The 54,282-nt window shown below is 60.0% G+C and carries 55 protein-coding genes, 3 tRNA genes, 1 other RNA gene, 1 pseudogene and 1 riboswitch (1 of these 61 only partly in view); of the genes and pseudogenes, 30 read left to right on the plus strand and 30 right to left on the minus strand.

The features are described from left to right. The first annotated feature begins 511 nt into the window (after nt 1-511). Nucleotides 512-700, plus strand: coding sequence for a hypothetical protein (locus tag GGQ85_RS14510; RefSeq protein ID WP_309775086.1), 189 nt, complete (start codon nt 512-514; stop codon nt 698-700). 1,015 nt (nt 701-1,715) lie between these two features. Here GGQ85_RS14510 and GGQ85_RS14515 read toward each other — a convergent pair. From GGQ85_RS14515 to GGQ85_RS14525, 3 genes are read right to left on the minus strand one after another with little or no spacing between them, the layout of a single operon-like run. Continuing rightward, complete coding sequence (locus GGQ85_RS14515) at nt 1,716-1,916, minus strand: hypothetical protein (protein ID WP_309775087.1); 201 nt, start codon at nt 1,914-1,916, stop codon at nt 1,716-1,718. Continuing rightward, complete coding sequence (locus GGQ85_RS14520) at nt 1,913-2,350, minus strand: DUF5681 domain-containing protein (protein WP_309775088.1); 438 nt, start codon at nt 2,348-2,350, stop codon at nt 1,913-1,915. Before GGQ85_RS14520 ends, GGQ85_RS14515 begins: the two co-directional genes overlap by 4 nt. Then, nucleotides 2,347-2,886 (minus strand): hypothetical protein, encoded by a 540-nt coding sequence (locus GGQ85_RS14525; protein ID WP_309775090.1) that lies wholly within the window; start codon nt 2,884-2,886, stop codon nt 2,347-2,349. Before GGQ85_RS14525 ends, GGQ85_RS14520 begins: the two co-directional genes overlap by 4 nt. 16 nt (nt 2,887-2,902) lie before the next feature. Here GGQ85_RS14525 and GGQ85_RS14530 point away from each other — a divergent pair, with 16 nt between their 5' ends. Next, the gene (locus GGQ85_RS14530; protein ID WP_309775091.1) at nt 2,903-3,214 is read left to right on the plus strand and encodes a hypothetical protein; all 312 of its coding nucleotides are present in this window, start codon (nt 2,903-2,905) and stop codon (nt 3,212-3,214) included. Here GGQ85_RS14530 and GGQ85_RS14535 read toward each other — a convergent pair. Together GGQ85_RS14535 and GGQ85_RS14540 are read right to left on the minus strand one after the other, a co-directional pair. Next, nucleotides 3,161-4,369: a hypothetical protein gene (locus GGQ85_RS14535; protein WP_309775092.1), complete on the minus strand. Its 1,209-nt coding sequence runs from the start codon at nt 4,367-4,369 to the stop codon at nt 3,161-3,163. The two genes, GGQ85_RS14530 and GGQ85_RS14535, sit on opposite strands and share 54 nt — an antisense overlap. After that, on the minus strand, nt 4,290-5,825 hold the full coding sequence (locus tag GGQ85_RS14540; RefSeq protein WP_309775093.1) for a tyrosine-type recombinase/integrase: 1,536 nt from the start codon (nt 5,823-5,825) through the stop codon (nt 4,290-4,292). Before GGQ85_RS14540 ends, GGQ85_RS14535 begins: the two co-directional genes overlap by 80 nt. Before the next feature lie 122 nt (nt 5,826-5,947). Here GGQ85_RS14540 and GGQ85_RS14545 point away from each other — a divergent pair. The 4 genes and pseudogenes from GGQ85_RS14545 (at nt 5,948) to GGQ85_RS14565 (ending at nt 8,589) form a co-directional block, all read left to right on the plus strand. Next, nucleotides 5,948-6,027: transfer RNA gene (locus GGQ85_RS14545), tRNA-OTHER, on the plus strand. A 33-nt stretch (nt 6,028-6,060) separates the two neighbouring features. Next, a pseudogene (locus tag GGQ85_RS20890) lies at nt 6,061-6,321 on the plus strand (potassium-transporting ATPase subunit KdpA); the annotation flags it as partial. Between the two features lie 521 nt (nt 6,322-6,842). Further along, complete coding sequence (locus GGQ85_RS14560) at nt 6,843-7,241, plus strand: transporter (protein ID WP_309775144.1); 399 nt, start codon at nt 6,843-6,845, stop codon at nt 7,239-7,241. Nucleotides 7,242-7,647: 406 nt separating this feature from the next. Then, a complete protein-coding gene (locus GGQ85_RS14565) occupies nt 7,648-8,589 on the plus strand; it encodes an OmpA family protein (protein WP_309775096.1) in 942 nt (313 codons plus the stop codon). Nucleotides 8,590-8,682: 93 nt separating this feature from the next. Here the strand turns inward: GGQ85_RS14565 and GGQ85_RS14570 are convergent, their stop codons facing one another. The 4 genes from GGQ85_RS14570 to GGQ85_RS14585 all read right to left on the minus strand — a co-directional run bounded on the left by GGQ85_RS14570 (nt 8,683) and on the right by GGQ85_RS14585 (nt 12,672). Continuing rightward, nucleotides 8,683-9,501, minus strand: a complete 819-nt coding sequence (locus tag GGQ85_RS14570) for a lytic murein transglycosylase (RefSeq protein WP_309775097.1) — start codon at nt 9,499-9,501, stop codon at nt 8,683-8,685. A 275-nt stretch (nt 9,502-9,776) separates the two neighbouring features. Further along, nucleotides 9,777-9,998: a hypothetical protein gene (locus GGQ85_RS14575; RefSeq protein ID WP_309775098.1), complete on the minus strand. Its 222-nt coding sequence runs from the start codon at nt 9,996-9,998 to the stop codon at nt 9,777-9,779. A gap of 212 nt (nt 9,999-10,210) precedes the next feature. Beyond that, nucleotides 10,211-11,530: a hypothetical protein gene (locus GGQ85_RS14580; protein WP_309775099.1), complete on the minus strand. Its 1,320-nt coding sequence runs from the start codon at nt 11,528-11,530 to the stop codon at nt 10,211-10,213. Then, nucleotides 11,422-12,672 carry a DUF4238 domain-containing protein gene (locus GGQ85_RS14585; RefSeq protein WP_309775100.1) on the minus strand — a complete coding sequence of 417 codons (1,251 nt, stop codon included), beginning with the start codon at nt 12,670-12,672 and terminating at the stop codon, nt 11,422-11,424. The genes GGQ85_RS14580 and GGQ85_RS14585 overlap by 109 nt, the downstream gene beginning before the upstream one ends. Nucleotides 12,673-12,836: 164 nt before the next feature. On the opposite strand from GGQ85_RS14585, the gene GGQ85_RS14590 reads away from it, so the two are divergent. Together GGQ85_RS14590 and GGQ85_RS14595 are read left to right on the plus strand one after the other, a co-directional pair. After that, entirely contained in the window at nt 12,837-13,460 is a 624-nt protein-coding gene (locus GGQ85_RS14590) for a hypothetical protein (protein WP_309775101.1), read from the plus strand. 188 nt (nt 13,461-13,648) lie between these two features. Continuing rightward, nucleotides 13,649-14,239, plus strand: coding sequence for a hypothetical protein (locus GGQ85_RS14595; protein WP_309775102.1), 591 nt, complete (start codon nt 13,649-13,651; stop codon nt 14,237-14,239). 52 nt (nt 14,240-14,291) lie between these two features. Here the strand turns inward: GGQ85_RS14595 and rpoD are convergent, their stop codons facing one another. After that, on the minus strand, nt 14,292-16,448 hold the full coding sequence (gene rpoD, locus GGQ85_RS14600; RefSeq protein ID WP_309775103.1) for an RNA polymerase sigma factor RpoD: 2,157 nt from the start codon (nt 16,446-16,448) through the stop codon (nt 14,292-14,294). 670 nt (nt 16,449-17,118) lie between these two features. Then, nucleotides 17,119-19,023 (minus strand): DNA primase, encoded by a 1,905-nt coding sequence (gene dnaG / locus GGQ85_RS14605; RefSeq protein WP_309775104.1) that lies wholly within the window; start codon nt 19,021-19,023, stop codon nt 17,119-17,121. A 147-nt stretch (nt 19,024-19,170) separates the two neighbouring features. Here dnaG and GGQ85_RS14610 point away from each other — a divergent pair, with 147 nt between their 5' ends. Continuing rightward, nucleotides 19,171-19,716 carry a chlorite dismutase family protein gene (locus GGQ85_RS14610; RefSeq protein WP_309775146.1) on the plus strand — a complete coding sequence of 182 codons (546 nt, stop codon included), beginning with the start codon at nt 19,171-19,173 and terminating at the stop codon, nt 19,714-19,716. A 220-nt stretch (nt 19,717-19,936) separates the two neighbouring features. Here GGQ85_RS14610 and GGQ85_RS14615 read toward each other — a convergent pair whose 3' ends face one another. Next, the gene (locus GGQ85_RS14615) at nt 19,937-20,101 is read right to left on the minus strand and encodes a DUF3309 family protein (protein WP_009798696.1); all 165 of its coding nucleotides are present in this window, start codon (nt 20,099-20,101) and stop codon (nt 19,937-19,939) included. A 294-nt stretch (nt 20,102-20,395) separates the two neighbouring features. Further along, nucleotides 20,396-20,848, minus strand: coding sequence for a GatB/YqeY domain-containing protein (locus tag GGQ85_RS14620; protein WP_079447491.1), 453 nt, complete (start codon nt 20,846-20,848; stop codon nt 20,396-20,398). Nucleotides 20,849-21,031: 183 nt separating this feature from the next. Between GGQ85_RS14620 and carA the strand changes: the two genes are divergently transcribed. Continuing rightward, nucleotides 21,032-22,222, plus strand: a complete 1,191-nt coding sequence (gene carA / locus GGQ85_RS14625; RefSeq protein WP_309775105.1) for a glutamine-hydrolyzing carbamoyl-phosphate synthase small subunit — start codon at nt 21,032-21,034, stop codon at nt 22,220-22,222. Nucleotides 22,223-22,266: 44 nt separating this feature from the next. Here carA and GGQ85_RS14630 read toward each other — a convergent pair whose 3' ends face one another. Next, complete coding sequence (locus tag GGQ85_RS14630) at nt 22,267-22,803, minus strand: Dps family protein (RefSeq protein WP_309775106.1); 537 nt, start codon at nt 22,801-22,803, stop codon at nt 22,267-22,269. A gap of 224 nt (nt 22,804-23,027) precedes the next feature. Here GGQ85_RS14630 and GGQ85_RS14635 point away from each other — a divergent pair. Further along, nucleotides 23,028-23,102 (plus strand) — tRNA-OTHER (locus GGQ85_RS14635). A 293-nt stretch (nt 23,103-23,395) separates the two neighbouring features. Here the strand turns inward: GGQ85_RS14635 and GGQ85_RS14640 are convergent. Together GGQ85_RS14640 and GGQ85_RS14645 are read right to left on the minus strand one after the other, a co-directional pair. Next, nucleotides 23,396-23,465, minus strand: a tRNA-OTHER gene (locus GGQ85_RS14640). A 153-nt stretch (nt 23,466-23,618) separates the two neighbouring features. Next, complete coding sequence (locus GGQ85_RS14645) at nt 23,619-24,050, minus strand: DUF302 domain-containing protein (protein WP_309775107.1); 432 nt, start codon at nt 24,048-24,050, stop codon at nt 23,619-23,621. 284 nt (nt 24,051-24,334) lie between these two features. Between GGQ85_RS14645 and carB the strand changes: the two genes are divergently transcribed. From carB to GGQ85_RS14660, 3 genes are all read left to right on the plus strand, one after another. Beyond that, on the plus strand, nt 24,335-27,799 hold the full coding sequence (gene carB, locus GGQ85_RS14650) for a carbamoyl-phosphate synthase large subunit (protein WP_079447495.1): 3,465 nt from the start codon (nt 24,335-24,337) through the stop codon (nt 27,797-27,799). Nucleotides 27,800-28,148: 349 nt separating this feature from the next. Then, on the plus strand, nt 28,149-28,625 hold the full coding sequence (gene greA / locus GGQ85_RS14655) for a transcription elongation factor GreA (protein WP_079447496.1): 477 nt from the start codon (nt 28,149-28,151) through the stop codon (nt 28,623-28,625). Between the two features lie 514 nt (nt 28,626-29,139). Continuing rightward, a complete protein-coding gene (locus tag GGQ85_RS14660; RefSeq protein WP_079447497.1) occupies nt 29,140-29,538 on the plus strand; it encodes a DoxX family protein in 399 nt (132 codons plus the stop codon). 31 nt (nt 29,539-29,569) lie between these two features. On the opposite strand, the gene GGQ85_RS14665 is transcribed toward GGQ85_RS14660, so the two are convergent. Beyond that, a complete protein-coding gene (locus tag GGQ85_RS14665; RefSeq protein WP_173816000.1) occupies nt 29,570-30,049 on the minus strand; it encodes an Lrp/AsnC family transcriptional regulator in 480 nt (159 codons plus the stop codon). Nucleotides 30,050-30,313: 264 nt separating this feature from the next. Between GGQ85_RS14665 and trxB the strand changes: the two genes are divergently transcribed. Both trxB and GGQ85_RS14675 read left to right on the plus strand, forming a co-directional pair. Beyond that, nucleotides 30,314-31,279: a thioredoxin-disulfide reductase gene (gene trxB, locus GGQ85_RS14670; RefSeq protein ID WP_309775108.1), complete on the plus strand. Its 966-nt coding sequence runs from the start codon at nt 30,314-30,316 to the stop codon at nt 31,277-31,279. Nucleotides 31,280-31,296: 17 nt separating this feature from the next. Next, nucleotides 31,297-32,190, plus strand: a complete 894-nt coding sequence (locus GGQ85_RS14675; RefSeq protein WP_309775109.1) for a LysR family transcriptional regulator — start codon at nt 31,297-31,299, stop codon at nt 32,188-32,190. A 160-nt stretch (nt 32,191-32,350) separates the two neighbouring features. Here the strand turns inward: GGQ85_RS14675 and GGQ85_RS14680 are convergent, their stop codons facing one another. The 3 genes from GGQ85_RS14680 to GGQ85_RS14690 all read right to left on the minus strand — a co-directional run bounded on the left by GGQ85_RS14680 (nt 32,351) and on the right by GGQ85_RS14690 (nt 33,793). Continuing rightward, entirely contained in the window at nt 32,351-33,031 is a 681-nt protein-coding gene (locus GGQ85_RS14680; RefSeq protein WP_079447676.1) for an AAA family ATPase, read from the minus strand. Nucleotides 33,032-33,221: 190 nt separating this feature from the next. After that, the gene (locus GGQ85_RS14685; RefSeq protein ID WP_309775110.1) at nt 33,222-33,533 is read right to left on the minus strand and encodes a hypothetical protein; all 312 of its coding nucleotides are present in this window, start codon (nt 33,531-33,533) and stop codon (nt 33,222-33,224) included. Nucleotides 33,534-33,640: 107 nt separating this feature from the next. Beyond that, entirely contained in the window at nt 33,641-33,793 is a 153-nt protein-coding gene (locus GGQ85_RS14690; protein ID WP_173816001.1) for a hypothetical protein, read from the minus strand. A gap of 128 nt (nt 33,794-33,921) precedes the next feature. Here GGQ85_RS14690 and rnpB point away from each other — a divergent pair. Further along, an RNA gene (rnpB, locus tag GGQ85_RS14695) (RNase P RNA component class A) lies at nt 33,922-34,373 on the plus strand. Nucleotides 34,374-34,557: 184 nt separating this feature from the next. On the opposite strand, the gene GGQ85_RS14700 is transcribed toward rnpB, so the two are convergent. Together GGQ85_RS14700 and GGQ85_RS14705 are read right to left on the minus strand one after the other, a co-directional pair. Next, on the minus strand, nt 34,558-35,763 hold the full coding sequence (locus tag GGQ85_RS14700) for an extensin-like domain-containing protein (RefSeq protein WP_309775111.1): 1,206 nt from the start codon (nt 35,761-35,763) through the stop codon (nt 34,558-34,560). Between the two features lie 23 nt (nt 35,764-35,786). Then, nucleotides 35,787-36,017, minus strand: coding sequence for a hypothetical protein (locus GGQ85_RS14705; protein WP_309775113.1), 231 nt, complete (start codon nt 36,015-36,017; stop codon nt 35,787-35,789). Between the two features lie 39 nt (nt 36,018-36,056). Between GGQ85_RS14705 and GGQ85_RS14710 the strand changes: the two genes are divergently transcribed. Further along, on the plus strand, nt 36,057-37,613 hold the full coding sequence (locus GGQ85_RS14710) for a DUF4403 family protein (RefSeq protein ID WP_309775114.1): 1,557 nt from the start codon (nt 36,057-36,059) through the stop codon (nt 37,611-37,613). A 128-nt stretch (nt 37,614-37,741) separates the two neighbouring features. Here GGQ85_RS14710 and GGQ85_RS14715 read toward each other — a convergent pair whose 3' ends face one another. Both GGQ85_RS14715 and GGQ85_RS14720 read right to left on the minus strand, forming a co-directional pair. Next, nucleotides 37,742-38,251: a PRC-barrel domain-containing protein gene (locus GGQ85_RS14715; protein ID WP_309775115.1), complete on the minus strand. Its 510-nt coding sequence runs from the start codon at nt 38,249-38,251 to the stop codon at nt 37,742-37,744. A 405-nt stretch (nt 38,252-38,656) separates the two neighbouring features. Then, a complete protein-coding gene (locus GGQ85_RS14720) occupies nt 38,657-38,788 on the minus strand; it encodes a hypothetical protein (RefSeq protein ID WP_309775116.1) in 132 nt (43 codons plus the stop codon). A gap of 260 nt (nt 38,789-39,048) precedes the next feature. Here GGQ85_RS14720 and GGQ85_RS14725 point away from each other — a divergent pair, with 260 nt between their 5' ends. The 8 genes from GGQ85_RS14725 to GGQ85_RS14760 all read left to right on the plus strand — a co-directional run bounded on the left by GGQ85_RS14725 (nt 39,049) and on the right by GGQ85_RS14760 (nt 46,326). Then, complete coding sequence (locus GGQ85_RS14725) at nt 39,049-39,480, plus strand: transglycosylase SLT domain-containing protein (RefSeq protein ID WP_309775147.1); 432 nt, start codon at nt 39,049-39,051, stop codon at nt 39,478-39,480. Between the two features lie 214 nt (nt 39,481-39,694). Then, nucleotides 39,695-39,830, plus strand: a riboswitch (TPP riboswitch). Then, entirely contained in the window at nt 39,819-40,835 is a 1,017-nt protein-coding gene (locus tag GGQ85_RS14730; RefSeq protein WP_309775117.1) for an FAD-dependent oxidoreductase, read from the plus strand. Its footprint overlaps the riboswitch before it by 12 nt. Beyond that, nucleotides 40,826-41,023, plus strand: coding sequence for a sulfur carrier protein ThiS (thiS, locus tag GGQ85_RS14735; protein ID WP_309775118.1), 198 nt, complete (start codon nt 40,826-40,828; stop codon nt 41,021-41,023). Before GGQ85_RS14730 ends, thiS begins: the two co-directional genes overlap by 10 nt. A gap of 160 nt (nt 41,024-41,183) precedes the next feature. Next, nucleotides 41,184-41,972, plus strand: a complete 789-nt coding sequence (locus GGQ85_RS14740; protein WP_309775120.1) for a thiazole synthase — start codon at nt 41,184-41,186, stop codon at nt 41,970-41,972. Next, nucleotides 41,959-42,585, plus strand: coding sequence for a thiamine phosphate synthase (locus GGQ85_RS14745; RefSeq protein ID WP_309775121.1), 627 nt, complete (start codon nt 41,959-41,961; stop codon nt 42,583-42,585). Before GGQ85_RS14740 ends, GGQ85_RS14745 begins: the two co-directional genes overlap by 14 nt. A 70-nt stretch (nt 42,586-42,655) precedes the next feature. Continuing rightward, a complete protein-coding gene (gene thiC, locus GGQ85_RS14750) occupies nt 42,656-44,572 on the plus strand; it encodes a phosphomethylpyrimidine synthase ThiC (protein WP_309775123.1) in 1,917 nt (638 codons plus the stop codon). Between the two features lie 205 nt (nt 44,573-44,777). Further along, a complete protein-coding gene (locus GGQ85_RS14755; RefSeq protein ID WP_309775125.1) occupies nt 44,778-45,311 on the plus strand; it encodes an endonuclease NucS domain-containing protein in 534 nt (177 codons plus the stop codon). A 79-nt stretch (nt 45,312-45,390) separates the two neighbouring features. Next, a complete protein-coding gene (locus tag GGQ85_RS14760; protein ID WP_309775126.1) occupies nt 45,391-46,326 on the plus strand; it encodes a YiiG family protein in 936 nt (311 codons plus the stop codon). 27 nt (nt 46,327-46,353) lie between these two features. On the opposite strand, the gene GGQ85_RS14765 is transcribed toward GGQ85_RS14760, so the two are convergent. Continuing rightward, nucleotides 46,354-46,788 (minus strand): hypothetical protein, encoded by a 435-nt coding sequence (locus GGQ85_RS14765; RefSeq protein ID WP_079447512.1) that lies wholly within the window; start codon nt 46,786-46,788, stop codon nt 46,354-46,356. A 396-nt stretch (nt 46,789-47,184) separates the two neighbouring features. On the opposite strand from GGQ85_RS14765, the gene GGQ85_RS14770 reads away from it, so the two are divergent. Both GGQ85_RS14770 and GGQ85_RS14775 read left to right on the plus strand, forming a co-directional pair. After that, nucleotides 47,185-47,439 (plus strand): helix-turn-helix domain-containing protein, encoded by a 255-nt coding sequence (locus GGQ85_RS14770; RefSeq protein ID WP_309775127.1) that lies wholly within the window; start codon nt 47,185-47,187, stop codon nt 47,437-47,439. A gap of 159 nt (nt 47,440-47,598) precedes the next feature. Then, on the plus strand, nt 47,599-49,692 hold the full coding sequence (locus tag GGQ85_RS14775) for a S9 family peptidase (RefSeq protein WP_309775128.1): 2,094 nt from the start codon (nt 47,599-47,601) through the stop codon (nt 49,690-49,692). 169 nt (nt 49,693-49,861) lie between these two features. Here the strand turns inward: GGQ85_RS14775 and bfr are convergent, their stop codons facing one another. Beyond that, entirely contained in the window at nt 49,862-50,344 is a 483-nt protein-coding gene (gene bfr, locus GGQ85_RS14780) for a bacterioferritin (RefSeq protein ID WP_079447515.1), read from the minus strand. 146 nt (nt 50,345-50,490) lie between these two features. Further along, on the minus strand, nt 50,491-50,748 hold the full coding sequence (locus GGQ85_RS14785; protein WP_079447516.1) for a (2Fe-2S)-binding protein: 258 nt from the start codon (nt 50,746-50,748) through the stop codon (nt 50,491-50,493). Between the two features lie 288 nt (nt 50,749-51,036). Between GGQ85_RS14785 and GGQ85_RS14790 the strand changes: the two genes are divergently transcribed. Both GGQ85_RS14790 and GGQ85_RS14795 read left to right on the plus strand, forming a co-directional pair. Next, nucleotides 51,037-51,351: a hypothetical protein gene (locus tag GGQ85_RS14790; RefSeq protein WP_079447517.1), complete on the plus strand. Its 315-nt coding sequence runs from the start codon at nt 51,037-51,039 to the stop codon at nt 51,349-51,351. A 200-nt stretch (nt 51,352-51,551) separates the two neighbouring features. Further along, nucleotides 51,552-51,854, plus strand: a complete 303-nt coding sequence (locus tag GGQ85_RS14795) for a hypothetical protein (RefSeq protein WP_079447518.1) — start codon at nt 51,552-51,554, stop codon at nt 51,852-51,854. A 72-nt stretch (nt 51,855-51,926) separates the two neighbouring features. Here GGQ85_RS14795 and GGQ85_RS14800 read toward each other — a convergent pair whose 3' ends face one another. The 3 genes from GGQ85_RS14800 to tam form a co-directional block, all read right to left on the minus strand. Further along, the gene (locus GGQ85_RS14800; RefSeq protein WP_309775131.1) at nt 51,927-53,186 is read right to left on the minus strand and encodes a lytic murein transglycosylase; all 1,260 of its coding nucleotides are present in this window, start codon (nt 53,184-53,186) and stop codon (nt 51,927-51,929) included. A 1-nt stretch (nt 53,187) separates the two neighbouring features. Further along, nucleotides 53,188-53,775 carry a TIGR00645 family protein gene (locus GGQ85_RS14805; protein ID WP_079447520.1) on the minus strand — a complete coding sequence of 196 codons (588 nt, stop codon included), beginning with the start codon at nt 53,773-53,775 and terminating at the stop codon, nt 53,188-53,190. 118 nt (nt 53,776-53,893) lie between these two features. Then, a protein-coding gene (tam, locus tag GGQ85_RS14810; protein ID WP_309775132.1) for a trans-aconitate 2-methyltransferase crosses the window boundary here: on the minus strand, nt 53,894-54,282 show its 3' portion. Its footprint extends 382 nt past the window's final position; the window shows 389 of its 771 coding nt (coding positions 383-771); its start codon lies off the right edge, out of view — the gene reads right to left on this strand; it ends in the stop codon at nt 53,894-53,896.

Raw genomic sequence — 54,282 nt, forward strand, 5'->3', positions numbered from 1 at the left:
TCGACCTATTCGTGCGGCCTCCACCGTTACGATGCACGCACTGTGAAATGCTGCTCGCAGGCCGCCTTCAGCAAAATCTGCCAAAGTAGTGCTAGTCCCTTCGTACAATTGCAGGCTCAGTTCCGCCGGCTAATCTGTCGTCATGTTCGTTCACGACAAAGGCACAAACCGAAAGACCATGCTTGTAGGTCTGCTATTCTGTATTGCCTTTGTATTCGTCAGTTTCTTCGCCCGGCCCCACGTCGGGAATGACCACGTGCTCGTCAAGGCTGACCGCCTCACATTGACGGCTGGAAAACCTTTCGCTGCACATTAGCGTCGCTGGAGACCTCGAAGAAGTGGGTCGGGGTACAGGTGCGCAAGTTCCACGCCTACAAATGGCTCGACGCGCGGGATGCCCGCAGAATGCGGCGCAAACACCGCCAAACCGCCCCATAGGCGCCGCGTTTGGAGCGGAACGGGCTCGGATCTCGCTGGTTATCTTCCCGGAGCCAGCGAAAGGAAAATGCAAATGCGCAATGATAGCAGCAGGACGGAGTTTCCCCCGGCGGGAGAGCCGAAGGACGACCCGAAGCAGACCCTCGGAAAGACCATGGAGGAGCTGACCGACGAAGCGGATAAGCACCTTTCCGAGAAGGAAAAGAAGAGCGGCGCGAGCATCAAGCACGCCCCGCCTGGCCGGAGCGATATCGTTCCGTAGTTCATAGTTAAGTGCCAAGGAGGAAGCCGCCGCCCGGAAGGGGCTGGCGGCTTTCGTTCGCGCGTACTAGGGCTGCGCTTGGGTTGCATGAGCAGGCGCGTGCGCGACGGGCCTATGATGCGTCCCCCGCCCGCTGGCAGTAATTAGGACCAGAACCACGATGAGCGCGACCCCAATAACCCAGCTTGTCTCAATGCTGGTCATAGTGCTCGACCTCCTGAGGTATGCAGTCGGGGCATCATGCTGCGCCCTGTCATCAATAGCAACTTGCAAAGCGTCCGCTCACGCGCGCGTATTCGGGGCGGCTGAGGTTCGACACCGCAGGGCTCGCTAACTTTGGGCAGAGGGGTCGCCCCGTGCTCCCTTTATGCTCGTTTCGAACCTTTCGATCATCGCTCTGTAGTCTTCTGCGAGCCTGGCGAATGCCTTGCGCTTGTGCGGGTCGGTGGCGAGCCTGCTAATGAGGGCGCAATCCTCAGCATCGTCTCTCATCTTTTGGAGCCTGTTCAGGATGTCCTTCATGGAGTGGACCTCATATGTGCCTTAGCTGGGGGAACTACCTGCAAGCCATATACCACTCGAGTTTATGGAGGGTGATCTTAGGTCGGCGTACGCTCGTAAGAATTGGGAGCTTATTAAGAAACTATCCGGCCGTGGTTTTGCACGCCTGATTTGTTCTTCAGGAACGTAACGAGTCGAAAGCGGGAACGACTACGCACTTGTCACGATGCGTCAGTATCAGGCGCGCTCAGCGCAAAAAACCCGCCACCAGTCGGCAGCGGGCTTTGTACGCACGAATACTGGCCCTCTCGGGTTGAGTTCAGATTCTCACAGTCGGGTGAATGCAAAGTAAAGGCTGAGCGCTCACCTACCAGCGCGTCGAATGGCGCGGTCGCTAGGACAAGCGTCCTAAGAATTGGGACTTTCCCTCACTTTTGAGGAAAAGTCCGCCGCGCGCGTTCACCGGACCAGGCCGCCTTCTGATAAAGATCTGTATTTTCAGGCAGCCTTCGATTTACTGGTCCACCGTGTTCGGCCGCAAGCTCGTGACCAATATGATGGTGTCATTTCCAGGTAGCGTGGCGCGCAGCTCAGCTACTTTGCGCTCTCCGATAACCGGATCGGCTTCGTAGCTCGCGTGAACCGCGCCTGTCGAAGCGGGCGCCACACGCTGTTCGATCTTCGATATCCGGGCGTCGATGCTCTGCAGGCTCATTGTGTCGTCATCCTTTCCAGTCGCTCAAGACGTTCCGCCAGTTCGGCCGTTTCGAATGCCTTCACATAGGCCTCAACCAACTTTCCGATCTCGCCGGCATCGGCGGGGGTGATCTCACCATTCGCTACCGCCGACAGGACGGCAGAAGTCACGGCCGCAGCGTCGCCGGCGCTATTGATGGAGGGCAGGTCGAACGTCACCGGGCGGTCCTTCCGAGGCGGCAGAATGCGGTCCATGCATAGCCGTAGCGCTGCCATGTCACCACCCAATGCCAACTCCACGGCTTTACTCGTCAACGCCTCGGCCTGACCATCCAGCAGGGCTTCCAAGGCGATAGTAGTCGCATTTCTCGAGCCCTTCGGTCGGCCAGCGGGATTGCCGGATTGCCCGGGCTTGAAGCGCGTCGGGTGTTTTTCGTCGCCGGTCGTGGTCAATTTGCCGCCCCAAGATAAGCCGCACCACAGACCGTCCACAGGAATGGAAGAATACCATCTCCAAGCTCGCGATTGACGGCTGCCCGCATAAACTCATCGATGATGTCCGGGCGTCGGTAGAAGCGGGCAATCTCCATGATCCCCCGTGCTTCGCATTCGTCGGCTCTAAATTCACCCTCGGAGAATCCCAGCTGCCTGACTGCATCTTGGCTCAGTGGATCGGGAGCCCGACTATAAATTGCCTTGCAAGAGAGTGCGTCGATAAAGCCGCTCTCCACGGGCCCGCAACCAACATTGCACATGCAGCCCACAACATTCGCAATGAAGCCCAGTGATCCGTGACTGCGAGCAAAAGCAAGGGCCGACTCGAAATGACAGCGACCCGTCGAATAATCCAGTTCGGGATATCCAGACCGCTCTGGAGCCCAGAAGTTGAATTGTCCCAACGAGTCAGATGGCACGCTCGGGATTGCCCGCACGAATGAAGGCGCGGCCGGTTCTCGATCGATAAACAGTGGCGAAGGGTCACGGATCATCCTAAAATCTCCCGGCATGAAAGCTGACCACAATCCGCTGGCGCCGAAACAGAACGACAAGCTGCCGTTCTGGAAGCAGACAATCACGTTGCCGCTGGTGTTGTGGGTGCTGCTTCACGTCGTGCTGACGGCATGGTTATCCTACCTCTATATCAGCACGGAACTTGAAGAAGGGCAGATCACACCTCGCGATACAGGCGGAGCATGGCTGTTGTTTCTCGTGAGCTTCGCAATCGTTGCCTTCTGCCTCGCAGTCGTCCGCAAACTCGGTGAACTAACGCTCCGACCATTTCGGCGCCGTCAGCAGCGCGTTCGGCGCGAGCGATAGCGGCAACTGGATCGGCCGCGCATTCGCGGCGCGCGTCGTGCCCAGATTACTCAGGATTTCGATCAACCTCTGCATCTCGGGCCCTTTGGTCGTCAGCAGATCGGCAATCCCTTCCCGCGTCCGGCTCATTCCCTGATTGCGAACATAGTTCAGGCCGCCGCGACCCGCCGCGTGAACCAGACCCGTCACCGACGTTTGAAGTGCATTGTCCGCGCTTGGCGTCGCCGTATCCTTGATCAACTCTCCGCGCACCGCCGTGCGAGAGTTGTTGGCGACGTTGGTCTTGATGTTCTGGAAGTGCGTCTCAGCCGCGATCCGCTTCTCGATCTGTGCCAAAGCATCACGCCCGAAGATGGTCGAGATCTTCTGACCGTTCTGCTCGGTATCGAGAAAGCGCCTGGCCGCCGCGCCGTCGTTGCGCGCGGTGTCGATGACGCGCTCGATCTCCCGGCGCATCGCTGCCTTGACCATCGTCTGTTCCGGCAAGCTCATGTCATTGATGCGCGCCACGAACTGTTCCGGCAGCAGGCCGTTCTGGAAAGCCTTGCGGCCAAAATCAGCCGCGTCCCTGACTTCGAACTTGGTGGCGGACAGCTTGCGCGCCAGCGCATACCCGCCGGACGTGACCTCGTCGAGATGCTTCAGCAGCGCGTTCTTGGCGGCAACGAGGCCGCCCATATCCGCGATTTCCTTGCTGTTCAGCTTCTCGATACCGCCCTTGCCTTCAAGGCGCTCGATGCGGGCATCGATCGACTTCTTGACGTAGTCCCAGAACTGAAGGCTTGGTTTGATGTCGTGACCGTCGCGATGAATGGACAGCATCCGCGAGGCGGACTGCGGGGCCTTCTGGAACAGGTTCTTCACCTCCTCGCCGTAGTTCTTGGCGAGCGAGTAGGCATCCAGCATCGCCTGCCGGATCACGGGGCGCTCAGACAGCTTTTGAAGCCCGTCGTCCCAGATCGCGGGATGCTGCGACATGACCCGCTTGTATTGCGGCGAGGCCAGCGTATCCACAACACGCTTGACGCGCGCCGCCGTGTTTCCGCCGAACTGTCCGGTGCGGCCCTCGACCGCATCAAGGACAGCATTCTGCCCGCGACCGGGTTGTGCCGCGATGGCTTCGGCCCGGCCGCCAAGCTGCCGGCCCATGTCCATCAGCATCGCCTCGGGGCCAAGCTGGGAAGCTTTGGCGCGCACAGCAGCGGGCGTCAAAGCATCCTCCGCGATGCTGTCGGCAACACGGCGCACAGCGCCGGCTGGGGCGCGCGGCTGCCCGGTCATGGCCGCGATTTCCTGGCCGGCGGCATTGGTGGCGCCGTAGTTCTTCACGCCCGCCATGGCTTTGCAGGCTGTCCGAAGCTGGGACACGTTGTTCTTCTTCGCCGCTCATCAATGAGTGAATGTGCTGAGCTACCCGCGTGGCGGCAGACACCAGCGCGGAATCGATCTTGTGAATGTAGCCTTCCGTCACGCTGCCGGCCGAATGTCCGAGCAAGGCCTTGATGGTCGGAATCGTGAAACCGAGGTCTTCCGCCGTCGAGCTAAACGAGTGCCTCAAGCCATGAGCGGTGATCCCGGGCACCGCATCGCCTGCAATTTTCTTCACCCACCGCGTCAAGCCCCTATGATGTTTCGAGATGGTCGTAATGGCGGGAAAAACAAACTTCGATTTTGATTTTGCGGAAGCTGACCTGATGACGTCCAGGGCCGCCGCCCCGATCGGGCGAACGCTTTCGCCGGTCTTGCTCGTGCGCAGACGCAACGCCATTGCTGCGGCGTCAACATCCGCCTTTAAAAGTCCTTCAATCTCATCCAGACGGCAGCCGGTAAGGGCTGCCAGCCGAGTAGCCATGACGGGTTGCCAATTGGCTCCCTGCCTATCTGCCTTGCGGAGACATTCGCCGAGCGCTCGATAGCCGTCGTCGTCCAGCCGCCATTTGCGCTTCTTATCCTTGGGCCGGACCACGCCGGTGGCGGGATTGTCGGTGCGATAGCCTGCCTGCACGGCATAGGTCAGGATGCCGCCGAGAAGACCCTTGGTGCGGGATGCCGCGCCGGCCCCGCCACGGGCGATGGCACGGGATCGTTTGGCTGTCTCGATCTCGCCGGCCGTCTTTCCACTCGTCACGTCCTGGATAAACTTGCGAATGTCGGTCGATGTCAGGTCTTTCACTGTGCGCTTGCCGAGAAGCGGAATGATGTGCCGCTCAATACGCCCTCTGTCGGTATAAAGGGTAGAAGCGCGCTTGGTGTCCCCGCGGTGAGTGAGGATCAAACCCCGCTCAGCCTTATCGAGGTACTCCCGGCACAAGGCCTCCATCGTCATTGCGCCGCGCTCCACCTTCCGATTCTCGGCGGGATCAGCACCCTTGAGAACGTCAGCCAGGCTGATCTTGGCCGCCTTGCGGGCTTCCTCCACCGTCAGAACGCCATATCGCCCCACCGTGAGTCGCCGGCTTCGGCCATTGGCGTTGCGATACTGAACGAGGAAGGACTTGGCCCCGCTCTTCTTCACCCGGAGGCCAAACCCAGGCAATTCGTCATCCCAGATAAAGAGGTCCGCCCCTACCGTGTCGGCGGCATCGACAACTCGTTTCGTGATTTTGACCATTTGGCGTCGGGTAAGCAGCGGGTAAGCAGGAGGCGGTAAACATGGGCAATTTTCAGAAATTGTATGAGCCCACGGAAACGCCGATAAACACAGTATTTCCTGCGCGCATCAATCTCAAGTAAAAATGGGTAAGCACGGGAAAAGTGTTTGTTGCGGCCCTCTCAAGGCTGAAACAGGGGTTCAATTCCCCTAGGGAGCGCCAATGAAATCAGTATCTTGATGAAGCTCGGCGAGAATCCTGCCCGGTAGCATCGGCTCGGGACTTGCTACCATGGTCCTCATGGCGTTGCTCGCGTGTTCGTCGCCGGTCTGATGGTTGGCCGCACATCCGAGTATCGCGGCAAGAAGATCGAAGCGCGGGAAGATCAAACTGGCGCTGCTCGCGCTCCTTGTCTTTCCGGCATCGCTGTTTGGCTTCGCGGCTATGGCGGCGGTATTGCCGCCCGCGCTTAAGGGGCTTCTCAACAAGGGGCTGCACGGACTGTCGGATGTCCTCCCTTCTCGTTTACGGCCTCGGCGGCCCCGTCGCGCCGTTCGTCGGCATCAAGCTGATCGACATGGCCATCGACGCCCTCGGTCTTGCCTGAGAGGCAGGTATGCGATGAGCACGCTCGTGCTATCGGCTGCGCTCTTCGCGGCTCCTGCCATGGCACAGGATGTTGTGCCCACCGGGTCCACATCTGATGCACCAATCTGTACGGATCGGCCCACCAAGTCCAACTTCGCCTGCACCGTGCCAAAGGGGATGGTGCAAATCGAGGCTGACACCTTCAACTGGCTGAGAACCACCGCTGCCGGTATTCGCACCGACTAGCTGCTGTTCACCAACCCGACGTTCAAATACGGCCTGTCAGACAGCAGCGACATCCAGCTGAACGGGGTGCCCTTCACCCAAGTGCGGACGCGTGATGCCGGCGGCAATGTCGCCTCCGTCTCGGGTTTGGGCGACATGACCGTTCGCTTCAAGCAGCGCCTGACCCCCCTCGAGAGCGCCTTCCAGCTTGCCAGCTTGCCATCCTGCCGTTCATGAAACTACCCACCGCGCGCACCGGCATCGGCAGCGGCAAGGTCGAAGGCGGTGTTGCCGCCCCGATCAACTACAGCGTGCCGGACGGCTGGACCGTCACGCTAGGTCCGCAGCTCGATGTGCTGGCCGATTTCGACGGCCGAGGCCGGCACCTTGGCGTGACAGGACTGGTGAACATCGCCAAGCAGTTCGGGCAATTCACCCTGTACAATGAGATCTGGACCAACCAGAATTTCGATCCTACCGGCACGGTACGGCAATATAGCTACGATATTGCCCTGGCTTGGCTGCCGCACCCGACGCTGCAGATCGATGTCGGGCTTAACATCGGTCTCAATCGCAACACGCCCGACGTTGTCAGCTACATCGGCATCTCCACCCGCTTCTGAGGAGATTGCCATGCAACCTTGTGGATAACGGGATGACGGCACCTTGGTGACGCGACGACAGACTCATCCGAATCTGCTCGGATCGATGTCCGAGGCTGTTGTGCGGTTGTCCCCTTGAACACGCCTCGAAGTCGCGTTCAACCATTTAACCCTTAGAGGACATTATGGCCAAGAAAGCGAAAAAAGCGGCGAAGAAAACAGCAAAGAAAACCGCAAAGAAAAAGAAGAAGTAGGCTCAGAGGCTCGGGCGGATTTTGCTCGCCCAAGCCTTCGATGACGGCGCATGATCCGCCACGATTGCGGACGAACATTTTTTCTTGAGTTGGAGCAGCGAGTGATCGAAGCGGATCCCTCGCCTTCCATTTCGTATGACGTTTTCATGTGACGCTATCAAAAGGTTTGATTCATGCCGCGCCTGGCTCTCGCTGTTGCCGCTGCCATCGTCATTCACTTGACGCCGAGCCTGACCGCACCGGCCGCGGCTGCGGCGGGCGATGTTGCCAAATCGCACGATTATCCCGGTATCGGCCGCTTCAAAGGCAGCGTCATCACCGGCTATGACGTGAAGGATTTCGACGCCGCAACCCTGCAGGCCGCTCCGTTCAAGGACGGCAAGGCCACCGACCCGCGCAGAGTGGAAGGCCGTATCTCCCGTATCGCTTACCGCACGGGGCCTGGTCCCTCGATTCTTGAAGTATCCCGCAATTTCGAGAGCCAACTGGCAAACGCCGGGTTCGAGACGCTGCTCGCTTGCGATGTCGAGGCCTGCGGTGGAATTCCATTCAACGAGACAATCGGCGCGCTGCCGATACCGCAAATGTGGGTCGACGGCTTCGACTACCGCTACTATGCCGGCAGGAAGGTCGAGAATGGGCGCGAGACCTATGTCAGCGTGCTGGTCAGCAAGAACAACGACGACATCTTCGCGCAGCTCACCGTCGCCGAACGCGACGCGATGCAGAACAAGATGGTCGATGCGGCTGCGATGGCCAAGGGGCTCGGCGAGAGCGGGCACATCGCGCTCTACGGCATTTACTTCGACACCGACAAGGCCACGCTCAAGCCGGAGAGCCGGCCGACCCTCGACCAGATCGCGAAGCTCTTGAACGGCCAGCCGGAGCTTAGCGTCTATATCGTCGGCCATACCGACAGCCAGGGCACACCGGCCCACAACCTCGACCTGTCGCGCCGCCGCGCCGAGGCCGTCGCCGAGGACCTCGTGCGTACTTACAAGATCGCCAAGCCCCGGCTCAACACCGCCGGCGTCGGCTTCCTCGCCCCGGTCGGCTCCAACGGCACCGACAGCGGCCGCGCGCTAAACCGCCGGGTCGAACTGGTGCAGCCGTAGAGCCAGTCCGGCTTTGATGAAATCAAAGCCGGACTTTGTTTAACGCGTTTTCTTGACGCGAACCGGTATCCACTTCGCTCGAAAACGCTGTCCCTACTGCCCGGCCAGCTTGTCGGCGAAAAGGCCGATGGTCTTGCGATAAACCTCGGAGCGATTCCATTCGCGCATCGCCTCGAAATTGGCTGAGCCCTCGTGATAGTCGCCACCGGCCTTCCAGCCGTTGACCCTCAACAGGTTCGCCGTCGAAGCCAGCACGTCCGGCACCGAATGCCGGAGATCGACATGGCCGTTGCCGTCGAAATCGACGCCGTACTTGATATAGGACGAAGGCAGAAACTGGGTCTGCCCGATCTCGCCCGCATAGGCCCCGACCATGTCGCCGAGACGCAGGTCGCCGCGCTGCAAGATCTTGAGCGCCGCCAGCAGCTCGTGCTGAAACAGTTCGGTGCGCCGGCAATCATGCGCCATGGTCGCGAGCACCCGGAACACCGGCAGCTTGCCCATATCGCCACGGCCGAAATCGGTTTCCAGTCCCCAGATCGCGACGACGATCTCCGGCGGCACGCCGAATTGCTTCTCGATCCGCGACAGCAGCGAGCCATTACGCGCCAGCATCGCCTTGCCGCCCTTGATGCGGCCGCCAGTGACGCGGGTCGCGGCATATTGCTCAAAACTCTTGCGGAAGGTGCCACGCTGGCGGCGATCGAAATTCAGGACCGCCTGATCCTGCTGCACGCCGCCAAGCGCCTGCGAGATCACGTTCTGCGAGATGCCATCCGCCGCGGCTTCCCGCGACATCGACGCCACGAACGTATTGAAGTCGCCGCCGCACTGCGCGGCGGAAACGGCGGTCGATGCGAGGGGGGCGGCGAGAAGGGCGGCGGCGAAGGCGATGGCGAAACGGGTTTTCATTGCAATCCCTTTTGCTGAATCGTCGCGCGTTATAGCATGACTATGGCAACGCGATGATTAACGACCGCGCACGCGGCACTTGCGCCGTTCGCGCCAGAAAAATTCGCGCCGGCCTTCGGGCGTGCAAAAATACCCCTATTGTTTAGCGGCGCGGGGACGCCGTCGTCGTGATCCCGTTCTGCGCTCTCGTAAGAGGGCGCGCGGAACGCCGGGTGCTCGATGCACCCATGGCCCCGTGTGCAAAAAATCAAAGCACACGAGTGTCGTCGCCACGGTCACACCGGAATCATCCGGCGTTCCGCGCGCGATGGTGTTAACGGCTTGCTGCGCGAAAACCCCAGACCGCCGGCCCTGAGGTGACGATCACTCCAGGGGTCTTGCACCTCGCCGCCGCTCCGGTTGAGGGAGACGGCCGCAAGGCTGCCCCATGGCGCAAGGCGATGCGCCGGGATATCGCGCGCTTGGCCGTTCGCGCCCGGCATGGTCGTCAGTCTCATCTCACTCGCGAGGTTACCCCCGCGCGATCCGAGACATCGCACGCCGCGCGCGCCCACCGCATCCCGCCCCGCAGACCGTGACGATCGCGAGCCGCCCCTCTCAGTGGGACGGGATGAATGAGAATATAATCCTAGATGCGTATCCAGTCAAGCGAAGAAGGAAATATTCCCTTTTATATTGTCGAACTACATTCGTCATAACAAATGGCGCTTTAGAACTTCCTTGGATTTTTTGCCCCCACCAAAAGTTCATCGGTGGGTTGGATGAAAAACGTCATGGGCACGCTTGATAGATGCCGTTCTGAGTTCGACATCAGAAGCAGCCGGTTGATGGTGTTGTCCTGAATGCCTTCGGGCGGGAAGGCGCACGAGATGCGGCCTTCCTTTATGGGTACGCCTGATTTCTTGAGATTCACCTGAGCTGCCTTGTGCGTCTTGGCGAACCTGCCAATGAGCTGCGCTTCCCTATTGGGCTTCGCTCCACGCTCATCGAGATTCGAGAGATACTTGAAGAGGTCACGCATCAAGTTCAGGGAGCCCGCGCATGTCTTTTTCAGACCGTGGTTGACAACATCCGTCACATTCTGCGGGAACGCGAACTTGGCAGCGCCAATGTCACTTGCGAGCGTGGCAAGTCCGGGCGTTGCCGTCATCACGCGTCGACGGATCGCCCGCTTCACTTCGCTCCAGCGTAACGGGCTGTCCGTGACGATGCAGGAGCCCGTCGCCTGGGCCAAGTACATCGTCATCTCGAAGTTCGGGGCTAGCTTGAACATAGTCACCTGCCCACCCTCTTTTTGCCCCATGAGGGAGCCTTCCTGGAGAACGGCTAGAGGGTCGAGCTCCCTTTTCCGCTCGGCGAAACGCATCGTCGCCTCGACTAGCTCTTCGGTCATATCTGGATTGAGCCTGCGAATTTCCCTACGCATCGCTTCCGGCGAGATCAGCATCAGACTGCGCATATAGTCCTCCTCCATCTGCTTCTTGATGCGTGGCTCCTTGTCTGGATCAAACCGCATGCCGGAGGTCCGCCCCCGCGCCATGCTCATCATCTGCTCCCGCAGATGAATATCGAAATCGCAGGGGTCCGGTATGAGGTTGACCAAGCCGAATTGCACGAGCGGCATTACATTGCTGAAAAACATTATGGTCTTTAAAAATTCCTGCCGGTAGTGCCTTGGGTTCTCGGTCGGACGGTACTGCTTCGCCATCACTCCGGAATGGATGAACGGATGCGCAACGATCAGTTCTCCAAAGTACAGCGGCGCCGCCAAAGCGAAGTCGGTTATCGACGAAGGGTGGATGGACCCGGTGTAGACCGCGCGGGCGACGCCGTCCGGCTTCGGCAACAGCGCAAGCAAATCCGTCTCCAGCGGCCAAAGGGCCTCGTACAGGAAATAGATTTCCTTGATCTGATCATCCGTTAGTTCGCGGCGGATTTGAATCCAATCCTTCGTCCCGTCGAGCTTAAGAACCTTCTCGATGCGTTTTGTAGCATGAGGTTGCGTTCGCGGATGCTTGGCTCGCTCCACAAGGGACGCAGCGCTTCGGGCTTCGATTGGCAGCACGCCTTGAACGAATTCCCCGACCCGCACCCGCACACGTCGCCGGGTCGCACTGGCTTCTCTGGTGGCTTCTTGATCAAGAATTCGCGCGGCTTCTCAGTCCTTCCGAACTCGTCCTGATAGTGTACGTCACCGCTCTCGTACTTCACGAACATCTCGCCGCCGAAGTGGAACAGCTCATCCCTCGGAGGCAGGAACGTTTTCTGTAGGTCGCCCCATTCCTGCGAGACTATCTTTTCCGGATACAGCCACTCCTTGCGGCCAGCGCCGATGAAGCGCTTCGCGCGGGACTTGAGGACGAAATTGACCTGCGCAACTTCCTGCGCAGTCAGCTTTCTAGTGCGAATGAAGGCGTCAATCCGGGTCATGGACCGCCGATAGTTTCGCGCGAAGGTCCTCTTTTCGAGCGGGCTAGTGTTCGGATCCTGCGCGTATTCCAGGTTCGAGAGGATCAGGCATTGATCGCGATTGAACGGGAAGATCGTCTGAGACGCCCTTAGCGCGATGCCGGGGTCGAACGGATACGCGCTCAGCTTGTCCTTCGGAGAAACGGCATGATTGTAAATCGTGATGGGGTGGTCGCTGATGATGAACTTCACGTCAGAACTTTCAGCAGAGACAATCTCGCGCACCCCTCCGACCCAGATCGTGCAGTGCATCATGCGAATACCCTGCATCTCGTACATCAGTTCGTTCTGCGATAGTTTGGGATACTGAGACTTCAGCCAGTCCAGCCCCTTCGGGGTACGGATTTTTTGGATATCAAGATACTCGAAAAGGGTTTGGAAGTGCTTGTGCCATTCGCGCACGTCGGTGCCAGAAAATGCGCGCACAGCCTTCGAGCCCCTGCCGTCGATATCACCGAACAGCTGTCGCTCGATCTCGTCGTTGACCGACGTTCCGAAGAAAGTCGAATATAAATCCTTATGAAAGAACGCTTTCGAGGTCGGCGTATCGTTCCATGCGCCGTTCTGAGTTATCACTCGCCCGTCCGGAAGTACCTGACGTTCCGGCGTCATGTCTACATAGGCAAGCGACGAGCGGCCAGGTTCGAAGAACCCTTCTTGGTACCATTGCGGTACGTAATGATTATGTCTCGTGACCGACATCCCCACGATTCGCTCGAGATTGCGACGCTCAACGCAGTAACATTTGTTCCGCAACAAGTCCTACTTGAAATCCTCAGACCGAGAAGCGGCAAGAGGTGTGCGCCGCACTCTGCAAACTGCTCGTGTGTCTCGAACGTCTCCCACGAATCCGCTAATCTCCCCGCATGACCACGCTCGAACTCTCCCCCGCCTCTGCCTCGACCGCCTACGACCTCTACTACCTGCAGAACGGCAAGCACTTCTTCTGGCGCAATCCGAACCACGGCGTGACGCTGATCGACGATCGGCGCGACTCCGCTATTCTTTGGCAGCCCGAAAAGGGAGAGGCTGGTCGGCAGCTCTGGACCGACATCGTCTCGGTGAACATGACGTCCATGACTAGCGGCAAGGATATCGTCAACAATTGCCGCATCAATTTCCGCGATGGCCGCTTTCTCGTCGTCACCGACGGCGGCCCCTCCGGCGAGGTCGATCACGACCGCACGCCGGTCTATCGCGACTTCGTGCGGGCCATGCATCTTCGGCTGGCGCAGGCGCCTGCGGGCACCATCGCCTTCAATGCCGGCGCATCCGCAGGACGCCACCGGCTCATGATGGCAACGGGCATCATCGCCGCGCTGTTCTTCGTCGGCACGCCACTGGTGCTGGTGTTCATCGTGCGCGATTGGCGCGTGCTGCTCACGCTCGCAGCCGGCGCGGCCTTCATCTGGCCGTTCTGGAAGGTGATCGAGGCCAATCGGCCGCGCAGCTACGACCCGCGCCAGCCGCCGGGCGAATTGATGGACTAATAGCGTTTTCGAGCGACGTGGAATCCTGTTCGCTCGAAAACGCTATTGAAGCAGGCCCTGGGTTTCGATTCAGGAACCCGACGCCGCTGCGCTCGCGCCCGCCACGCGTTGCGCCGCAGCGTGAAAACCAGCCTCGACGTCGCGCGAGAATCCGCTATGCTCCGCACATGATCGAGCCTGCACCCGTCATGGCCTCGATGGCCTATGACCTATATTACCTGGTGAACGGCGAACGCTTGTTCTGGCGCAGCGCGGGCCATGGCGTGTCGCTGATCGACGCGGGGTACGACTCCGCCATCGCTTGGCGCAATCAGACCGGCGAGGCAGGCCGTCAGCTCTGGACCAACATCGTCTCCGTCAATATGCCAGACACCGACAGCAAGGATGCCGTCGACAAATGCCGCATCGATTTTCGCGGCGGCCGGTTTCTCGTCGTCACCGACGCGGGCATTAACGGCAAGGCTGACCGCGTCCGCGCGCCGGTCTATCGCGATTTCATCCGCGCGCTGCACGAGCGCCTTGCAGACGCGCCGGAAGGCGACATCCGCTTCACCGTCGGCGTCTCGCAGACGTATCGCAACGCGATGCTGGCGCTCGGCGTCATCGCGCTGCTGCTGTTCGTGGTGACGCCCGCGGTGCTGGTGGTGGACTTTCACGAATGGCGCGCGATCGGCCCGCTGACTGCCGGCGCCACGTTCATCTGGCCGTTCTGGAAGAAGATCGGCACCAACCGGCCGCATGCCTACGACCCGCATCATCCACCGGGCGAGCCGGACTAAGGCGTCGGGCGAGCGCAACACTTCGTGTTGCACGCGGCCCGACAAGCGAAAGCTAGTTGTCGAGGAAGCTCCGCAGCTTGCGCGAGCGCGACGGGTGCTTGAGTTTGCGCAGCGCCTTCGCCTCGATCTGGCGGATGCGTTCGCGCGTCACCGAGAACTGCTGGCCGACTTCTTCCAGCGTGTGGTCGGTGTTCATGCCGATGCCGAAGCGCATGCGCAGCACGCGTTCTTCACGCGGGGTCAACGACGCCAGAACGCGCGTCGTCGTTTCGCGAAGATTGCTCTGGATCGCAGCATCAATGGGAAGCACCGCGTTCTTGTCCTCGATGAAATCGCCGAGGTGTGAGTCTTCTTCATCACCGACCGGTGTTTCCAGTGACAGCGGCTCTTTCGCGATCTTGAGAACTTTCCGCACTTTCTCCAGCGGCATGCCGAGCTTTTCGGCGAGCTCCTCCGGTGTCGGCTCGCGGCCGATCTCGTTCAGCATCTGGCGCGAGGTCCGCACGATCTTGTTGATGGTCTCGATCATGTGAACGGGAATGCGGATGGTGCGGGCCTGGTCTGCGATCGAGCGCGTGATCGCCTGCCGAATCCACCAGGTCGCATAGGTCGAGAATTTATAACCGCGGCGATACTCGAACTTGTCCACCGCCTTCATCAGGCCGATATTGCCTTCCTGAATGAGGTCAAGGAACTGCAGGCCGCGGTTGGTGTATTTCTTGGCGATGGAGATGACGAGGCGCAGGTTTGCCTCCACCATTTCCTTCTTGGCTTGGCGCGCCTCGCGCTCGCCCTTCTGGACGCCCTGCACGATCTTGCGAAACTCGCCGATCTCAAGCCCGGTCAGCGCCGCGAGTTGCTGGATTTCGCCGCGCAATTCCTTGATGCGGTCCTTTTCGTGATGAACGAAATTTTTCCAGCCTTTCGCGGAGAGTTTCGACACCCGATTGAGCCAGCGGGGATCAAGCTCGGAGCCCTGGTAGTTCCGTAAGAAATCCTCTCGCGCCACGCCATGGCTGTCTCCCAGCCGCAACAGGCGCCCCTCGAACGAGACCAGTCTTTTGTTGATGTCGTAAAGCTGCTCGACCAGCGAATCGATGCGCGCCTGGTTCAGGCGCAGCGACTTCACCTCGACGATGATCTCATCCTTCAGCTTCTTGTAGCGGCGCTCCTGATTCGGCGAGAGCGACTCATTCTGAAGCTGGTTGGAGATGTCGGCTTCCTGCAGGCGGCGCAATTTCTTGTAGTTGTCGGCGATTTTGTCGAATGTTTCGACCACCTTCGGCTTCAGCTCGGCTTCAATGGCTGCAAGCGACATCTGGTTGTCGAAGTCGTCCTCCTCCATATCGCCTTCCGCCGCGGCCGCACCCGGATCCTTCTCGTCCAGGTCAGAGCCCCCGGCCGGCGCAGCGCGGGCGGCACGGAATGGGGTCGGTGACGGCGGTGCCGATGGGGGGGCGGTCACCGTGGATCCAACGCCATCCTCGCCCGAGGCGGCATCAGAGGCATCAGCCGACAACGGCTGGCCGTCGGGACCGGTCGGCGGCCCGAGCAATGCCGGGTTCATGCCGCTCTTGGCCTCGGGGCCGGCATAGGTCGCCTCGAGGTCAATGATGTCGCGCAGGAAAATCTTTCCTTCGTTGAGTTCGTCACGCCAGATGATGATGGCCTGAAAGGTCAGCGGGCTTTCGCACAGCCCTGCGATCATCGCCTCGCGGCCGGCCTCGATGCGCTTGGCGATGGCGATCTCGCCCTCGCGTGACAAGAGCTCGACGGTGCCCATCTCCCGCAGATACATCCGCACCGGATCGTCGGTGCGTTCGCCGGGTTCCGACTTCTTGACCTCGGTGACGGCCTTCTGAGTGACCTCGACCAACTCGTTGTCGGTCTCCTCGTCAGCCTCTTCCTTGTTTTCCTCCTCGCTGTCAGCATCCTCGGATTCCGACACGTTGATACCCATGTCGGAAAGCATCGACATGATATCCTCGATCTGCTCCGGCGAGGTGGTGTCGGACGGCAGCACCTCATTGAGCTGGTCGAAGGTGACGAAGCCGCGTTTTTTCGCCTGCTTGATCATCTTCTTGACGGCGGCGTCACTGAGGTCGAGCAACGGCGACGGCGCGTCCGCGACATCCTTTTCGGGAGCGTCGGCGGCCTTGTCGTCCTTTTCCTTTTCCCTGACCTGCAGCGTCTTTGCCTTGCTCGCCATTCACAGCTCCTGAAACGCACTCATGCGGAAACGCGCCCGCTTCCCCGTGACATCCGCGCCGCGCCCGGCGCTCTTGATCTGCGCCGCTCACGACGCACAAGGGCGGCGCAACCTCTCGCCACCCCGTCAACCCTCTCTCGAATGATCGTACCCGCGTTGGACTACGTGTCGGATGACTTAGCCTGCCAGCCCTTGACTTTTAATTAACCCTGTTTGCCGCCAAACCTCGGATTTGGCGAGTCTTTATCATGGTTCCGAGTGCCATCGTCCCAACATCATTTGTTTCAGACGATCCAAGCCCGGCGACGGATCCCATCCGCGCACAGGCGCATTCCCCTCCCGCAGGTTCAGCGGCGTTCCAGCGCCATAGGGTCCTTCACCGCTTCACGTAAATCGGTGAAGAGACCCTAACTTTTTGATTTGACGCGTTTTTTTCACGCGAACCGAATTCCACTTCGCTCGAAAACGCTATAAGAGTATTCCCTAAGTAAGAAGCGCTGCTGATGATACAAGCCGATCCGCTTGGTATCTGCGACCAAAATGGGCGGAGGTGACCGCGTTTTGTTCCCGACGGGCCGCAAACCCGCAGCAACCTGCTGTATTCCCTCATTATCTCTGTCCTTTTCGGCGTCTCTTTTCGTGCAGGATTCGCCGATTGGCGCCGGACAGCTCACGCGGCGAGATGCATCGTTCCGCCCTGGGGCGCCCAAATGCGGATGATGTCTTCCGCCCACTCCGACAACGCCACTCCCTCGGCGCTAATGCTTTCCTGTTCGGCGTGACCTTCCCGAACCAGATTTAGCAGGCGCGCGACGGCAGATTCGTCTCCTTCTCCGGCATCGAGCCTGGCCCGCTGGATGTCATCTTCCAGTTCATGCCAATGCAGGATTTTGATGAAGTGATCCGTGCATCCCGACACAAAATCGAGCGGCGGATCGCGACTTAAAATTGGAAAGCGCTCAACCAGCCGATGTCCGCGCGGTTTTCCGTTGCCCGCTTCGCCATGCACAGCTTGCAGCGTGTCATAAAATGCGGGTTTAAGCTTCGTCCAAATATCCGCGACAGACAGCTTTGCGTCGGTAACCAGCAGTTGAAAGAGACTCGTCAAAAAACCATCGAACTCCTCGGGAAAGTGTAAGCGCAGGACAGAATCCTGCTTGTCCTCGAGCAAATCAGGATACTGGACGAGCATCCCGAGAACGACCTTTTGCAGTCCCGACCGCTGCCCCTCGCCACGAAACTTGAGTTCGCTCCGAACGAATTTGGAGCTTGCTTCCTTATGATTGCGGGTCGGCCCCCGATTGACTTGCCAGAACAGGTTGGCGAGCTGCATCCGTGACGTTCTGAAGAACGCCGTGTTGACGGCCGGGTCCTGGATCGTCCGGACCAGCGTATAGAGCTTCTGTTCCAGCGCAGCCTGTTTGTCGGGCGTTCGAACGTCCTGACCGTCCGTCTCGCGCTGCCAGAGCACGTCCCACAGCGGCAAAGAGCCTGACAAAACGCTTCTGAATGCCTCGACGCCCTTTTCCCGGATCAGGTCGTCGGGATCCTTTTGTTCGTCCATGAACACGAAGCGGAAGGTCTTGCCGACACGAAGCAAGGGCAGGATTCTGTCAACGGAGCGATAAGCGGCCGCGACACCCGCGCGATCGGAATCGAAGCACACGACAGGTTCGGGAGACAGTCTCCACAGCGTAGCGATCTGCTCTTCCGTGAACGCCGTCCCCATGGTGGCGACCACGGCCTTGATCCCCGCCTGATAGACCGCGATGGCATCCATGTATCCTTCGACGGCAACGACCGAATTAGCCTCGTGCGCCGGCTGGCGCGCGCGATGAAAGTTAAAAACGATCGAGCCCTTGTGAAAGATCGAGGTTTCCGGCGAGTTCAGATATTTGGGCTGTACGTCCTTCTTGAGAGCGCGGCCGCCGAATCCCACGACGCGACCCCGCTGGTCGTGAATCGGAATGATGATCCGGTCACGAAAGCGATCGTAAGGAACGGGAATATCGTCTCCGGCAACCAACAAGCCGGCCTCGATCATGTCTTCGACAGGGACGCCTTGCGATCCCAGATATTCCTTCAATGCGAAGCGATCGGCGGTCGCGTAACCGATCCTGAATTCGACGGTGCTTGAGGAGATGATGGCGCGGTCCGAAAGGTAGCCGCGCGCCTGCGCGCCGATACGCGACGCGAGATTTTGCTCAAAAAACTTGGTCGCAAGCTCCATCACCTCGAACAGGGATTTCTGCCGCTGCTCCCGCTGCTCGTCTTCCCGTGAATTGCGCGGCAGCGGAAGCCCCGCCATCGACGCCAGCCGCTCGACCGCTTCGGGAAAAGAAACGCCTTCGGTCTCCATCACGAAGTCGAAGATGTTGCCGTGCTTGCCGGTGGAGAAGTCGTGGTAGAACTGCTTCTGGTCGTTCACCGTGAACGACGGCGTCTTTTCCTGCTGGAACGGCGACAGCCCCTTGAATTCGCGGCCCGCTCGCTTCAGTTTTACGCGCCGGCCCACGACTTCCGAAACCGGAAGGCGCGCCTTGACCTCATCAATAAAGCTGGGCGGAAAACGCATGCGCCGTCTCACTCAATCTCGGCGGCGGGTATAACTGCCTGCCGCCGCCCAGGCGAATCAGCTAGGCCCTTTTTAATATTGTACTACATATGTTCTCATACATATCCCCTGCTTCCCCACCTGTCCACAGACACCGGAAGTGAAATGATGTTCACAGTCTTCACCGCCGGCAACACCGGCGCCTGGAATATCCTGTCAATTGCTCCCGTCACCGGCGAAAGCCTCGGACCAGCGTCTCATCTGGAGATCGCGCCGAGCGCCTCGCTGGGCGGCGCCTCCCCGGCGCCGTGGCAGTTCCGCGGCTTCACCAGCCACGTGCGCTACGTCGAGCGCGCCGAGAAAACTGCGCTGACCTCGGTACAGGCTGGACTGGGACGCGCCGAGGCAACCCGAGCGGCACTCATTCCCATCAGAAAGTCGGCCGCGTGGTGGGATCTGACGCAGGAAGAACGGCGGAAAATCTTCGAGGATAAGTCGCACCATATCGCCGCCAGCCTCAAATACCTGCCCGCCATCGCGCGACAGCTCTATCACTGCCGCGATTTGGGCGAGCCATTCGATTTCCTGACCTGGTTCGAATACGCCCCTGAACATGCAACGATGTTCGAAGACCTCGTCGGCGTCCTGCGCGCGACCGACGAATGGACTTTTGTGGAGCGCGAGGTGGATATTCGATTGACGCGCGCAATATGACAGCACTTGAGGCGCGGACAATGGGCCAAGCGCTTGACGGGCTGCTCCGCGATGTCGAAATGGCGCTGATAACAGCGCTATCGTCCTAAGCGTAGATTTCTTGGGCTCATCCTCTTCGATTCGATGCTGTCACCAGCGTCCGCGACGAAGCGATCCGATTTTCGGCGCACCGGACGGATTGCTTCGTTCGCATGACGGATTCAGTCTGTTGACGCATTATCTAGATGCGTCCCATCAGAATCAGAATCAGCAGGATGACGATTACCAGGCCGAGGCCACCGCCGCCGTAATAGCCGGTGCCGTAAAATGGACCGCCGCCAATTCCGCTGAAGCCACCTAGCAGCGCAATAATAAGAATGATCAGAATGATTGTGCCAATGCTCATGTCGTCCCTCGCTCAGGCTCAGTTATGCATAAGAAACGCGATGAGGATGATCAGCGGGATCGGAATCCCGATTAGCCAGAGAAGAAGTCCGCGTCCGATTCCCATGTTCGCCTCCGTTTTAGTGAGGCAACAACGCGGCGAGCGGAAGGTCGTTCCCGAACAGGAACCGAACTAATATTGCCGCTGACATGGAACCAATTCAGCAAGGGCGCCTCGAAGCGTCGAGGCGAGCAATCGCCTTTGGAACGAAAGATCGGTTGGGAGTGAAAGATCAGCTTGAGCCGATCTCGTTATTTAGGTCAATGCGGCCTTCACGACACCGCTGGCCTTGCCGAAATCCATCTGACCCGCGTATTTGGCCTTCAGTGTGCCAATCACCTTGCCCATGTCCTTGATGCCGCTCGCGCCGGTCTCAGCGATCACCGCGGCGACAGCTGCTTTTACATCGTCGTCGGACATCTGCTTCGGCAGATAGGCCGAGATGACGGCGATCTCGGCGCGCTCCTGCGCCGCCAATTCCTCGCGGTTACCCTTTTCGTAGAGTTCGACCGACTCCTGGCGCTGCTTGATCATCTTTTGCAGGACGCCAAGCAAATCGCCATCCGCCAGCGGCGGCTTGCCCTGCCCGCGCGCCTCGATATCGGCGTTCTTGATCGTGGAGTTGACCATGCGCAGCGTGGAGAGCTTGCGCTCGTCCTTGGCCTTCATCGCCTCCTTGACGGCGTTGTTGATGTCATCGCGCAGCATCGAAGTCTCCCCTAGTGGTCCAATTCTAACATTTGCATCCCGTTGCGGCCGGGTTCTCGCAAATGTTCAGAATCAAAGGACCACTAGCAGCTATTAGGGTCCCAGTGGAGTTCTGAATTTGGCATTCGCTTGCCCGGAACCGGAGTTTGACGCGGTGCAGTAGCCGGGCTATGTCATGCGCTCATGACCCCATCGGAAAATGCTTCAGCTTGGCCGGACCTTGAGCCGACCGCGCTTCTCGTGCTGGCCGACGGGACCGTGCTCAAAGGCTTTGGCTTCGGCGCGGAAGGCCAGGCGGTCGGAGAAGTCTGCTTCAACACCGCGATGACCGGTTACGAGGAAATTCTCACCGACCCCTCCTACGCCGGGCAACTCATCACCTTCACTTTTCCGCATATCGGCAACGTCGGCACCAACGACGAGGACATCGAAACCGTGAACATGGCGGCGACGCCCGGCGCGCGCGGCGTCATCCTGCGCAGCGCCATCACCTCGCCGTCGAACTACCGCGCCGCCAAACACCTCGACGCCTGGCTGAGGGCGCGCGGCATCATCGGCATCTCGGGCATCGACACCCGTGCGCTGACCGCTTTGATCCGCACCCGCGGCATGCCCAACGCGGTGGTCGCCCATACGAAGAACGGACGGTTCGATCTGCATGGATTGAAAAAGGAGGCGCGCGAGTGGCCCGGCCTCGAGGGCATGGACCTCGTGCCGATGGTGACATCGAGCCAGCGCTACACCTGGGACGAAACGCCGTGGGAGTGGAGTAAGGGCTTCGGCCGGCAGGATGGCCCAGAATTCAACGTCGTCGCCGTCGATTACGGCATCAAGAGAAACATCCTGCGCCTGCTCGCCGGTGAAGGCTGCAAGGTTACGGTGGTGCCGGCAACCACCTCCGCGGAAGACATCCTGGCGATGAAGCCGGACGGGGTCTTCCTGTCGAACGGCCCTGGCGACCCGGCCGCGACCGGCAAGTATGCCGTGCCAATGATTCGAAAAGTGATCGAGTCGGGCACGCCGACCTTCGGCATCTGCCTCGGTCACCAGATGCTCGGCCTCGCGGTGGGCGCGAAAACCAAGAAGATGCATCAGGGTCATCACGGCGCCAACCACCCGGTCAGGGAGGAGACAACCGGCAGGGTGGAGATCACTTCCATGAACCACGGTTTTACCGTCGACGAGGCGACGCTGCCCAAAGGCGCGAAGCAGACTCATGTCTCGCTTTTCGACGGCTCCAACTGCGGCATCGAACTCGAAGGCAAGCCAGTATTCTCGGTCCAGTATCACCCGGAAGCTTCGCCGGGACCGCGGGACTCGCACTATTTATTCAAGCGCTTTGCCAGTCTAATGCGCGAGAACAAGTCGGCGTAGATTTACGCCGACTTTGCGTAGCCCAGCAGCGAATACCTGCTCGATCAGGCTTCGTTGCTGCCCTCCTGACGGCTCGCCTCGAACAGGAACCAGGTCCTTCGTTCGGCCGCGTCAATGAAATTTTCGAGCAGGCTTGCGGTCGCAACGTCCTCATACTTGTCGCAAATATCATGGGCCTTGCGCATGGCCGCGGCGACCTTCTTGTTGTCGTTCATCAGCTCGCGCAACATCTCCCGCGGCAGGACATAGCTCTCGTCGTTATCTTCGAGCGTCTGCAGTTTGGCGACTTGCCCGATCGAGCGCAGCGTGGTGCCGCCGATCTTGCGAACCCGCTCCGCTATTTCGTCGGTCGTGCCGAATATTTGCTCCGACTGCTCGTCGAGCAGCAGATGGTAGTCACGAAAATGCCGGCCGCTGACATGCCAATGGAAATTCTTGGTCTTGAGATAGAGCGCAAAGGTATCGGCGAGGATAGTATTCATGGCGGCCGATATCTTACTAACGCCTTCCTGTGAGAGATCGGTCGGCGTGTCGAGTACGGGGTTTACTTTCCGCAAAGCGGAACTTTTGGCTTGGGACACGATGCACCCTCCTAATTGTAATTGGAAAATTCGGCGCGAGGCCGGACAGTCGCTGCAGACCGTCAGACACTATTCAGCGACAAGTTCGCTAACTCGCGAGCCGGCGGAGTGTTCCGGAGGCTGGTCGCAGCCCGGATGGGGCGGATAGACAGATGCTATGTCGGCATTAACGTTAAGTAGCGGTAAGACTCGCCACCCGACGATTGTTGCGGAATATTGTGGTCGGCCCGGTGGCGGAAGTTCGACGCGGGAGCTGTGCAAAGCTTTTTATCCTGGTTCAAGTCCAGGCTGGGCCTCCAAACTTCTTTACGTGCATAAGCCTCCGACGTGATGCTGCGGCGCAGCTTCCGGAAGTGCATACCCATCCTCACCAAGAAAGAGTTCGCGAGCGCGAGCTTGCCGGTTTTCTAAACCGCGATGCTAGCGACGATGATGCCAGTGACGGTGAAGTGCCCGTGAAAACGCGGCGGAGCAATAACCCCGAACCGTTATAGAATCGTCTGTTGGGAAAAACTGTCCGCTCCCGCGCTAAGCGAGATCGAAAGGCAATTCGCGCGTCATAACACGCGAGGACGAACCCTGATGGTGACGGAGCGGATTCGATGAATCGAACATCGGTCTGCGACCTGGAAGCCGCTGCTTTGCCACTAAGCTAAATCCGCGCAACTACGAACATAGCATATCGCCGACACTCTTGCGCCGGAAGCTAGAATTAACGTTACATTGCAAACCGCTCGACCCGCAGGCGGCAAAAGTTCGACGCCGGAGCGACGCTTTTTATTCTGGTTCAGTCCAGCGGGACCTCATTCTTGAGACTACCCGATTGCGGCATCGGTTGCCGCGGCCAGTTTGCTCTCAAGCCCCTTCGCGGCCGCATAGAGCTTGTCGCTATTCGCATCGAAACCGTGGCGGGCGAAAACAGCCGAAATGTAAGTCGCGTCGTTATAGCTGACGTAGACCTTGCCGGCCTGGCCCTGCCAGACCAGCATTTTTAGCGGTAAATCGATGGCCAACATGGGATGCTGAAGAAACAGCGGCGTTCCGCCTTGTGGGCTGCCCACCACCAGAACCGTCGCCGGAGGCATCTCAAGACCGACAGTCTTGGCCGCGGCGGCGTGATCGAGGCGCGTAAAGACCTTCAGACCGTTCTCCTTCACCGCCGTTTCGAGATGATCCAGCGTGATCTCGAAATGGTGCGCGCTTTGCTTTGTCACCAGATCGGTCGCAGCTTGTGCAAAACCTGCCATAAAAAGACTCCGAAAATTCGACTATGCGTCGCTCGCATGGGGCGTAACATCGCGGATATTCGTCGGCGGCGGCTGAGTTTTCGTACCCTGCCCGACCTGGGCATAGGCGCAAAAGGATTTTTGCGCCTCCAAACCGGGAATTGCCGGTTGATGAAGCCCTTATAATCCTTCCCCACCCGGGAAATCTGGTCTAAAAACAGCCCGCGCGCGAAGATCGCGCTCTTGCTTAAGGGACGCGCGGCTCGCGCGCCCTTTTTTTGTGCCCGATTTCATCCTGGGACTTGATGCCTAAACGCACCGACATCTCGACCATTCTCATCATCGGTGCCGGTCCGATCGTCATCGGACAGGCCTGTGAATTCGACTATTCCGGCACCCAGGCGGTGAAGGCGCTGAAGGAGGAGGGTTACCGGGTCGTCCTGGTCAACTCCAACCCGGCGACGATCATGACCGATCCCGAACTGGCGGACGCGACCTACATCGAACCGATCACTCCCGAAATCGTCGGTAAGATCATCGAAAAGGAACGCCACGTCATTCCCGGCGGCTTCGCGCTGCTGCCGACCATGGGGGGGCAGACCGCGCTGAACTGCGCATTGTCGCTGCGAAGGCAGGGCACGCTGGATGATTTCGACGTCGAGATGATTGGCGCGACAGCAGATGCCATCGACAAGGCCGAGGACCGGCAACTGTTCCGTGAGGCCATGACCAAAATTGGTCTGGAGACGCCGAAATCCCGCCTCGCCAATGCCTCGGCGCTGAAAAAGCAATACCGCGACGAATATCTGGCCAGAAAGGAAACGCTCTCCGGCGATGCACTGGCGGAGCATGAGCGGCAATGGACGCTCGGCGAGAACGAGCGACGCAAGCGCTATCAACAACAGGCGATGGCGGAAGCACTGATGGCGCTGTCCGAGATCGGCCTGCCGGCGATCGTCCGCCCCTCCTTCACCATGGGGGGCAAGGGCGGCGGCATTGCCTACACGCGCGACGAATTCCTCGACATCATCGAACGCGGCCTTGATGCCTCGCCGACCAACGAAGTGCTGATCGAAGAAAGCGTACTCGGCTGGAAGGAGTACGAGATGGAGGTCGTTCGCGACAAGAAGGACAACTGCATCATCATCTGCTCGATCGAGAACCTCGATCCGATGGGCGTTCACACCGGCGACTCCATCACGGTGGCGCCAGCACTGACGCTGACCGACAAGGAATACCAGATCATGCGCGACGCCTCGCTGGCGGTGTTGCGAGAGATCGGCGTCGAAACCGGCGGCTCCAACGTACAGTTCGGCGTCGATCCTGCCGACGGACGCATGGTCGTCATCGAGATGAATCCGCGGGTGTCGCGCTCCTCGGCGCTGGCATCAAAAGCGACCGGCTTCCCCATCGCCAAGGTCGCGGCGAAACTCGCGATCGGCTACACGCTCGACGAAATCGCCAACGACATCACCGGCGGCGCGACACCGGCATCATTCGAGCCCAGCATCGACTACGTCGTCACCAAAATTCCGCGCTTCGCGTTCGAGAAATTTCCGGGCGCTTCAACCACGTTGACGACCTCGATGAAATCGGTCGGCGAAGTGATGGCGATCGGCCGCACCTTTCAGGAAAGCCTTCAGAAGGCGCTGCGTGGCCTGGAGACCGGCCTTACCGGCCTCGACGAAATCGATATCGAGGGCATGGGCAGGGGCGACGACAAGAACGCGATCCGCGCGGCGCTCGGCACGCCGACTCCTGATCGCCTGTTGCAAGTCGCGCAGGCGATGCGGCTCGGTTGGACTGACGAAGAAATCTTCAATTCCTGCAAGATCGACTCCTGGTTCCTCGCTGAGTTGCGCGGCATCGTCGAGATAGAGAACAGGGTCCGCGCCCACGGCCTGCCGGGCAACGCCTTCGGGATGCGCACGGTCAAGGCGATGGGTTTCTCGGATGCGAGACTCGCGGTGCTCTCAGGCAGAACGGAAGCGGAGGTCAAAGCGCTCAGGCGCACCCTCGGCGTGCGCCCGGTCTACAAACGCATCGACACCTGCGCCGCGGAATTCGCCTCACCGACCGCTTACATGTACTCGACCTATGAGTCGCCGTTCGCAGGCGCGGTCGCCGACGAAAGCGCACCGTCGGACAAGACCAAGGTCGTTATCCTCGGCGGCGGTCCCAACCGCATCGGCCAGGGAATCGAGTTCGACTATTGTTGCTGCCATGCCTGCTTCGCGCTGTCGGATGCTGGCTATGAGACCATCATGGTCAACTGCAACCCGGAAACGGTCTCAACCGACTACGATACCGCTGACCGGCTTTACTTCGAGCCGCTGACGGCCGAGGACGTGCTGGAGATCATCGACACCGAACGGCAGAACGGAACGCTGCATGGCGTGATCGTGCAGTTCGGCGGCCAGACGCCGCTGAAACTTGCACGCGCGCTGGAGGCGGCCGATGTGCCGATCCTCGGCACCTCGCCCGAAGCCATTGATCTTGCCGAGGACCGCGACCGATTCAAGCGGATCCTCGACCGGCTGAAACTGAAGCAACCAAAGAACGGCATCGCCTATTCGGTGGAGCAGGCGCGGCTGGTGGCCGCCGATCTCGGCCTGCCGCTGGTGGTGCGCCCGTCCTATGTGTTGGGCGGCCGTGCCATGCAGATCATCCGCGAGGAAAGCCAGCTCGGCGACTATCTGCTCGGAACTCTGCCCGAACTCGTGCCGGTCGACGTCAAGGCCCGTTATCCGAACGACAAGACCGGCCAGATCAACACCGTACTCGGCACCAACCCGCTGCTGTTCGATCGTTATCTCTCCGATGCCACGGAAATCGATGTCGATTGTCTCGGCGACGGCAAGGACACTTATGTCGTCGGCATCATGGAGCATATTGAGGAGGCCGGCATCCATTCCGGCGACTCGGCCTGCTCGTTGCCTCCGCGTTCGCTTGATGCAGCCACGATCGCCGAGCTGGAGCGGCAGACCCGCGAACTCGCGCTCGGTCTCGATGTCATCGGTCTGATGAACGTGCAATACGCCATCAAGGACGGCGAAATCTACGTGCTGGAAGTGAACCCCCGCGCCTCACGCACGGTGCCGTTCGTCGCCAAGGTAGTCGGCCTTCCGGTCGCCAAGATTGCGGCGCGGATCATGGCCGGCGAGAAACTAGCCGACTTTAAACTCGGGGCACAAAAGCTCGGTCATGTCGGCGTCAAGGAATCGGTCTTCCCCTTCGCGCGCTTCCCCGGCGTCGACACCGTGCTCGGTCCGGAAATGAAATCGACCGGCGAGGTGATGGGCATCGACCGCTCGTTCGAGATCGCCTTCGCCAAGAGCCAGCTCGGTAGCGGCACGCATCTGCCGCGCAAGGGCACGGTGTTCGTCTCGGTCCGCGAGAGCGACAAAATGCGTATCCTCGCGGCCGTGAAGCTGTTGGCATCTCTCGGCTTCAGGGTGATGGCCACGTCGGGAACGCAACGCTACCTGACCGATAGCGGCGTTCCGGCTGAAAAGATTAACAAGGTTCTGGAGGGACGGCCGCATATCGTGGACGCCATCACCAACGGCGAGGTGCAACTGGTGTTCAACACCACTGACGGGCCGCAGGCACTGGCTGACAGCCGCTCGTTGCGGCGCGCTGCCCTCTTGCATAAAGTGCCGTATTACACCACTCTTTCGGGAGCCGTGGCGGCCGCGCAGGGTATCCGCGCCTATCTGGGCGGAGATCTTGAGGTTCGCACCTTGCAGAGCTATTTTCCCAAGACTTAGGCCTCAATCGGACTTGATCGGCCCGATAATCGGTCTGCAAGAGCCCTAAAGGAGTGGAACCTGCAGGCTGCGGGGAGGTTTTTGTCGCGGCAGCAGCCAGTCGGCTACTGTCGCGGTCAAGACGGTGCTCCATTGCTTCGACGGGTCCAAAGCGAGCTTCTGAACCCAATTGCATTGGAATCATAGAGTTTCGAATTCCCTTAAGAGTTTGCACTAAAGGGGCCGCAAAGACATGCGAGCGTCGGAGCCGAAACAATAGGCGAATGCGGATTTTACGGCCGGGGGCCCGGACGGAAAGCCGCTTCGCACAACGCGGCAACGCCGCCGATGAAGCGAAGGACGAAGTGAGATGATCGATAAGGTTCCGATGACCCGAGGGGGACATGCCGCCCTCGAAGTCGAACTGAAAAAGCGCCAGTCGGTGGACCGGCCGCGGATCATCGAGCAAATCGCCGAGGCGCGGGCGCATGGCGACCTATCGGAGAATGCGGAGTATCACGCCGCAAAAGAAGAGCAGTCGCACAACGAGGGCCGTATCGCCGAGCTCGAAGACAAGCTGGCACGCGCCGACATCATCGACGTCAGCAAGCTGTCCGGCGATACCATCAAGTTCGGCGCCACCGTGACGCTGATCGACGAGGACACCGACAAGAAGGCGGTGTGGCAGATCGTCGGCGAAGCCGAAGCTGACGCCAAGCAAGGCCGCATTTCAATCACCTCGCCGCTCGCGCGCGCCCTGATCGGCAAGAAGAAGGGCTCTTCCGTTGAAGTCGTCGCGCCCGGCGGCGCCAAGGCCTACGAGATCGCAAAGGTCGAGTGGCGATAGTCGAAACGATCTTAATGCTGCCCGTATGTCGCGAATAATCCCCGCGGAGTATCGTTTCCTTGATTTACTTTCGCAGAGCAGGACGCGGTATGCGGCTTTTCCGTTTACGTCTCGCACCCGCGATGGCCTTGGCGATCCTCGCCGGAGCCGCTCTCGCCGCCGATATGGATATCCCGCGACCTCCGCCGACGACGGATATCCCAGTGCAGAAAGGGCCACCGAATTGCAGTCGATGGACCGACGACTGCGTGAATTGCGCACGCGGCTCCGATGGCTCGCCGCCACTTTGCTCGAATGCCGGTTTTTCCTGCCAACCCAAACCCGTGCGGTGCCTGCGGCCTTGACGTTCCCTGTCCGGTCGCGGCCAGGACGCCAAGACCAAAGTTATGGAAATCAACTTGTTCCAGTTCTGGAACCGGTCGGGGGTCCGGGGTGTTAGAGTTCTGCGTCGGCCTGTGACGACAGGGTGACGAGCGGGTATGTTCGGACGTCGTAACCGGGGGAAACCTGACACATGGACCAGATGTTCGCCAAATGGCAGCCGACTGTTCTCAGTTTGCTTCGCTTCATGAGCGGGCTCCTGCTCATGCAGCACGGCACCGCCAAGCTGCTCGGCTTCCCGTCCCTGCCGATGTTCGCCGATCTGCAAATCGCGTCGATGGTGGGGGCTGCCGGGGTCATCGAACTGGTCGGCGGCGGGCTTCTGGTCGTCGGGTTGTTCACGCGGGCCGCGGCCTTCATCACGTCGGGCATGACGGCGGTCGCCTACTTCATGGTGCATGCGCCGCAGAACTTCATGCCGATCGTCAATCATGGCGAACTGGCCGCGCTCTACTGTTTTGTTTTCTTCTACCTGGTGTTCGCTGGCGGCGGTCCCATCAGCCTCGATAAGATGCTTTTCAACAAGAGTTGAAACCGATCAGGCTTTGGCTCACCTTGCGGCCTTAGCCCGGCACCTTCAGCTCCAACGGCACTGCCGGGGAGTATTTGGAATTGTGAAGCACCAGCGAGGTCCGCACGTTGCGCACATGCGGCGCAGCGGTGAGATGCGCGACGAAATCCTGAAATGTGGCCATGTCAGGCGCAACGCATTTCAAGATGAAGTCGACCTCGCCTGACAGCATCCAGCATTCGCGCACGAGCGGCTCGCGACGTACGAACTCCTCAAACGCGCGAAGGTCGGCGTCCGCCTGACTCGACAGATGCACCGACGCAAACACCGTAACCTCGAAACCGAGCCGCTGGGGATCGAGCAGTCCGCGATATCCCTGAATATAACCATCTTCCTCCAGCGTCCGAACCCGGCGCAAGCACGGCGGCGGCGAAATGCCGACCCGTTTCGCCAGTTCGACGTTGGTGATCCGGCCGTCGGCCTGAATTTCGTTCAAAATCTTAAGATCGATCTGGTCCAGACTTTTCGACACACGCATCCAATCCCGAAAGCCGGGGCAAAGGTCGAATCCCCGGCAGGTCTTACTTAACGCAAATGGGGACGCTTGCGTAATTTTATTGCGCCAGGTTCACTTTGGTGCTTAGAGGAATTGTTGCAGTGACGGGTTGCATTTTTCGCATAGCTAGCCAGATATCGGAGGCGTCGATCCCGACGCTTCTCACGCCTCTACGAGCCTTCGCGGGCCATTTTGTGCCTTGCGCGCAAGCCATTGTCTTACGATAGGGATTCCAATTCCATGTCCGCCCCCACCCAAGCCAAGGTCGTCATCATCGGCTCCGGGCCGGCGGGCTACACGGCGGCGATCTATGCGGCGCGCGCCATGCTGGAGCCGGTGCTAATCCAGGGCATCCAGCCGGGTGGCCAGCTCACCATTACGACCGACGTTGAAAATTACCCCGGCTTCGCCGACGTGATCCAGGGGCCGTGGCTGATGGAGCAGATGGAGAAGCAGGCGACGCATGTCGGTACCCGGATCGTAACCGATACGGTGAATTCCCTCGATGTGTCACAGCGGCCGTTCCGGCTAACCTGCGACAGCGGCGAGGTCTATCTCGCCGAAACCGTAATCCTCGCAACAGGCGCGCAGGCGCGCTGGCTCGGGCTGTCATCCGAGGACAAGTTCAAGGGATTCGGTGTATCCGCATGCGCTACCTGCGATGGCTTTTTCTATCGTGGTAAAAACGTGATCGTAGTCGGCGGCGGCAACACAGCGGTCGAGGAAGCGCTCTTCCTTACCAATTTCGCCTCACAGGTCACCCTTGTACATCGCCGCGATCACTTCCGCGCTGAACGCATCCTGCAGGATCGCGCATTCAAGCATCCGAAGATCAAAGTCGTCTGGGACAGCGCCATCGACGAAATCTGTGGTAGCGAGGATCCTTCCAAGGTTACCCATGTGCGGCTCAGGGACGTCAAGACCGGCGCACTCACCGAAGTCGCAGCCGATGGCGTATTTATTGCGATCGGCCACGCACCTGCGACTGAACTGGTTACCGGCAAGGTCAAGCTGAAGCCGTCGGGCTACGTCGAAGTTGCGCCGAACTCGACAGCAACGTCTGTGCCGGGGCTGTTCGCCGCCGGCGACGTCGCGGACGAGGTTTATCGCCAAGCCGTGACGGCCGCAGGCCTGGGCTGCATGGCCGCGCTGGAAGCCGAACGGTTTCTCGCTGTGCACGCGGGCGACCGCGCTGCGGCAGAATAACCGCGCAGTGTGCCGACATGGATTGGGACAAGCTAAAAGTGTTTCACGCCGCGGCAGAGGCTGGGAGCTTCACACACGCCGGTGAACAGCTCGGGCTGTCACAATCTGCCGTATCGCGACAGGTCGGCGCGCTGGAGCAGGAACTCTCGGTCCCGCTGTTTCATCGTCACGCGCGGGGGCTGATCCTGACCGAACAGGGTGATCTGCTGTTCCGCACCGCGCATGATGTCTTCATGCAATTACAGGCGGCGCGCGCCCAGCTCGCCGACAGCCGGGAAAGACCAAGCGGCGACCTCAAGGTGACGACCACGCTGGGAGTCGGCATCAACTGGTTGATACCGCGCCTTGGCGAATTCACCTCGCTGTATCCGGAGATCAGGATCTCACTGCTTTTGACGGACGAAGAGCTCGATCTGTCGATGCGGGAAGCCGATATCGCGATCCGCACATACAAGCCGACCCAGCCCGACCTGATTCAGCGCAAGCTGTTTGCAATATGTTTCCATGCCTATTGTTCGACCGAATACGTCAAGCGTTTCGGCACCCCGCGAACGCTTGAGGAACTCAGTGGGCACCGTATCATCCTGCTCAACGAGACGCAGGCATCGCCCCATCTCCAGAACCGCAATTGGCTGATCGATGCCGCTCGCAACGGCTCAGGACCGCACGAACCCTACTTCACCGTCAACAGCATACTGGGCCTGTTCAGCGCCTGTCAGCAAGGTCTCGGCATAGCAGCGCTGCCGGATTATCTGGTCGGGGGGAACAACCTGCTGGTTCAGTTGTTTCGCGAATCCGATTCGATTCAGCTCGATACTTATTTCGTGTATCCGGAAGAGCTGAAATCCGTGGCGCGGGTTCAGGCTTTCCGAGATTTCGTCGTCAGCAAGGCGCAACGCTGGCCGTCGTGATCGGATCAAACTCTGTTTGATTTGATCTGACGCGTTTTCTTCACGCGAACCGTATCCATCCTCGGGTCAAGGCCGAGGACATGCTTCGCTCGAAACGCTCTGGCGCAAAAAGACAAAACGCGCGAAACTCGCGCGCTTTGTCACCAGCATCGAGCGACGGTCAGGCGGCCTGCTTATGCATGGCTCCGCCCGAGGACACAGACCCGCGGATCGCCTTGACGGACCTTTCAATCGCTGCCCACAACCGTCCAATCTCCGAGGCAGCGCGGCCCTGGGAATCGTATTCGCGTGCCCCTTCGCCGTGTGCAAGCGCCAGCAGCAGATCGGCGCGATTTGTGATCTGGCCACTCCAAACCGGAGCGCGGAATTTTGCCAGAGCCTCGCGCGCAATGGTAACGATCGGACTTTCGGAGCCATCGCGCATTGCCGGCGCACCATTGATGACAACCGCGTAAGGCTTCCGTGCAGACCGGCAGCTCTGGATGGTGCCCTGAACGGCGTTGACGTCGAACACGCCGGGTCGCGCGGGAATCACAACCATGGTTGCATTCCGGATGGCGTCATCGACGACGGCCGTCAGATTCGGAGGCGTGTCGATAAAGACCCACTCGAAGCCGTCACGCTTCGCGGCGTTGATGATTTCGGTGACAGAGCGATTGGCTGTCCGGATCGGAGGCTCGTTGGTGCCGCGCAACTTGTGCCAAAGCGTCAGTGATCCCTGCGGATCGGCATCGACCAGCAGGCAGGGCCTCGAAGCCTTATGAACTTGTGCGGCAAGATGAGCGGCCAGGGTGCTTTTGCCTGAGCCGCCTTTACGCGATGCGAAAACAATAACGTTCATACCTTGGTCTCCCGATTGACCCAGGAGAATAAAATGAATCAGCATACTGATTCGTTAAAGACATTTTTACCGTCTTTTGCCGCCATGGGCCTGTTTTTCATGCTTTTTGGGGCATTTAAGCCGCGTCGCTGTCCGATATCGAGACGATCTTGGCCCCAGAGAGCCCGAAATGGAATAGTCGTGCGAAGCCTTACGACATGCGTTTCACGGCTTTTCGCTCCAACCATTTGCGCTCGATCCACCCCAGCATCCGGGCCATCGGTCCCTGCAAGAACGGCAGATCTTGCGCGATCAAAATAAGACCGAGAGGCAACATCCACAGCCCGAGAACCGGTAGAAAACTGAAAATGCCGCCGATGATCAACGCCATCGCAAACGGAACGCGGACCAGCCGCGAGGAGGGCTTACGCACCCAACCCATAAATTTCGCAAATCGTAGCGGCATTTTACCTTCCAACCAGGCAAGATGCCGATCCAGTTCCGCACGGTGTTCACTACTCACGTCTCGCTCCATGACAAAAAGATGTTGATTTGTCACGGCGCCACAAGGGGGCGGGATGTCGCGCGCAGACGTCTCGCAAAAAATGCCTTTAGATCGCTTCATCAAACTCAGAATCCGAACGTCCAAACGACGCTTACCACCGTCAGCGTCAGGAAAGCGCTGAGCGTCCAGCCGATGGCGTAGTTTTTCTCCTCCGGCACGATCCCGCGCATGTCCTCGACCCCTCCGTGGGTAGGACGCCAAAGGTGCAAATCGGTCATTACAACCTCCCATGCAGACATTGCCGCAATACTCCAATGGCGGGAGGGCAATACAAGTTCCCTTGCAAGTATCCGAATTATTACGGCTCGACTTGACGGCGCGGTGCACAGCGGTCATGCGTACCGCGTCAGTCAGCTGGACGGCCGCTCCCGCTCGGGCCGAAAGGCTTGCGGGGGAGGAAAGTCCGGGCTCCATCGACATACGGTGCCGGATAACATCCGGCGGGGGTGACCCTAGGGACAGTGCCACAGAGAACGAACCGCCGCTTCCACCCTCTCCTTTCGCTTGCCGAAAGAGGGAGGGGTGAGAGCGGTAAGGGTGAAAAGGTGCGGTAAGAGCGCACCGCGTTTCCGGCAACGGAGACGGCATGGCAAACCCCACCGGGAGCAAAACCGAATAGGGACGGCGTCGCGAGAGGTTCGCCTTGGGCGATAACATCGCAGGGCTATGTCGGGCTCGCTGTCCGGGTAGGTTGCATGAGGCAACGTGCAAACGTTGTCCCAGAGGAATGGCCGTCACGTATCGTATGCGTAAGTGTGCGGTGCCCTACAGAACCCGGCTTACAGGCTGGCTGATATCCGCAAAGCGTTTTGAATCGAAGTGAACTTGCGGTTCACTTGAGGAAAGCGTGTTTCACTGTGAATGAGGGGTTCGGCGCGCCGGACCCCTCGCCAACGAAACTCCGCGGCAGGAGGAAGACGATCATGACTGACTCCGCCGAAAATCAAACAGCAGCGAATAAGACAGCCGACGCTCGACGCCACTATTCGTCATAATCCGCCTCGCTGGCGTAACTGTGCGAATGGTTCTTGCGACCGCCAAATGATCCCGTGACAGCCGGCTCGCGGCTGGCATACGAACCGCGCGCAGCGGCGCGTGCGGCAATGTCCTCGCCCGATACCGCAGCAGGGTTGCAGACCATTCGGCGACTTGCGCGGCGCATCAGATCGACATGGATATGATTGTAGTGATGGACGTTGGAGCCGGGCGCCAGCACCGTGGCGAAGCGCTGACAGGCCGACGCTTCCACATCGCGGAGGAAACCCTGCTCTTCCGGCAGACCCTTCCAGCCGTGCTGCACTGAAACGTATCGTCCATCCGCCAGCGTGAAACCAGCGATATCCAACGCATTCCCGAAGGCGTGCTCGGAAATATGCGCGCGCGGATTGCCGTTCATGCCACGGCAGGAATAAGCCGAGATCTGCTTGATCTCGACCACGCGCGCGCCGAACCAACGCATCGACGCCGGCTGTACCGCATCCGCTAACCAGCGATCGAGCGCCGAGACGATAGGGCATGCAAGCGTCGCGGAAGGCTTCACCACGACGGGACCGACCGCGCTGGTGACGGTCCCGCGCGCAGGTCCGAGACGCAGCGAGTTCTGTGACGAATCCAGCGCAGGCGCTGCCGGATACGCGGAGGGCCGCGTGCCGCTATAGGACTGAGGCTGCGACCGCGGATACGACTGTCCGTAATGGTCGTTCGCCGATGCGTGATTATCCTGCGGTCCGTCCGGCGGCAACTCGATCCGACCCTCGGCAGGATAGACGCCGGGCGCGGTCAGCGAGACCGGCCCGTTCGATCCGTCGCCGGAGGCGGGCTGAGGAGTTGGTGTTTCGGGGTAGGATGGCGGGGGCGTCCGGTAGGCGGGCTGCGCGATCGGCCAGCGCGGCTGGCGGCCGATTGACGCGGGGGGCCTGAGATCCTCGTCGGCAAAGCCGTACGCCGGGTTTTCACCGAGCGCCGAGACCTTCAGGGGAAATTCCGCGCCGCAAATGCCGGGGCCATTGATCGGACGGATGCGAACGAGATCGGCGCTCTCCCTGACCTCGCCGGATTTCAGACATGCAGCTTCAGCCTCGGCCCGCCACGGTTCGCGCTCCGCAGTCTGAAAAAAACCGCGCCCGCAACCGGCCAACGATACGAGGACGAGGGAGCCGACAAAATACAAGGCAACTCTGCGCGTCATCCGCGCACGTTCAACGAATTTATTTAAAGCTTCTTCAATGTGTTGTTTTCAGTCATTTTTAACCACGCCGTTGCGGTGCGCCATAGAAGATGGGTGGCGAGACTGGAACCGATTGCAGGACGCTGCGTTACGACGAACAAATGGCGTGAGGTCGCATGACTTTCGCGGGCCACATGAGCATCCTGACCGCCTACATCGCACTCGCCTTCGTGGGCGCGATCGTGCTGGGCGTTTTTTAGCCAAATTTCCCGCATCTGGTCCCCGCATCAGTGGGTGATTAAGTCGGGAAGCCAATGCGGCCTGGGTTTAACCTCAAGACCATCCTGCTCGGCATCGTGATCCTTGCGGTCTCGTTTCTTTCCGGTCTCAAGGCCGTGGACTGGTTGTCGCCGCGCGACATCGACAAGCCTGCCCTAGCGACATTGCCACCGCTCCCCCCCGTCAACCGCAATTCGAGCATCGTCGCGCCGATCAAGATACCCCTGACGCTCATTCGCGACGCCGCCGAGCGCGCGGCTCCGCATAACTTCGCTGGCAAGGCCGACAATCCGGCGGCGCAGATTCTCCAGAACGCGGACATCGGTTGGACCGCATCCCGCGGCGCGATCAGCGCCACGGGCGTCAACGGCGTGCTGTCGCTGTCGACGCCGTTGACCGGCGCCGTCAAGGTTACTGGATCGCTATCCGCCAACGCCCAGGATGCGGTCGGTAACGCGCTCGCGGGCGTACTCGGCGGCGACATCGCCAAACGGATCGGCCGCGTGAACATCAAGAATCTGAATGCCAATGCCGAGATCAAGGGCAATGTCGTGATGACGGCACGGCCGGCGCTGGCCGAAAACTGGCGTATCGATCCCGGCATAACCGCGCAGGTCAATCTTGGAGACACCAACCTCTCGGTCGCGGGCGCGCGCCTCAATGTGCCGTCACAGGTCAAGCCCGTCATCGACAGGGCAGTCAACGAACAGATCGCAAACCTGCAGCAGCGCATCCGCAACGATCCCGCTCTGGAACGCAACGCGCGACGGCAGTGGACGCAGATGTGCCGCTCGATTCCATTACAGGGTGCAGCCGGGTTTCAGGATCTTTACCTCGAGCTGAAGCCGGTGCGCGCCATCGCGGCTCAACCGCGCATTGACACCAGCAACGTCACGTTGACACTTGGTGTCGAAGCCGAGACGCGGATCACGACCGCGGCGACCAAACCCGACTGTCCGTTTCCCCAGACGCTCGCCATCGTTCCGGCCACGACGGGAAAACTGAATATCGGCGTTCCGATCGACATGTCCTTCACCGACATTACCAAGATCCTCAGGGCACAACTCGCCGGCAAGACATTCCCCGAAGATGGAAGCGGCGCGGCTGAGGTCACTGTCAAACAGGTCAGCGTCGCGGCCGCGGGCGACCGCCTTCTGATCTCGCTTCTCGTTCATGCGAAAGAAAAGAAGAGCTGGTTCGGTTTCAACGGCGAGGCCACAATCCACATCAGCGGTAGACCCGCTCTCGACCAGGCCCAGCAGATCGTACGCCTGACAGACATCCAACTTGCCGTCGAATCCGAAGCCGCGTTCGGCCTGCTCGGCGCCGCCGCGCAAACGGCATTGCCCTATCTGCAACACGCCTTGGCCGAGAAGACAGTGCTTGACCTCAAACCGTTCGCATCGAATGCGCGAGAGAAGATCGCCGCGATGATCGCGGATCTTCAGAGAAGTGAGAACGGCGCCAAGGTCACGGCAGAGATCAGCAGTCTGAAGCTTGCGGGCATCGCCTTCGATTCAAAGACGCTGCGCGTAATCGCCGAAGCGGCAGGCACCGTGAACGTCGAGCTCAAGACATTGCCGGCGCTGTGAGGGTCAAAGTTCCCGATGCTGCCCGGCATCGTCGCGTCCCTCCTCCTCCATCCAAACGAAGCTATGCACGAATAAACACGCCCGGTAAAAACCGGGCGCGTTGGTCGTTCTGCCGTCTATCTGGCGGCTCAGGTCGAGTATTTGAATTCAGGCATCGCCTCCAGCTGTTGCTTGGTCGCGCTGAAGACTGCGTGATCCGGATACCATGAACTCTTGTCCGCCTTCGTTGTATTGACCGTGGCCGGCGCGGATGTCGCAGATCCCGTGGTGGTCCCTGTACCTGCGCCGCTTCCCGAGGCCGATGCCTGCGCAGGTGTATCGACAAACTTCAGCTTTTCGAACGGTACCGCAACCAGACGCTCGCCAACGCCTAGGAAGCCGCCTACCCCGATCACCGCAGCTTTGATCGCTCCATTCTTGTCCAACAGAAGATCGCTGATCGAGCCGAGCTTGTCGTTGGTATCGTTATAAACGTTAAGACCGACCAACTTCGACGAGCGCCAGGTGCCATGATAGCCTGACACTGATGTGGTAGCGGCCGGAGCATTCATCGTCATGGTGTTCGGCGTCTGAGCAACCGCCGCCGTCGCCAACAGCGCGGAGCCAATCAACGCGACCGTCATATGTTTCGAGATCATCAGTGTGTTCTCCTTCAGTTTAAATGGAGTAGCGAGAACCCATGACGCCAAGAGTGGTTCCACGGAACACCTTCGATAAATCCCGTTCCAATCGGACAAAACAACACAAAGATGTGCGTAGATTTCGAACGACGCACGCAAGCTACGCCGACACGCAGCAGCGCGACCAATGACCGAGAGCGATGTGCCATCGCAAACAGCCGACACCGTCGTTTCTCAAGATTTGCGTTTCTCAAGATTTACAGTGCAGCCGGTCGAAACGACGCCGCTAAGCAGCGTGTGCACGCGGCTCGTCGTTCGCCTCGCGAAAGAACGCGACGGTTTCGAACTGATAGCCACAGTGAACGCATTGCCAGAGATACGCTGTTCGGCGCGGTCCGTTTTCAAACCATACTGGTGCGGCAATCAGACGAGCGCACTGCGCACAAGGATTTTGGTGGGGTAAATCATCAGATACGGCAGCGACCATGACGCTTCTCCCATCTGCTCTTTTTTGTCTGCGAATTGTAGCGAGCGCAACTCGCCGAGAGTTCGCATTGCTCGATCCTGACTCCCTCTCGCGACAAATTTGCGACATTCCGCAAGCGCCCCTCGTGTAGCTAGACGCCGCAACACGACGCCACACGATCTCAAAGAGTTCCTTGGCATTACGCCCTCGGCAGGCTGAATTCATGAGCTTCCTATTTCGTCCATTTTGCCATAGGAAAGGCAAGATTGAGGCGGTAAAAAAGGCGGATCGTGAAGGGGTGCCCGTGACAAATTTACGCAAATTCGGTCCGCTTCTTGTTTTTGTCACGATGGCATGGCCGCAGCCATCGACCGCGCAACACGTGGACTACGCACCGATGGTGGCGGCACATGCGCAAGCCAACGGCGTTCCTGTCGAGCTGGTTCACCGCGTCATCATGCGTGAAAGTCGCTACAATCCACACGTGGTTCATCGCGGAAACTATGGCATGATGCAGATCAAGCTCGAAACCGCTCGCGGCCTCGGCTACACCGGCACCGCTGAAGGCCTGCTCGATCCTGAAACCAACCTCACCTATGCAGTCAAATATCTCGCGGGCGCATACCAGGCAGCTCACGGCAACCACGACCGCGCGGTGGCTTATTACGCCGGCGGTTACTACTACGCGGCGAAGCGGCAACGACTTCAGCGCGCCACGCACGAGACCCTGAGCGCTGACGCGCGAACTCCCGGTGCGCCGCTGTCGATCGTGCCGCACTGAACTGCCGCCGATACGGGGTCGAGTAGCGTCGCGTCGATGCGGTAGCTGTCGAGCGGCGATAGACGCGCGATTGTTCCGTCGCGGAGCGCCGTGAACCGCGCCGAGCGCTGCGACCGCAAAAACGTCCCGCAAAGCACCAAGCATGGAACCGCCTCTATTATCGACGATTGCGTCAGCCGCGCGTTGACACCCCTGCCTTTCGGTCTAGATTAAGGGTTGTTCCGAGGGGTGCTCCGTCAGGGAGCTGAGATACCGCAAGCTCGTAATCCGAAGACGGATTGCAGGGACCGCGGTGACCCTTTGAACCTGATCCGGGTCATGCCGGCGAAGGGACAGGGATGCTTCAGAAGACGCGGGAGAAACGGGGGGTACCCCCGATCGCGGTGATCGGTGCAGGTATTGCCGGCGCGTGGCAGGCGTTGCTGTTCGCGAAGGCTGGACACGCGGTCACGCTCCACGAACGCGGCGACGATGCGATGGCGCATGCCACCAGCCACTGGGCCGGCGGCATGCTCGCGCCATGGTGCGAATCCGAGGTGTCCGAACCTCTCGTCTCGCGTCTCGGCCTTCGCTCGCTCGCGCTATGGCACGAACATGCTCCCGATACGTCTTTCAACGGCTCTCTTGTGGTGGCGCATCCGCGCGACCGCTCCGATTTCGAGCGTTTCGCGCGGATGACATCGGGACACCGACACCTTCAGCGCGACGACGTGAGCAAGCTCGAACCATCGCTTGATGGACGATTTCGTGAAGCATTGTTCTTTCCGGACGAAGGCCATGTCGAGCCGCGCCGCGTACTGCCTGAACTGCATGCGCGCATCCGCGCGGCTGGCGGCCGGATCGAATTTGGCAGCGCGCCAAAGCCAGCCGACATTGAGGGTCTGGCGATCGATTGCCGCGGCCTCGCCGCGCGCGACACGTTTCCGGACCTGCGGGGCGTCAAGGGCGAGGAGATTATCGTCGAAACTGACGAGATCATGCTGTCGCGCCCGGTGCGACTCCTGCATCCGCGATGGCCGCTCTACATCATTCCACGTGAACACCACCGCTTCATGATCGGCGCCACCTCGATCGAATGCGAGGACGACGGCGTCAGCGTGCGTTCCGCGCTGGAACTGCTGAGCGCCGCTTACGCGGTGCATCCGGCGTTCGGCGAGGCGCGGATCGTGGAGATCGGCGCAGGCCTGCGGCCCGCCTTTCCCGACAACCTGCCGCGCATCGCGATCGACAAGAATCGGATCGCGGTCAACGGGCTTTACCGTCACGGCTTCCTGCTGGCTCCGGCGCTCGCGGAACTGACGCTTGGCTATGTCGCGCGCGGGGAGATCGACAACGAGGTGATGCAATGCAAGTGATCGTCAACGGCGAACGGCGCGAGATCGCAGCGCAGACCGTGGACGCCCTGCTGAGCGAGCTCGACTATGAAGGCACGCACGTCGCAATCGCTCTGAATTTTGACGTGCTGCCGAAAAACCGATGGGCGGATACGACGCTAAAGAGCGGCGATGAGATCGAGATCATCACGCCGCGGCAAGGAGGGTGAGGATAATGACCGATAGTCATCCTCTCCCGTCATTGCGAGCGAAGCGAAGCAATCCAGTTCTACCGCGCAGCAAGCATAGACTGGATTGCTTCGTCACTAACGCTCCTCGCAATGACGGAACGAATGTGTCCGTCGTGAAGACGAGAATTGGGACTTCGCCATGAGCACAGTCAAATTCTACAATCGCGAGTTCTCCTCCCGGCTGCTGATCGGAACGGCGCTGTATCCATCGCCCAGGATCATGCAAGGCGCCATTCGCGCCGCGGGTAGCCAGATCGTCACTGTGTCGCTGCGGCGGGAGACAGCAGGCGGCAAAACCGGCGACGCCTTCTGGTCGCTGATCCGCGAACTCGATGTCACGGTGCTGCCGAACACCGCCGGGTGCAAAAGCGTACGCGAAGCCGTCACGACGGCGAAACTTGCTCGCGAACTATTCGACACGTCCTGGATCAAGCTTGAAGTCATCGCCGATGACGACACGCTGCAGCCTGATGTGGTTGGACTCGTCGAAGCTGCCACCGTCCTCATCAAGGATGGTTTTGACGTGTTTCCCTATTGCACCGAAGATCTCGGCGTCGCGATGCGGCTTGTTGAGGCGGGTTGCAAGGTGGTGATGCCGTGGGCCGCGCCGATCGGCAGCGCGAAAGGCATCACCAACCGCGATGCCTTGAAGCTGCTGCGCGAACGCTTGCCCGATATCACGCTCGTCGTCGATGCCGGACTCGGCGCACCGAGCCACGCCGCGCTGGCCTGCGAACTCGGCTACGACGCCGTGCTCCTCAACACAGCCGTCGCCAAGGCCGCCGATCCAGTTGTCATGGCTGGCGCTTTCAAGCTCGCGGTGGAAGCCGGCCGCAGCGCTCATGAGGCGGGCCTGATGGAGGCCCGCGACTTCGCCTCGCCATCCACCCCCGTTGTAGGGACACCGTTCTGGCATGCCGTATCCTGATCGCCACGCGTATCCTGATCGCTTTTATCCTGTCGTCGACACGCTGGACTGGCTGCGCCGCCTGATCGGACTCGGCGTCGGCACAGTGCAGTTGCGCGCAAAAGACCTCAACGATGGCGAAGCACTGCAACTCGTCAGCGATGCGCTGGAGATCGTCAAGGGCACGCCGGTGCGGCTGGTTGTCAACGACTACTGGCGCGCCGCCATCGTCGCCGGTGCAAAGCACCTTCATCTCGGCCAGGAGGATCTGGCGACAGCCGGCGTCCACGAGATTCGCAAAGCCGGGCTGACGCTCGGCCTCTCCACCCATGACGACGCCGAACTCGAAGCCGCGCTCGCCGCCGAACCGGACTATATCGCGCTTGGTCCGATCTTTCCGACCACGCTGAAGGCGATGCGCTTTGCGCCGCAAGGAATTCCGAAAATCACCGAATGGAAGAAGCGCGTCGGCAATATCCCGCTGGTCGCGATCGGCGGCATCAAGCTGGAGCAAGCGTCAGAGATTTATGCCGCCGGCGCGGACTCGATCGCCGTGGTCAGCGACATCACGCAGAACCCCGACCCCGATGCGCGGGTAAAAGCCTGGCTCGAACAGATGATTGAAACCGCATGAGGCGCCATCTTCTGCCTTCTCGTCTATTCGCATTGACCCACAACGACTGGTCTCGAACCGGAGAAACGCCATGAACATCCGCCCCAATCCGGACACCACGCGCCCCGCCGTCACCACCGGTGCCCTGCCCTCGTCCCGCAAGATTTTCTCCGCACCCGATGCCGCGCCGGACCTGCGGGTGCCGCTGCGCGAGATCATTCTATCTGAGGGCGCAAGCGAGCCGAACCTGCCGGTCTACGACACCTCCGGACCTTACACCGACCCGAACGTCGTCATCGACGTTAACGCCGGCCTGCCGCGCACGCGTCTCGCCTGGGTGAAGGAACGCGGCGGCGTCGAGGAATATGACGGCCGCGTCATCAAGCCCGAAGACAACGGCAATGTCGGAGCAAAGCACGCCGCAGCCGCGTTCACAGCACACCACAAGCCGCTACGGGGCCTCGGCGATGCGCCGATCACCCAGTTCGAATTCGCTCGCGCTGGTATCATCACCAAGGAGATGATTTACGTCGCCGAGCGCGAGAATCTTGGGCGCAAACAACAACTCGAACGCGCCGAAGCCGCGCTGGCCGACGGCGAGTCCTTCGGCGCCTCCGTTCCCGCGTTTATTACGCCGGAGTTCGTGCGTGAGGAGATCGCGCGCGGCCGCGCCATCATTCCGTCGAACATCAACCACGCCGAACTCGAGCCGATGATCATCGGCCGCAACTTTCTGGTGAAGATCAACGCCAACATCGGCAACTCGGCCGTGACCTCCTCGGTTGAAGAGGAAGTAGACAAGATGGTGTGGGCGATCCGCTGGGGCGCCGATACGGTGATGGATCTCTCGACCGGCCGCAACATTCACACCACGCGCGAATGGATCCTGCGCAATTCGCCCGTCCCTATCGGAACGGTCCCGATCTACCAGGCGCTGGAGAAGTGCGACGGCGATCCGGTCAAGCTGACATGGGAGCTTTACCGCGACACGCTGGTGGAGCAGTGCGAACAGGGCGTGGATTATTTCACCATCCACGCCGGCGTGCGCCTGCCCTACATCCACCTCACCGCCGACCGCGTCACCGGCATCGTCTCGCGCGGCGGCTCGATCATGGCGAAGTGGTGCCTCGCACATCACAAGGAGAGTTTCCTCTATACGCATTTCGAGGACATCTGCGACCTCATGCGCAAGTATGATGTTTCCTTCTCATTGGGCGACGGTCTGCGCCCCGGCTCGATCGCCGACGCCAACGACCGCGCGCAGTTCGCCGAACTGGAAACGCTCGGCGAACTCACGCAAATCGCTTGGAAGAAAGGCTGCCAGGTGATGATCGAAGGCCCCGGCCACGTGCCGATGCACAAGATCAAAATCAACATGGACAAGCAGCTCAAGGAGTGCGGCGAAGCGCCGTTCTATACGCTCGGGCCTTTGACCACCGACATCGCGCCGGGCTACGACCACATCACCTCGGGCATTGGCGCCGCGATGATCGGCTGGTTCGGCTGCGCGATGCTGTGTTACGTGACGCCGAAGGAACATCTCGGCCTGCCCAACCGGGACGACGTGAAGGTCGGCGTGATTACGTACAAAATCGCGGCGCACGCCGCGGACCTCGCCAAGGGTCACCCGGCCGCGCAACTCCGCGATGACGCCTTGTCGCGCGCGCGGTTCGACTTCCGCTGGCAGGACCAGTTCAACCTCGGTCTCGATCCCGAGACGGCGGTGGCCTTCCACGACGAGACGCTACCGAAGGACGCGCACAAGGTCGCGCACTTCTGCTCGATGTGCGGGCCGAAATTCTGCTCGATGAAGATCACGCAGGACGTGCGCGACTACGCCGCAACGCTCGGAGATAACGAGAAGGCCGCGCTTGGTTTGTCCGCAGGCATGACGATCAAGGGCATTGCCGAAGACGGCATGGCGCAGATGAGCGCGAAGTTCAAAGAGATGGGCTCAAGCGTTTATCTCGACGCGGAGAAGGTGAAAGAGAGCAATAAGGTGTTGTGAGGAGCGCTGAACCTTCCTTCCCGTATTTAGGAGTGCACAGATTGCAACGCCATAACGTAGTGATTCCAACGGACGATGGTGGAGTCGAAATTTATCTCTCAAGGAATGGCTAAGACGGCATCCTGAGGAGATTCCTGCCGGCTTCGATCCTCGTTCCAGCACCTCGCATCAACTAAGAAGTGCCTTGAAGCGATCGGGGTGGAGTATGCAAGAAACTCCAACGGAGATTAGATTAATTCGGCCGGGCGCACCTATAACATCGGATTTTGTCGAAGAAATTCTTGGCTCGGGTAGCAGTGTTGAGAACGATGATGGCGATACCGACCCATTTTTTTCGCTAGAGTATCAGCTACGAGACTTTCTGGCGTCTAATATCGGTACAATAAAAATAGAGGATAGTCGTTTGCGACTATACGAAGACGCTACTGGTCGTGGAGGCGTCGAGTTTCCTTCTGGGGTCGGCCCCATCGATATCTTAGCTGTGGATCAACGTGGTGCATTTTTTGTTTTTGAGCTAAAGAGAGCACACAGTCCGGACAAAGCAATTGGCCAAGTTGCGAGGTATATGGGCTGGCTTAAGCAAACTATCGCCAAGGATAAGCCGGTAAAAGGCGTGATAGTGGCTAAATCGATAAGTGAAAATTTGCGGTATGCCGCCTCAATCGTTCCGCAGGTGCATTTATTTGAGTATCAGGTCGCCTTTAGTTTGCGATCGGCGCATGAAATTTCCGTCCCGTAGGGTCTACAACGCCGCGTGAACCTCCTCGCGATTCATGCGACAAATGCGGGGATTGTCAGTATCGCGAGGGAAGAGAATCATGACGCCGTTTCGGGCGATTGCCCTGTTGTCCGCCGCAGCCTTCGGCATGTCCCTCGCGTCCGCCGCCGCTCAAGACAAGACGTCTCCCTCCCCACTCGTCGAAAAGCTCAACGCCTATGTCGGCTGCATCAACCGCCTCTCGGAGAGGTCGTATGAGTCGCGCAACCGTTACTTCTCATGGGCGAAGAAGACCGGGCCGACCGGCAAGGAGCGGATCATCTACGGCACCTACACCATCTACGACACGACGGATTGCAAGAAGAATGTCGAGAAGGCCAACGCGGCGGAGCCGCACGATGCCGAACTCGAATCTGCTGCTTCCGCTTACGCCGAAGCCGTCGGCAAGCTCGAACCGCTGTTGAAGGAGGCCGACGAGTATTACGAGCAGGAGAACTACAAGGACGACAAGATGGCCAAGGGCAAGGAGATGCATCCGCGCCTTGTCGCAGCGTGGGACGCATTCGCGAGCGCCGACAAAAAGCTGCGCGCCGGTGTCGAGGCCATCAAAGACAAGCAGGCGGCGGAACAGCTCGCCGCGATCGAAGCGAAGGAAGGCCGCAAAACGCACTATTACGTCGAGGCGCTGATGGTCCAGGCCAAGCGCCTGTTGCGCGTGGAAAACACCGACAAGCCCGACATCGCCGCGATCACGCAGGCACTGACCGAGTATGAGACCACGGTGAAAGCAGCCGAAGAAGCATCGGGCAAGGACGGCGATGCGAAACTCGGCTCGTTCTTCGTCAGCAGCGCCAAATCATATCTGACCTCGGCGAAGCAACTGATGCGCCGCATCCGTGACAAGGTGCCCTACAGTCAGGGCGACCGCATGATGCTCGGTGGCGGTGGCGGCTGGATGGTCGAGGGCTCACCACCGCGGCTGCTCCGCGATTACAACCAGTTGATCGAGGGTTATAACCGCGGCGCTCATATTTAGCGCGGGCTCGCTGCGCGAGCGGGACCACTACTTCATAGAGATCGCAAGGCCGGAGAGATCGGCGTTGGCCATCAGGCCGACCTGACGGCCGGAAAGCTCCAGCACCGCGCCCTTCTGGTTGCTCAACACGATGGCGCGGGCGCCGCCGCCGATCGCCAGTCCCGCGCCCGCCGCGCCGTAAACGCCGGCGACATCGGACGGCCGGCTGATGCGGCTGACCTGGCCGCGCAGCACGGTCTTCGATCCGCCGAACACCAGGCCATAATCCAATCCGCCGACCGAAAGCGGATATCGCCGTCCGTGGAAGGTGAGCGTACCGCCGCCGGCGGAGGCGCCGATGATCCAGCCGCCCTTGTAGATGGTCAGCGTCACCGTGCCGCTGTCAGCGCTGGCAGAAGAGGACAGGCCGAAGCACACGGCCAGCGCGAGCAAGGCGGCGCGAAACAGCGACGATGACGACATGCGGAAGTCTCCTGAGCGTGAGAAGGCGGGAGGCGATTCGGAACTGTCGCAAGCGTAAGAGGCAGTCGAGGCGGGTGCAATCCTGCACGTCGCTCGCAGCAGGAACTGATCCGTTCGCGGGCCAACCGAGCGAATCGGCTCCGTCCCCGCTGAGCACGTCGCAATCGGCAATTGCGACGGCAGGAAACACACTTCGCGTTAGCATCGCTTCAGACTTAACATTCAACTGTTACGCGCATTTTGGCGCAGGATCGGTAGTTTTCCCGTTGTTTTATGAGGAATTCCGACGAATGCAGGATTGTTAATGTTCTGGTAACCATATCATAACAGCCTTGTCGCCGGGATGGGGGTCTCAATCCGCCGGCTGGACGCCAGCCGCACTTCGGGGAGGGACCGATGAACCAGGAATTCCAGATCAAAGACCAGTGTTCGATACAGGATCAGGCTGCGCTCACGCCAGACGCAGTGGTTCCGCTGCTGGTCGGCTCCACGGTCGACGAAATCGAACGGGAGCTCGTGCTACAAACGCTGGCACGTTGCGACGGCAACCGCACCCGCGCAGCAAGAGTACTGGGCGTATCGGTACGTACGCTGCGCAACAAGATTCGGCAGTACACGACCATGGGACTCGACGTGCCCGATCACGGCTAACCTTGGCGGAATGATAGACGCGTCCGATTGCGAACGCCGCATCAAATCGGACTTTCGAGACACACCGGCTTGCCGTTGCGCGCGCCCCCTCCTATGAACGAAACATCACGTTCCGTCTCGCGCACGCTCAGCCTGCGCTTCGACCAGGCGCCTTTTTTCATGACATCGACACCGACACCTCCGAAAGCCAACCGCCGCTCACATAGCTATACGCACCACGGCATCGCCCTGACGGATGACTACGCCTGGCTGAAAGATGCGAACTGGCAGCAGGTGCTTCGCGAACCTTCGTTGCTTGTGCCGGAGATCCGCGCCCACCTCGAGGCTGAGAATGCCTATTCGAACGCCGTGCTGGCGCAGACCGAGCCGTTGCAAAAGCAACTCGTCGCCGAAATGCGCGGCCGCATCAAAGAGGACGATTCCACTGTCCCCTCCCCCGACGGGCCATTTGCCTATTTCACAAAATACCGGGAGGGCGGCCAGCACCGGATGATCGGCCGGCAGCCGCGCCACGGCGGCGACGCCCGTTTTCTTATCGATGGCGATGCGCTTGCAGAAAACAAAAAATTTTTTCAGCTTGGCGAAGCCCGTCATTCTCCGGATCATCGCCTGGAAGCGTGGAGCGCCGACGATCGCGGCTCGGAATATTTTACGATCCGTATCCGCGACTGGGACAGCGGCGCCGATCTCGCCGATGTCATCGAGGAAACTGACGGCGGCGTGGTATGGAGCACGGACTCACGCGCGTTCTATTACGTCAAGCTCGACGACAACCATCGTCCGATGCAGGTCTACCGCCACCAGCTCGGGACACCGCAATCCGATGACGTGCTGATTTACGAAGAACAGGACATCGGCTGGTTCACGCATATTCATGAGAGCACGAGCGGCCGCTTCTGCGTGATCGCCGGCGGCGATCATGAAACGTCCGAACAGCGGTTGATCGATCTCGCCGCGCCCGAGGCCACACCGCGCGTGATCGCAGTGCGCGAGGTCGGCGTGCAGTATTCCGTCGCCGATCGCAACGACGAACTGTTCATCCTCACAAACGCCGACGGCGCGATTGACTTCAAGATCATGACCGCGCCGCTCTCAGAGCCGGACCGCGCGAACTGGCGCGACCTGATCCCGTATTGTCCCGGAACCTATGTGCTCGATCTCGAACTTTATTCCGGCCACATGGTCCGGCTCGAGCGCGCCAGCGCGTTGCCGTCGATCGTCGTCCGCGATCTCGCGACCGGAAATGAGCACGCAATCGCCTTCGACGAGGCTGCCTATTCGCTCGATACCCATGGCGGCTACGAGTTCGACACCACAACCTTGCGCTTCAGCTATTCGTCGATGACGACGCCTTCCGAGGTGTTCGATTACGACATGGCGAGCCGCTCGCGAACCTTACGCAAGCGCCAGGAGATTCCGTCAGGGCACGATCCAGCGGACTATGTCACCACCCGCATCATGGCCAAGGCGAACGATGGCGCCGAAGTGCCGGTCTCGATCCTGCATCGCAAGGATTTCGCGCAGGATGGCCGCGCGCCGCTACTGCTCTACGGCTACGGCTCCTATGGTCACGCCATGCCCGCTTCGTTCTCGGCCAACCGGCTGTCGCTGGTTGACCGCGGTTTCGTCTATGCCATCGCGCACATCCGCGGCGGCGCGGACAAGGGCTGGGGCTGGTATCTCGACGGCAAGCGCGAGAAGAAAACCAACAGCTTCGACGATTTCGCCGCCTGTGCTCGCGCGGTGATCGCGGCGAACTATACGTCAGCCAAAAACATCGTCGGCCACGGCGGCAGCGCCGGGGGCATGCTGATGGGCGCGGTCGCCAACCGCGCAGGCGAGTTGTTCGCCGGCCTCGTCGCGGAAGTGCCGTTCGTCGACGTGCTCAACACCATGCTCGACGACACGCTGCCGCTGACCCCGCCGGAATGGCCGGAATGGGGCAACCCCATCGTGAGCGAGAAAGATTTCCGCACGATCCTGTCCTATTCGCCTTACGAGAACGTCGCGGCGAAGGACTATCCGGCGATTCTCGCTATGGGCGGGCTGACCGATCCGCGCGTCACCTATTGGGAGCCGGCGAAATGGATCGCAAGGTTGCGCGCCACCATGACCTCAGGCGGGCCTGTTCTGTTGCGAACTAACATGGGCGCGGGACATGGCGGCGCATCCGGCCGCTTTAACCGGCTCGACGAGATCGCCCTCGCCTACGCCTTCGCTCTGTGGGCGGTGAAGCACGATCCGGCTGGCTAGCTAACGAGAGCTATTGTCTGGGAACCTCTTCGCGTGAGGAACGCCTCGATCAGAATCGTAAAGGTCCGCTTCAAGATCCCTCAAGCGGAAAAGCTCTTGCGCATCCATAGAAATGCAAAAAGCCGGCGCGCAACGACGCCGACTTTTGCGATGGAGAACCGAATGAGGATCAGTCGTGATCCATTTCGCCGATGTGCTTCTGCGAATAGAGCTCGACGCCGATCTTCTTGATGAGATCGATCTGGGTTTCGAGGAAGTCGATATGGCTTTCCTCGTCCTTCATCAGCTTCTCGAAGATGTCGCGGGTGACGTAGTCCTTCACCGCGTGGCAATGCGTCGCCGCCTCTTCGTAGAGAGCACGGGCCGAATACTCCGCCTTGAGATCGCAATCCATCACCTCGCCGACGTTCTGGCCGATGTGCAGGGGATCAAGCACCTGCATGTTCGGGAAGCCGTCGAGGAAGATGATGCGGTCGATCAACTTGTCGGCATGCTCCATTTCCTCGATGGACTCCGCGCGCCATTTTTTCGCGAGATCCTTGATGCCCCAGTTATCCAGCAGCCGGTAATGCAACCAATACTGGTTGACCGCCGTTAGTTCGTGGCGGAGCGCTTTGTTCAGGTAGTCGATAACCTTCGGGTCGCCCTTCATGAAGCAGCTCCTGTTGTCTGTGCCTTAAGGCCGGCGGCCGACTATCGCCGGCTTTCACCTGATTTAGAATAATTCTAAATGAGATTCGGCCGCGCGACAACCCCCAAAAATGCTGGGCTGCTATCCAAATGCCGCTATCCAGAAGGTCAAAGAGTGATTTCGGTGTGAGTTTGTTTGGCTTCTGCTTCCATCGCAGAGTGGGGACACCCGTCGCAACATCGCCGGGCGCAGGCGCCGAGCGCTTCCTTGATGATGGTCCTGATCGTCCGGGCACACCGTCCGCATTCCGCGCTGCATCCGAGACATCCGTAAACCTGCTTCGGCGAGCGACGCAGGTCGTCTGTTCCCGTCACGGCTGAGCGGACGTCTTGATCGGTTAGTACGTTACAAGAACACACAATCATGAAACGGTACCCAATTGCCACACGCGAACGGGCCGATATTGTTGGACCGCCTCGCGAAACGCAAAGGGAAAACCCGCTATTTCAAACTATTCCAAGTTGCCCGAAAAGCCGCCGCGGGCGGCAGCTCCGGAATTACCATAACATATTGATATTCATCATTTAATCGTCACACTTGGGTCCGTATCGTGGCGGGATTCAGTTACTTCGTTCATTGATCGTTCAAACCGGCTGTGGGAATCTTCGTTCGACAGACGCACTGCGGTATCGATTGATGAGAAAGGTGAAGCCATGAAAAGAACATTGGTGGCATTGGCGACGATTGCCATGGTCGCAGCGGTGGCCGCACCTCAAGCAGCCAAGGCCGGCGGCGGCGGCATCGCGGCAGGGGTCGCCGGCGGACTGATCGGCGGCGCGATCGTCGGCGGAGCGCTGGCCGGTCCGGGATATTATGGCCCCGGTTATTATGGCGGCCCGGGATACTATGGACCCGGCTACGGCTATTACGGTCCGGGATATGTCGCAACCCCCGGCTGCTATTGGCAAAGGCAGCGTTTTTGGGATGGCTACGGTTGGCGGCTCCGGAATGTTCGGGTGTGCGGCTGATCCCATCTGATGAACGGCTCCGGTTCATATTATTGGTGTTTTTCCGGAATGCCGCGCGCGATAACCTGAAAAAGCCGCTTTTTCCAGCGACCGACCTGCGAAGGTTGACCGGGTGAAACAGCCGGCTTGAACCACGGCATTGCGAGTAACCTTGAACCCTGCGCCGACCGCGGCGCGACCCCCCAGGAGAGATTCGAAAGATGAAGAAAACAGTTTTTGCCATTCTCGCGGCTGTCACGGTTGCGGCCGGTTCAGTAGCGACGGCTCCGCAGGCAGAGGCTCGCGATGGGGGAGCGGTGGCAGCCGGCGTGCTCGGCGGTCTGGCGGCCGGCGCCATTATCGGCGGCGCAATTGCGAACAGTCCTCCGGCCTACGCCGCACCGGCTCCAGTCTACGCCGCGCCTCCACCGGCCTATGTGGACGGGCCGCCGTGCCAAATGGTGCGGGAGAGGTTCTGGGACGGATATGGCTGGCGTTTCCGTCGCGTCCAGGTGTGCGACTGATCCGATTGTTCGGATAATCCGATCTGAGAAACCCGGCGGCGCGGCCGGGTTTCCGTTGGTGACGCGATGATTTCAGCGCGCCGCATTCATCGCGCGCAGCACCCCGTCACTGGGCCAGCAGTCCACCTTGAGGCCAGCGGACTTCTGATAAGCGCCGAGCGCCGCTCGCGTCAGCATCCCGGCCTTGCCGTCGATCTTGTCCTTGTACAAACCGAGCCGCGTCAAATGGCGCTGCATTGCCTCGACGTCGCGGCTGCGTAGTTGCGTCGAGGCCGACCACGGTGTCGCAAAAGGCAACGGACTGGTCATGCGGTCGGCGAGATGGCCGACGAACAGGACATAGAGATCGGAGAAATTGTATTCCTTGATGACGAAGTAGTTCGCCGTGGTCAGGAACGACGGGCCATGACTGCCCTCGGGTTGCAGCAACGACGCCGACTGTTCCCGCTCAACTGCGGTCAGCTTTTGTCCGCGCACTGGTAAGAACCCCTCGCGCAGCCATTTATCGATCGGCTTCCTCACCTCGGGCACGCCGTCCGTGCAATCGGCGTTCTCCGGTGCACGTACCTCGTAGGCCCAGCGCAGTCCCGGCTGCCAACCCTTGTTGACAAGTTGCTGCGCGGCCGAGGCCAGCGCATCGGGCACCGAGGACCAGATGTCGATGCGGCCGTCGCCATCAAAATCGACGCCATGCTTAGCAAGCTCGGACGGCAGGAACTGAGTCAGCCCGGTGGCCCCGCCCCACGACGCGCGGAAATTCTTGCGCGAGACAGCACCGCGCTGCAGCAACAGCAGTCCTTCGATGAATTCGTTACGATACTGATCCTTGCGGCGGCCGACATAGGCCTGGGTCGCCAGCACGCGCATCGCATCATAAGGCAGGGTGTAGCGACCGTAATCGGTTTCCCGGCCCCAGATCGCAAGGATGATGGTGGCGGGTACGCCGAAACGCTTTTCGATCGCGTCCAACGTCGATTCGTTTTTCCGCATCAGCCGCCGCCCTTCAGCCGCCAGCCCCGCGATGCTGCTCTCCTTGAGATAATCCGCCGGCACCTGAACGAATTCCGCCTGCGACGGCGCACCGGTCGCGGGCCGACCGGGCAGGATGAGGTCAGGCAGCTTATAGTCAGGCTCGAGTCCGGCTGTGACGGAATCGAACGTCGCGCGCGAAACGCCTGCCTGCTGCGCCTCCGGCCAGACCGCGGCAAGGAAACGCGTGAAGCCGTCGTCCGCCGCGTGCACCGGCGACACGACAGATCCAAGAGTGAGCGCCAACAGGATCACGATCCCGAGCGACGACCATCGCGAAATGCCTGCGGCGGTCACCGCCATGCTAATGCCTCGCCTCGCCGTTCGATACATTCCCCTCATTCGCGATACGATCCGCAAGCGCAATGCCGATTGCCGAAAAAATGAACACGACGTGGATGATAGTCTGCCACATCACGCCGGTTTGGGTATAGTTCACGGCGCGCTCGGTTCCAAGGTTTCCGGCCTCGATGAAGGTCCGCAAGAGATGGATCGACGAGATGCCGATGATCGCCATCGCGAGCTTGATCTTGAGAACGCTCGCGTTGACATGGCCGAGCCACTCCGGCTCGTCGGGATGGCCTTCGAGATTGAGCCGCGACACGAAGGTCTCGTAGCCGCCGACGATGACCATCACCAGAAGATTCGAGATCATCACCACGTCGATGAGGCCAAGCACCACCAGCATGATCTGCTGTTCGGAAAAGTCGAAGGAGTGCCCGATGAGATGCCACAGTTCTTTCAGAAACAGGACGACATAAACCCCTTGGGCAATGATCAGGCCAATATAAAGCGGAAGCTGAAGCCAGCGCGAGGAAAAGATCAACATCGGCAGCGGGCGAAGGGCAGTGAAAGCAGCCTTCGGGGCCGGAGATTCAGGCATCGGGGACATTATGGGTCTCGTTGTGACGGGAGAGCGTTTTATTCGATTCCCTGTGACAGAATCGAGACGTCCAGCCGCGACAAAATGCAACGCGAGCACTCCGGCCTGACTTGCTCAAAACCACGACCTATTTGATCGCGACCACGAAAATGCGTGGGAACCGCAGCAGCACCTTGCCGTCCGCCTGCAGCGGATAAGCGGCAGCGATCCGCGCGGAATATTCACGCAGGAACTCCTTCCTTTCCATCGGCTCCAGCGGACCGAGGAACGGCCGTAATCCCGTACCCTTGACCCATTCGACGATTGCCGTGGTGTCTTCAAGGATATGATTATAAATCGTGTGCCAGATCTCGATGCGTTCGCACAACGGCTGCAATGCGTCGTAATAAGCTCCGGGCCGCGCCAGCAGGTCTTTCGCCCGCGCGGCGTCCGCAAGTCTTTCTCGCCAAGGTCCCGAATGAGCCACCTCGCGCATCATCACATGACTTGGCTCATCAAGATTGTCGGGCATTTGCA

It is taken from the genome of Nitrobacter vulgaris (assembly GCF_031453995.1).
GTDB lineage: Bacteria > Pseudomonadota > Alphaproteobacteria > Rhizobiales > Xanthobacteraceae > Nitrobacter > Nitrobacter vulgaris.

What these genes read in the sequence shown, in the direction of transcription:
- GGQ85_RS14510 (WP_309775086.1), top strand. Translation starts at nt 512, where the DNA reads ATGCGCAATGATAGCAGCAGGACGGAGTTTCCCCCGGCGGGAGAGCCG.
- GGQ85_RS14515 (WP_309775087.1), bottom strand. Translation starts at nt 1,916, where the DNA reads ATGAGCCTGCAGAGCATCGACGCCCGGATATCGAAGATCGAACAGCGT.
- GGQ85_RS14525 (WP_309775090.1), bottom strand. Translation starts at nt 2,886, where the DNA reads ATGATCCGTGACCCTTCGCCACTGTTTATCGATCGAGAACCGGCCGCG.
- GGQ85_RS14530 (WP_309775091.1), top strand. Translation starts at nt 2,903, where the DNA reads ATGAAAGCTGACCACAATCCGCTGGCGCCGAAACAGAACGACAAGCTG.
- GGQ85_RS14535 (WP_309775092.1), bottom strand. Translation starts at nt 4,369, where the DNA reads ATGGACATGGGCCGGCAGCTTGGCGGCCGGGCCGAAGCCATCGCGGCA.
- GGQ85_RS14540 (WP_309775093.1), bottom strand. Translation starts at nt 5,825, where the DNA reads ATGGTCAAAATCACGAAACGAGTTGTCGATGCCGCCGACACGGTAGGG.
- GGQ85_RS14565 (WP_309775096.1), top strand. Translation starts at nt 7,648, where the DNA reads ATGCCGCGCCTGGCTCTCGCTGTTGCCGCTGCCATCGTCATTCACTTG.
- GGQ85_RS14570 (WP_309775097.1), bottom strand. Translation starts at nt 9,501, where the DNA reads ATGAAAACCCGTTTCGCCATCGCCTTCGCCGCCGCCCTTCTCGCCGCC.
- GGQ85_RS14575 (WP_309775098.1), bottom strand. Translation starts at nt 9,998, where the DNA reads ATGAGACTGACGACCATGCCGGGCGCGAACGGCCAAGCGCGCGATATC.
- GGQ85_RS14585 (WP_309775100.1), bottom strand. Translation starts at nt 12,672, where the DNA reads ATGTCGGTCACGAGACATAATCATTACGTACCGCAATGGTACCAAGAA.
- GGQ85_RS14590 (WP_309775101.1), top strand. Translation starts at nt 12,837, where the DNA reads ATGACCACGCTCGAACTCTCCCCCGCCTCTGCCTCGACCGCCTACGAC.
- GGQ85_RS14595 (WP_309775102.1), top strand. Translation starts at nt 13,649, where the DNA reads ATGGCCTCGATGGCCTATGACCTATATTACCTGGTGAACGGCGAACGC.
- rpoD (WP_309775103.1), bottom strand. Translation starts at nt 16,448, where the DNA reads ATGGCGAGCAAGGCAAAGACGCTGCAGGTCAGGGAAAAGGAAAAGGAC.
- dnaG (WP_309775104.1), bottom strand. Translation starts at nt 19,023, where the DNA reads ATGCGTTTTCCGCCCAGCTTTATTGATGAGGTCAAGGCGCGCCTTCCG.
- GGQ85_RS14610 (WP_309775146.1), top strand. Translation starts at nt 19,171, where the DNA reads ATGTTCACAGTCTTCACCGCCGGCAACACCGGCGCCTGGAATATCCTG.
- GGQ85_RS14615 (WP_009798696.1), bottom strand. Translation starts at nt 20,101, where the DNA reads ATGAGCATTGGCACAATCATTCTGATCATTCTTATTATTGCGCTGCTA.
- GGQ85_RS14620 (WP_079447491.1), bottom strand. Translation starts at nt 20,848, where the DNA reads ATGCTGCGCGATGACATCAACAACGCCGTCAAGGAGGCGATGAAGGCC.
- carA (WP_309775105.1), top strand. Translation starts at nt 21,032, where the DNA reads ATGACCCCATCGGAAAATGCTTCAGCTTGGCCGGACCTTGAGCCGACC.
- GGQ85_RS14645 (WP_309775107.1), bottom strand. Translation starts at nt 24,050, where the DNA reads ATGGCAGGTTTTGCACAAGCTGCGACCGATCTGGTGACAAAGCAAAGC.
- carB (WP_079447495.1), top strand. Translation starts at nt 24,335, where the DNA reads ATGCCTAAACGCACCGACATCTCGACCATTCTCATCATCGGTGCCGGT.
- greA (WP_079447496.1), top strand. Translation starts at nt 28,149, where the DNA reads ATGATCGATAAGGTTCCGATGACCCGAGGGGGACATGCCGCCCTCGAA.
- GGQ85_RS14660 (WP_079447497.1), top strand. Translation starts at nt 29,140, where the DNA reads ATGGACCAGATGTTCGCCAAATGGCAGCCGACTGTTCTCAGTTTGCTT.
- trxB (WP_309775108.1), top strand. Translation starts at nt 30,314, where the DNA reads ATGTCCGCCCCCACCCAAGCCAAGGTCGTCATCATCGGCTCCGGGCCG.
- GGQ85_RS14675 (WP_309775109.1), top strand. Translation starts at nt 31,297, where the DNA reads ATGGATTGGGACAAGCTAAAAGTGTTTCACGCCGCGGCAGAGGCTGGG.
- GGQ85_RS14680 (WP_079447676.1), bottom strand. Translation starts at nt 33,031, where the DNA reads ATGAACGTTATTGTTTTCGCATCGCGTAAAGGCGGCTCAGGCAAAAGC.
- GGQ85_RS14690 (WP_173816001.1), bottom strand. Translation starts at nt 33,793, where the DNA reads ATGACCGATTTGCACCTTTGGCGTCCTACCCACGGAGGGGTCGAGGAC.
- GGQ85_RS14700 (WP_309775111.1), bottom strand. Translation starts at nt 35,763, where the DNA reads ATGACGCGCAGAGTTGCCTTGTATTTTGTCGGCTCCCTCGTCCTCGTA.
- GGQ85_RS14705 (WP_309775113.1), bottom strand. Translation starts at nt 36,017, where the DNA reads ATGCGGGAAATTTGGCTAAAAAACGCCCAGCACGATCGCGCCCACGAA.
- GGQ85_RS14710 (WP_309775114.1), top strand. Translation starts at nt 36,057, where the DNA reads ATGCGGCCTGGGTTTAACCTCAAGACCATCCTGCTCGGCATCGTGATC.
- GGQ85_RS14715 (WP_309775115.1), bottom strand. Translation starts at nt 38,251, where the DNA reads ATGATCTCGAAACATATGACGGTCGCGTTGATTGGCTCCGCGCTGTTG.
- GGQ85_RS14720 (WP_309775116.1), bottom strand. Translation starts at nt 38,788, where the DNA reads ATGCGAACTCTCGGCGAGTTGCGCTCGCTACAATTCGCAGACAAAAAA.
- GGQ85_RS14725 (WP_309775147.1), top strand. Translation starts at nt 39,049, where the DNA reads ATGGCATGGCCGCAGCCATCGACCGCGCAACACGTGGACTACGCACCG.
- GGQ85_RS14730 (WP_309775117.1), top strand. Translation starts at nt 39,819, where the DNA reads ATGCTTCAGAAGACGCGGGAGAAACGGGGGGTACCCCCGATCGCGGTG.
- thiS (WP_309775118.1), top strand. Translation starts at nt 40,826, where the DNA reads ATGCAAGTGATCGTCAACGGCGAACGGCGCGAGATCGCAGCGCAGACC.
- GGQ85_RS14740 (WP_309775120.1), top strand. Translation starts at nt 41,184, where the DNA reads ATGAGCACAGTCAAATTCTACAATCGCGAGTTCTCCTCCCGGCTGCTG.
- GGQ85_RS14745 (WP_309775121.1), top strand. Translation starts at nt 41,959, where the DNA reads ATGCCGTATCCTGATCGCCACGCGTATCCTGATCGCTTTTATCCTGTC.
- thiC (WP_309775123.1), top strand. Translation starts at nt 42,656, where the DNA reads ATGAACATCCGCCCCAATCCGGACACCACGCGCCCCGCCGTCACCACC.
- GGQ85_RS14755 (WP_309775125.1), top strand. Translation starts at nt 44,778, where the DNA reads ATGCAAGAAACTCCAACGGAGATTAGATTAATTCGGCCGGGCGCACCT.
- GGQ85_RS14760 (WP_309775126.1), top strand. Translation starts at nt 45,391, where the DNA reads ATGACGCCGTTTCGGGCGATTGCCCTGTTGTCCGCCGCAGCCTTCGGC.
- GGQ85_RS14765 (WP_079447512.1), bottom strand. Translation starts at nt 46,788, where the DNA reads ATGTCGTCATCGTCGCTGTTTCGCGCCGCCTTGCTCGCGCTGGCCGTG.
- GGQ85_RS14770 (WP_309775127.1), top strand. Translation starts at nt 47,185, where the DNA reads ATGAACCAGGAATTCCAGATCAAAGACCAGTGTTCGATACAGGATCAG.
- GGQ85_RS14775 (WP_309775128.1), top strand. Translation starts at nt 47,599, where the DNA reads ATGACATCGACACCGACACCTCCGAAAGCCAACCGCCGCTCACATAGC.
- bfr (WP_079447515.1), bottom strand. Translation starts at nt 50,344, where the DNA reads ATGAAGGGCGACCCGAAGGTTATCGACTACCTGAACAAAGCGCTCCGC.
- GGQ85_RS14785 (WP_079447516.1), bottom strand. Translation starts at nt 50,748, where the DNA reads ATGATTGTGTGTTCTTGTAACGTACTAACCGATCAAGACGTCCGCTCA.
- GGQ85_RS14790 (WP_079447517.1), top strand. Translation starts at nt 51,037, where the DNA reads ATGAAAAGAACATTGGTGGCATTGGCGACGATTGCCATGGTCGCAGCG.
- GGQ85_RS14795 (WP_079447518.1), top strand. Translation starts at nt 51,552, where the DNA reads ATGAAGAAAACAGTTTTTGCCATTCTCGCGGCTGTCACGGTTGCGGCC.
- GGQ85_RS14800 (WP_309775131.1), bottom strand. Translation starts at nt 53,186, where the DNA reads ATGGCGGTGACCGCCGCAGGCATTTCGCGATGGTCGTCGCTCGGGATC.
- GGQ85_RS14805 (WP_079447520.1), bottom strand. Translation starts at nt 53,775, where the DNA reads ATGTCCCCGATGCCTGAATCTCCGGCCCCGAAGGCTGCTTTCACTGCC.